42 protein-coding genes and 3 tRNA genes (1 of these 45 cut by a window edge) are annotated in these 57433 nt (G+C 73.8%); 20 read left to right on the top strand and 25 right to left on the bottom strand.

Annotation, left to right across the window (positions count from 1 at the left end; all coding sequences use genetic code 11):
- Window positions 1–145: 145 nt before the first annotated feature.
- From ACGF5T_RS12700 to ACGF5T_RS12685, 4 genes are all read left to right on the top strand, one after another.
- Window positions 146–1528 (top strand): glycine--tRNA ligase, encoded by a 1383-nt coding sequence (locus ACGF5T_RS12700; protein WP_356603212.1) that lies wholly within the window; start codon window positions 146–148, stop codon window positions 1526–1528.
- Between the two features lie 161 nt (window positions 1529–1689).
- A complete protein-coding gene (locus tag ACGF5T_RS12695; RefSeq protein WP_356603210.1) occupies window positions 1690–2304 on the top strand; it encodes a LysE family translocator in 615 nt (204 codons plus the stop codon).
- A gap of 122 nt (window positions 2305–2426) precedes the next feature.
- Window positions 2427–3506 (top strand): hypothetical protein, encoded by a 1080-nt coding sequence (locus ACGF5T_RS12690; protein WP_366766530.1) that lies wholly within the window; start codon window positions 2427–2429, stop codon window positions 3504–3506.
- 9 nt (window positions 3507–3515) lie between these two features.
- Complete coding sequence (locus tag ACGF5T_RS12685) at window positions 3516–7883, top strand: cation-translocating P-type ATPase (protein WP_366766531.1); 4368 nt, start codon at window positions 3516–3518, stop codon at window positions 7881–7883.
- Between the two features lie 230 nt (window positions 7884–8113).
- On the opposite strand, the gene ACGF5T_RS12680 is transcribed toward ACGF5T_RS12685, so the two are convergent.
- Window positions 8114–9562 carry an MFS transporter gene (locus ACGF5T_RS12680; protein WP_366766532.1) on the bottom strand — a complete coding sequence of 483 codons (1449 nt, stop codon included), beginning with the start codon at window positions 9560–9562 and terminating at the stop codon, window positions 8114–8116.
- A gap of 107 nt (window positions 9563–9669) precedes the next feature.
- Between ACGF5T_RS12680 and dusB the strand changes: the two genes are divergently transcribed.
- Window positions 9670–10836 carry a tRNA dihydrouridine synthase DusB gene (gene dusB, locus ACGF5T_RS12675; RefSeq protein WP_356603202.1) on the top strand — a complete coding sequence of 389 codons (1167 nt, stop codon included), beginning with the start codon at window positions 9670–9672 and terminating at the stop codon, window positions 10834–10836.
- A 62-nt stretch (window positions 10837–10898) separates the two neighbouring features.
- On the opposite strand, the gene ACGF5T_RS12670 is transcribed toward dusB, so the two are convergent.
- Window positions 10899–12860 (bottom strand): CDP-alcohol phosphatidyltransferase, encoded by a 1962-nt coding sequence (locus tag ACGF5T_RS12670; protein ID WP_392887853.1) that lies wholly within the window; start codon window positions 12858–12860, stop codon window positions 10899–10901.
- A gap of 674 nt (window positions 12861–13534) precedes the next feature.
- Between ACGF5T_RS12670 and ppdK the strand changes: the two genes are divergently transcribed.
- Window positions 13535–16264 carry a pyruvate, phosphate dikinase gene (gene ppdK, locus ACGF5T_RS12665; protein ID WP_366766534.1) on the top strand — a complete coding sequence of 910 codons (2730 nt, stop codon included), beginning with the start codon at window positions 13535–13537 and terminating at the stop codon, window positions 16262–16264.
- Between the two features lie 344 nt (window positions 16265–16608).
- Window positions 16609–17817 carry an acyltransferase gene (locus ACGF5T_RS12660; RefSeq protein WP_356603196.1) on the top strand — a complete coding sequence of 403 codons (1209 nt, stop codon included), beginning with the start codon at window positions 16609–16611 and terminating at the stop codon, window positions 17815–17817.
- Between the two features lie 43 nt (window positions 17818–17860).
- On the opposite strand, the gene ACGF5T_RS12655 is transcribed toward ACGF5T_RS12660, so the two are convergent.
- A complete protein-coding gene (locus tag ACGF5T_RS12655; RefSeq protein WP_366766535.1) occupies window positions 17861–18316 on the bottom strand; it encodes an LAETG motif-containing sortase-dependent surface protein in 456 nt (151 codons plus the stop codon).
- A 183-nt stretch (window positions 18317–18499) separates the two neighbouring features.
- Here ACGF5T_RS12655 and ACGF5T_RS12650 point away from each other — a divergent pair, with 183 nt between their 5' ends.
- Complete coding sequence (locus ACGF5T_RS12650) at window positions 18500–19432, top strand: oxidoreductase (RefSeq protein ID WP_366766536.1); 933 nt, start codon at window positions 18500–18502, stop codon at window positions 19430–19432.
- Between the two features lie 12 nt (window positions 19433–19444).
- Here ACGF5T_RS12650 and ACGF5T_RS12645 read toward each other — a convergent pair whose 3' ends face one another.
- The 4 genes from ACGF5T_RS12645 to ACGF5T_RS12630 form a co-directional block, all read right to left on the bottom strand.
- Window positions 19445–20599, bottom strand: a complete 1155-nt coding sequence (locus tag ACGF5T_RS12645) for an alkaline phosphatase PhoX (protein ID WP_366766537.1) — start codon at window positions 20597–20599, stop codon at window positions 19445–19447.
- Window positions 20600–20805: 206 nt separating this feature from the next.
- On the bottom strand, window positions 20806–21156 hold the full coding sequence (gene nirD / locus ACGF5T_RS12640) for a nitrite reductase small subunit NirD (protein ID WP_366766538.1): 351 nt from the start codon (window positions 21154–21156) through the stop codon (window positions 20806–20808).
- Window positions 21153–23762, bottom strand: coding sequence for a nitrite reductase large subunit NirB (nirB, locus tag ACGF5T_RS12635; RefSeq protein WP_366766539.1), 2610 nt, complete (start codon window positions 23760–23762; stop codon window positions 21153–21155). Before nirB ends, nirD begins: the two co-directional genes overlap by 4 nt.
- The gene (locus tag ACGF5T_RS12630) at window positions 23762–24979 is read right to left on the bottom strand and encodes an FAD-dependent oxidoreductase (protein ID WP_356603185.1); all 1218 of its coding nucleotides are present in this window, start codon (window positions 24977–24979) and stop codon (window positions 23762–23764) included. Before ACGF5T_RS12630 ends, nirB begins: the two co-directional genes overlap by 1 nt.
- 241 nt (window positions 24980–25220) lie before the next feature.
- Between ACGF5T_RS12630 and ACGF5T_RS12625 the strand changes: the two genes are divergently transcribed.
- The gene (locus tag ACGF5T_RS12625; RefSeq protein ID WP_366766540.1) at window positions 25221–26003 is read left to right on the top strand and encodes a sulfite exporter TauE/SafE family protein; all 783 of its coding nucleotides are present in this window, start codon (window positions 25221–25223) and stop codon (window positions 26001–26003) included.
- 60 nt (window positions 26004–26063) lie between these two features.
- Here the strand turns inward: ACGF5T_RS12625 and ACGF5T_RS12620 are convergent, their stop codons facing one another.
- Both ACGF5T_RS12620 and ACGF5T_RS12615 read right to left on the bottom strand, forming a co-directional pair.
- Entirely contained in the window at window positions 26064–26555 is a 492-nt protein-coding gene (locus ACGF5T_RS12620) for a hemerythrin domain-containing protein (RefSeq protein WP_356603181.1), read from the bottom strand.
- A 135-nt stretch (window positions 26556–26690) separates the two neighbouring features.
- Window positions 26691–27593, bottom strand: coding sequence for an NAD(P)-binding domain-containing protein (locus ACGF5T_RS12615; RefSeq protein ID WP_366766541.1), 903 nt, complete (start codon window positions 27591–27593; stop codon window positions 26691–26693).
- A gap of 105 nt (window positions 27594–27698) precedes the next feature.
- Here ACGF5T_RS12615 and ACGF5T_RS12610 point away from each other — a divergent pair, with 105 nt between their 5' ends.
- Complete coding sequence (locus ACGF5T_RS12610; protein ID WP_366766542.1) at window positions 27699–28088, top strand: helix-turn-helix domain-containing protein; 390 nt, start codon at window positions 27699–27701, stop codon at window positions 28086–28088.
- On the opposite strand, the gene ACGF5T_RS12605 is transcribed toward ACGF5T_RS12610, so the two are convergent.
- Complete coding sequence (locus ACGF5T_RS12605; protein WP_356603175.1) at window positions 28026–28652, bottom strand: class F sortase; 627 nt, start codon at window positions 28650–28652, stop codon at window positions 28026–28028. The two genes, ACGF5T_RS12610 and ACGF5T_RS12605, sit on opposite strands and share 63 nt — an antisense overlap.
- Before the next feature lie 142 nt (window positions 28653–28794).
- Entirely contained in the window at window positions 28795–29328 is a 534-nt protein-coding gene (locus ACGF5T_RS12600) for a hypothetical protein (protein WP_356603173.1), read from the bottom strand.
- A 289-nt stretch (window positions 29329–29617) separates the two neighbouring features.
- Here ACGF5T_RS12600 and ACGF5T_RS12595 point away from each other — a divergent pair, with 289 nt between their 5' ends.
- Window positions 29618–30205: an NAD(P)H-dependent oxidoreductase gene (locus tag ACGF5T_RS12595; protein ID WP_356603171.1), complete on the top strand. Its 588-nt coding sequence runs from the start codon at window positions 29618–29620 to the stop codon at window positions 30203–30205.
- Window positions 30206–30287: 82 nt separating this feature from the next.
- On the opposite strand, the gene ACGF5T_RS12590 is transcribed toward ACGF5T_RS12595, so the two are convergent.
- Entirely contained in the window at window positions 30288–31931 is a 1644-nt protein-coding gene (locus ACGF5T_RS12590; RefSeq protein WP_366766543.1) for a M4 family metallopeptidase, read from the bottom strand.
- A gap of 158 nt (window positions 31932–32089) precedes the next feature.
- On the opposite strand from ACGF5T_RS12590, the gene ACGF5T_RS12585 reads away from it, so the two are divergent.
- Window positions 32090–32515: a gamma-glutamylcyclotransferase family protein gene (locus tag ACGF5T_RS12585; protein WP_356603167.1), complete on the top strand. Its 426-nt coding sequence runs from the start codon at window positions 32090–32092 to the stop codon at window positions 32513–32515.
- A 28-nt stretch (window positions 32516–32543) separates the two neighbouring features.
- Here the strand turns inward: ACGF5T_RS12585 and ACGF5T_RS12580 are convergent, their stop codons facing one another.
- Both ACGF5T_RS12580 and ACGF5T_RS12575 read right to left on the bottom strand, forming a co-directional pair.
- A complete protein-coding gene (locus tag ACGF5T_RS12580) occupies window positions 32544–34679 on the bottom strand; it encodes a molybdopterin oxidoreductase family protein (RefSeq protein WP_356603165.1) in 2136 nt (711 codons plus the stop codon).
- Window positions 34680–34804: 125 nt separating this feature from the next.
- Window positions 34805–35491 carry an ElyC/SanA/YdcF family protein gene (locus ACGF5T_RS12575; protein ID WP_356603163.1) on the bottom strand — a complete coding sequence of 229 codons (687 nt, stop codon included), beginning with the start codon at window positions 35489–35491 and terminating at the stop codon, window positions 34805–34807.
- A gap of 202 nt (window positions 35492–35693) precedes the next feature.
- On the opposite strand from ACGF5T_RS12575, the gene ACGF5T_RS12570 reads away from it, so the two are divergent.
- The 5 genes from ACGF5T_RS12570 to ACGF5T_RS12550 all read left to right on the top strand — a co-directional run bounded on the left by ACGF5T_RS12570 (window position 35694) and on the right by ACGF5T_RS12550 (window position 42750).
- The gene (locus tag ACGF5T_RS12570) at window positions 35694–36473 is read left to right on the top strand and encodes a sirohydrochlorin chelatase (RefSeq protein ID WP_356603943.1); all 780 of its coding nucleotides are present in this window, start codon (window positions 35694–35696) and stop codon (window positions 36471–36473) included.
- A 54-nt stretch (window positions 36474–36527) separates the two neighbouring features.
- Complete coding sequence (locus ACGF5T_RS12565; protein ID WP_356603161.1) at window positions 36528–37835, top strand: deoxyguanosinetriphosphate triphosphohydrolase; 1308 nt, start codon at window positions 36528–36530, stop codon at window positions 37833–37835.
- Between the two features lie 145 nt (window positions 37836–37980).
- Entirely contained in the window at window positions 37981–39246 is a 1266-nt protein-coding gene (locus tag ACGF5T_RS12560) for an FAD-dependent oxidoreductase (protein WP_356603159.1), read from the top strand.
- Between the two features lie 164 nt (window positions 39247–39410).
- Window positions 39411–41342 (top strand): DNA primase, encoded by a 1932-nt coding sequence (gene dnaG / locus ACGF5T_RS12555; protein WP_356603157.1) that lies wholly within the window; start codon window positions 39411–39413, stop codon window positions 41340–41342.
- 253 nt (window positions 41343–41595) lie between these two features.
- Complete coding sequence (locus ACGF5T_RS12550; RefSeq protein ID WP_391967902.1) at window positions 41596–42750, top strand: RNA polymerase sigma factor; 1155 nt, start codon at window positions 41596–41598, stop codon at window positions 42748–42750.
- A 51-nt stretch (window positions 42751–42801) separates the two neighbouring features.
- Here ACGF5T_RS12550 and ACGF5T_RS12545 read toward each other — a convergent pair whose 3' ends face one another.
- The 6 genes from ACGF5T_RS12545 to ACGF5T_RS12520 form a co-directional block, all read right to left on the bottom strand.
- The gene (locus ACGF5T_RS12545) at window positions 42802–43218 is read right to left on the bottom strand and encodes a universal stress protein (RefSeq protein ID WP_361014557.1); all 417 of its coding nucleotides are present in this window, start codon (window positions 43216–43218) and stop codon (window positions 42802–42804) included.
- Window position 43219: 1 nt separating this feature from the next.
- Window positions 43220–44716: an APC family permease gene (locus ACGF5T_RS12540; RefSeq protein ID WP_366766544.1), complete on the bottom strand. Its 1497-nt coding sequence runs from the start codon at window positions 44714–44716 to the stop codon at window positions 43220–43222.
- A gap of 128 nt (window positions 44717–44844) precedes the next feature.
- Window positions 44845–46773, bottom strand: a complete 1929-nt coding sequence (locus tag ACGF5T_RS12535; RefSeq protein WP_361014562.1) for an ABC transporter ATP-binding protein — start codon at window positions 46771–46773, stop codon at window positions 44845–44847.
- The gene (locus ACGF5T_RS12530; protein ID WP_366766545.1) at window positions 46773–48506 is read right to left on the bottom strand and encodes an ABC transporter ATP-binding protein; all 1734 of its coding nucleotides are present in this window, start codon (window positions 48504–48506) and stop codon (window positions 46773–46775) included. Before ACGF5T_RS12530 ends, ACGF5T_RS12535 begins: the two co-directional genes overlap by 1 nt.
- A 138-nt stretch (window positions 48507–48644) precedes the next feature.
- A complete protein-coding gene (locus ACGF5T_RS12525; RefSeq protein WP_356603147.1) occupies window positions 48645–50099 on the bottom strand; it encodes an FGGY family carbohydrate kinase in 1455 nt (484 codons plus the stop codon).
- 73 nt (window positions 50100–50172) lie between these two features.
- A complete protein-coding gene (locus tag ACGF5T_RS12520; RefSeq protein ID WP_356603145.1) occupies window positions 50173–50487 on the bottom strand; it encodes a YtxH domain-containing protein in 315 nt (104 codons plus the stop codon).
- 138 nt (window positions 50488–50625) lie between these two features.
- On the opposite strand from ACGF5T_RS12520, the gene ACGF5T_RS12515 reads away from it, so the two are divergent.
- The 3 genes from ACGF5T_RS12515 (at window position 50626) to ACGF5T_RS12505 (ending at window position 51026) form a co-directional block, all read left to right on the top strand.
- A tRNA-Asn gene (locus ACGF5T_RS12515) sits at window positions 50626–50698 on the top strand.
- A gap of 5 nt (window positions 50699–50703) precedes the next feature.
- Window positions 50704–50776: transfer RNA gene (locus ACGF5T_RS12510), tRNA-Asn, on the top strand.
- 176 nt (window positions 50777–50952) lie between these two features.
- Window positions 50953–51026 (top strand) — tRNA-Ile (locus tag ACGF5T_RS12505).
- Between the two features lie 47 nt (window positions 51027–51073).
- On the opposite strand, the gene ACGF5T_RS12500 is transcribed toward ACGF5T_RS12505, so the two are convergent.
- The 5 genes from ACGF5T_RS12500 to ACGF5T_RS12480 form a co-directional block, all read right to left on the bottom strand.
- Entirely contained in the window at window positions 51074–51232 is a 159-nt protein-coding gene (locus ACGF5T_RS12500) for a hypothetical protein (RefSeq protein WP_356603143.1), read from the bottom strand.
- Window positions 51233–51295: 63 nt separating this feature from the next.
- On the bottom strand, window positions 51296–51991 hold the full coding sequence (locus tag ACGF5T_RS12495) for an ANTAR domain-containing protein (RefSeq protein ID WP_361014567.1): 696 nt from the start codon (window positions 51989–51991) through the stop codon (window positions 51296–51298).
- Between the two features lie 195 nt (window positions 51992–52186).
- A complete protein-coding gene (locus ACGF5T_RS12490; protein WP_366766546.1) occupies window positions 52187–53608 on the bottom strand; it encodes a GAF domain-containing protein in 1422 nt (473 codons plus the stop codon).
- Between the two features lie 79 nt (window positions 53609–53687).
- On the bottom strand, window positions 53688–54737 hold the full coding sequence (locus ACGF5T_RS12485; protein WP_356603137.1) for a rod shape-determining protein: 1050 nt from the start codon (window positions 54735–54737) through the stop codon (window positions 53688–53690).
- A 169-nt stretch (window positions 54738–54906) separates the two neighbouring features.
- Window positions 54907–57433: the 3' portion of an SAV_2336 N-terminal domain-related protein gene (locus tag ACGF5T_RS12480; RefSeq protein WP_366766547.1), read on the bottom strand. Its footprint extends 2078 nt past the window's final position; the window shows 2527 of its 4605 coding nt (coding positions 2079–4605); the start codon falls outside the window, past its right edge; the stop codon is at window positions 54907–54909.

Genomic DNA, 57433 nt, shown 5'->3' with positions numbered 1-57433 from the left:
ACAAATATGGAAACCGTTGTCAACAAAGCGGTCCCGCACCCCCGATTTGGCCGGGGGGCGGCTCCCGCCGGTAACCTGAATCATTCTCTTGGAGGCGCTTCGCGCCGCACCAGTCAGTCACCGTCGTCGTAATGAAGAGAGCACCGTGGCCGCCGACAAGATCGACACCATCGTCAGCCTGAGCAAGCGCCGTGGCTTCGTTTTCCCGTGCAGTGAGATCTACGGCGGTCAGCGCGCCGCCTGGGACTACGGACCGCTGGGTGTCGAGCTCAAGGAGAACCTCAAGCGCCAGTGGTGGCGCTACATGGTCACCTCGCGCGAGGACGTCGTCGGTCTCGACTCCTCCGTCATCCTCGCCCCGGAGGTCTGGGTGGCCTCCGGCCACGTCGCCACCTTCACGGACCCGCTGACCGAGTGCACCTCCTGCCACAAGCGGTTCCGCGCGGACCACCTGGAAGAGGCCTACGAGGAGAAGAAGGGCAAGGCCCCGGAGAACGGCCTCGCCGACCTCAACTGCCCCAACTGCGGCAACAAGGGCACCTTCACCGAGCCCAAGCAGTTCTCCGGTCTGCTCTCCACCCACCTCGGCCCGACCCAGGACAGCGGCTCCGTCGCCTACCTGCGGCCCGAGACCGCCCAGGGCATCTTCACCAACTTCGCCCAGGTGCAGACCACTTCGCGCCGCAAGCCGCCGTTCGGCATCGCCCAGATGGGCAAGTCCTTCCGCAACGAGATCACGCCCGGCAACTTCATCTTCCGCACCCGCGAGTTCGAGCAGATGGAGATGGAGTTCTTCGTCAAGCCGGGCGAGGACGAGAAGTGGCAGGAGTACTGGATGGAGCAGCGCTGGAACTGGTACACCGGCCTCGGCATGCGTGAAGAGAACATGCGCTGGTACGAGCACCCGGCGGAGAAGCTCTCCCACTACTCCAAGCGCACCGCCGACATCGAGTACCGCTTCTCCTTCGGCGGCAGCGAGTGGGGCGAGTTGGAGGGTGTCGCCAACCGGACGGACTACGACCTCTCCTCGCACGCGAAGGCCTCCGGCCAGGACCTCTCCTACTACGACCAGGAGGCCCAGGAGCGCTGGACGCCGTACGTCATCGAGCCGGCGGCCGGTGTCGGCCGGGCGATGCTGGCCTTCCTCCTCGACGCGTACGTGGAGGACGAGGCGCCGAACGCCAAGGGCAAGCTGGAGAAGCGCACCGTGCTGCGCCTCGACCCGCGCCTGGCGCCGGTGAAGGTCGCGGTGCTGCCGCTGTCCCGCAACCCGGAGCTGTCGCCCAAGGCCAAGGGCCTCGCCCAGGCGCTGCGGCAGAACTGGAACATCGACTTCGACGACGCCGGTGCGATCGGTCGGCGCTACCGCCGCCAGGACGAGATCGGCACGCCGTTCTGCGTCACCGTCGACTTCGACACGCTCGACGACAACGCGGTGACCGTCCGGGAGCGGGACACCATGAAGCAGGAGCGGGTGTCGCTGGACCAGATCGAGGGCTACCTGGCGTCGAGGCTCGTCGGCTGCTGACGACCGCTTTCCGGGACCACGGCTTTCGCCCACCCCTCCGTCCGACGCGTTCGGGCGGAGGGGTGGGCGCTGTCGTCCGGGGAGCCCGCGACGAGTGGTCCCCGATACGGGTGGGCCATTGGACCTGTGGGGCCCGGGCGTCCCGCCGCAGGGTGGTGCCCATGAGCCTCGCCTTCCTGCTGACCACCTTCGTGGTCGTCGCGACCCCCGGCACCGGGGTCGTCTACACCCTCGCCGCCGCCCTCTCGCGCGGCCGCCGCGCGAGCGTCGTCGCCGCCCTCGGGTGCGCGCTCGGCATCGTGCCGCACCTGCTGGCCACCGTCACCGGCGTCGCGGCGGTGCTGCACGCCAGTGCCACCGCCTTCCAGGTCCTCAAGTACGCCGGTGTCGTCTACCTGCTGTACATGGCGTGGGCCACGCTCCGCGACAGGGAGACGCTCACGGTGGCCCCCGAACGGGGGAAGCCCGTCCCGGCGGGACGGGTGATCCTGCGGGGCGTGCTGATCAACATCCTCAACCCGAAACTGACGCTGTTCTTCTTCGCCTTCCTGCCGCAGTTCGTGGATCCGGGCCGGGCCGGCGCCCTGCCGCGGATGCTGCTGTTGGGCGGCGTGTTCATGGCGGTGACCTTCGTCGTCTTCGCCGCGTACGGCGTCCTGGCCGCGTCCGTGCGCAGCCATGTCGTCTCCCGGCCGCGGGTGATGGCGTGGCTGCGGCGGAGCTTCGCGGGGTCGTTCGTGGCGCTGGGGGCGAAGCTGGCGTTCACGGCGCGGTAGGGCGGTCCGGGTGCGTTCGGGTGTCGCCCGGGGGCGGCGCCCGGGGTGCGGGAACCCTGAGTTGTGCGGATGGTGATATTCCAGGATTTCCACCGCATGCACAGGGCGAGGACGAAACAGTCATGGCTGAGCAGAAGTCGGCGCAGACGCTCCCGAGGCCGTTGCACGCGGCCGCGTCGGCGCTGCGGAAGGTTCCGGGTGCCGGGACGGTCGGCAGGGTCGCCGAGGGCGCGCTGGACAAGGTCGGGGCCGTGTCGCCGCGCGGGCGGCGCGCCCTCGTGTACACGGGGGCCGGGGTGCTGGGCGTCGTCGGGCTGGTCGAGTGGCCGGTGGCGGCCACCGGGGCGGCGGTGGCGTGGCTGACGCGGCCGCGACCGCAGGAGTCGCCCGAGGCGGAGGCCGCGCGGGTGCTGCGGGACGGTGCGGGGGCCTCGGGCGGTGGCACGGAGGGCCGCGGCGCGGGCACGTCCGGTACGGCGGCCGCGGGGCGGTCCCGTACGGCGGGGTCGGGGGCGGGCGGAGCCGGTGCCGCCGCCGGGGGAACGGCGCGGCGCAGTGCCGCGAAGAAGACGTCGGACACGCAGGCCGCGGGTCGGAAGAGCCAGGCAGCTAAGGGTGGCGCGGCGAAGACGGGTGGGGCGAAGGCGGGCGCGGCCGAGTCGGGTGCCGCCCAGCAGACGGCCACCAAGATCAGCGCCGCGAAGAGGGCCGCGAGGAGCGGCACGGCGGGGAGCGGCTCCGCGAAGAAGACGGCCGCCAGGTCGGGCGCCGCCAGGTCCGGCGCGGGCGGCTCCGGTACGGGCGGCTCCGGCGCGGGCAGGTCCACCGCGGCGGGGCCCGGCTCCGCGGGCGCGAGCCCCGCCAAGAGGGCCGCCACGAAGAGCACCACCCCAAAGAGCACGGCCAAGAAGAGCACGGCCAAGAAGAGCGCGGCGAAGAAGAGCGCGGCGAAGAAGAGCACCGCCACGAAGAGCGCGGCCACGAAGAGCACCGCCACAAAGACCGCGGCGAAGAAGAGCACGGCCAAGAGCAGTGCCGCGAGGAGCGGCGCAGCGCGGAGCAGCGCCGCGAAGAAGGCGTCCGCCAGCCGGCCGGCCGCCTCCGGGCGCGGCCGGAGCACGAAGACGGCCGCCGCCAAGACGGCCGCCGCCAAGAAGACCGCCGCCAGGAAAACGGCCGCGTCCACGCGGAAGACGGGCTGAGACACGGCGATGGTCGGTGGACTTCTGACGCGCTCCCAGGGCGCCGTGACCGGGATCGTACTGGCCGGGCCCCGGCTGCTCGCGCGGGGCACCGCACCCGCGGTGGGCGCCGCGGCCGGCGCCGTCGCGGGCACCGCCCGGGCCTCGGTGCGCGGTGCCGACTTCGCCGCGCGGGCGGCACGGGTCGCGCGCGCCGCGCTGCCGGGCGGCGGCTCCACCCGCGACTGGCGTGCCGGGCCCCGGGCGCACCTGGCGCTGCGGCCGGCCGCGACGGAGGAGGTGCGCCGGGCGGGTGGCACGCAGCGCGTGGCGCGTCGGGTGGCGGCGGCCCTCGCCGAGCACCCGGACGTGGCGCTCGCCTACTGGGACACCGGCCTCACCCGGCTGGTGGTCACCGCGACCGAGGAGGCGCTCACCGACCGGGTGGTCGACCGGGCCACCGAACTCGCCGAACAGCACGGACTGACCCGGGCGGAGCAACAGGGGCCGGACGATCCGGTGGAGGAGCTGACCCACCCCGGCGACCCCGCCTCGGTGCGCGTCGCCGCCACCGCCCTCGGCGCCGACCTCCTGGGCATCGCCGCCGCCGTGACCGGGGCGCGCCTGCGGTTGCCGCCCTCGCCCCGCCTGGTGACGGCCGTGGGGACGCTGCTGCGCGAGAACCCGGCCTTCCGCGCCTGGCTGCGGGAACGGCTCGGCGCCCACGGCATGGACGTGGCGCTGGCCGCCGCCAACGCGGCCGTGCACGGCGCCGGGCAGAGCCCCGCCTCGCTGGTGCTGGACGGTGCCCTGCGCGCCTGCCAGCTGACCGAGGCGGTGACCCGGACGGCGACCTTCGAGGTGGTGCACGACCGCCTGTGCGCGCCGGGCCGGGGGAGTCTGCCCGCCGACCCCGCCGTGCGCCCCCCGCTGCGGACCTCCCCCGCCCAGGAGTACGCGGCCCACGCCTCCACCGGCAGTGTGGCCGGCGCGTTGGCGACCCTGCTGGTCAAGCACGACGTGGCCGAGGCCGCCGAGGCGGTGCTGGCCGGTTCGCCCAAGGCCGCGCGTTACGGACCCGCCGCCTTCCACGCCGTACTGAGCACCGCGCTGTCCCGCGACGGTGTGCTCGTGCGCGACCCGGAACGGCTGCGGCAGCTGGAGATGGCCGCCACGGTCGTCCTGCACCCCAGCGCGCTGCGGGCGCCGGGGGCGAGCGCGGACCCGTGGACCGAGGACGTGCTGGACGCCGCCCGGCGCGCGGGCCTGCGCGTCGTGATGGTCGAGGACCCGGCGCTGGCCGACTTCACCGGACTCGCGGACCAGGTCGTCGGCGCCGGCCGCCCGCTCCGGGACGTCGTGGGCGAACTGCGCGCCGAGGGCGGCGTCGTCACCGTCGTACGGCCCCTGTCCGGTGACGACGACGCGGCGGTGGCCGGGCTGCTCGCCGGGGACGTGGCCGTCGCGCTGGCCGACGCGGACGCACCGGTGGCCTGGGGCGCGGACGTGATCGCCCCACAGGGCCTCGCCGACGTCTGGCGGCTGCTGCGGGCGGTGCCGGCGGCCCGGGCGATCGGGCGCCGGTCGCAGACGCTGGCCCGGTCCGGGGCCGCGCTGTCCGGACTGCTGGTGGCGGTCGGCGAGGCGCGCAAGGGCAGGCAGGGACTCACCGGCTCGCTGCTGCCCGGACTGCGGCACGCTCCGGTCGACGTGGGCGCGGCGGTGGCCCTGCTGTCCGGAACGCGCGCCGCGCTCGGTGTGGCCGCGGCCCGCGCCCCGCACCCCCGCGCGCGGGTCGCGTGGCACACGCTGGACCCCGCGGCCGTACGGGAACGCCTGGACCGGGAGAAGGAGCCGGAAGCGTCCCTGGCCGAACAGCTGACGGCCAGGATGCACGCGGTGGCCGACCGGGCCGGCCGTGTCCCGGCCCTCGCGCCGGTGAAGTGGACGTGGCAACTGGGCCAGGCCGTACGCGGCGAGCTGGACGACCCGCTCACCCCGGTGCTCGCGGTCGGCTCGGCGGCCGAGGCGATCCTCGGCTCCGTGATGGACGCCCTGCTGGTCGTCGGCGCCCTGGACCTGAACGCGCTGGTCGGCGGCTTCCAGCGGCTGCGCGCCGAGCGGGCGCTGTCCGGGCTGCTCGCGCAGCAGAAGCAGAAGGCCCGGGTCGCCGAGGAGGAGACCCACGACCCGGCGGCCGAGCCGAGGGTGGTGGACGCCGCGAAACTGCGTCCGGGACACATCATCGAGCTGAAGGCGGACGACGTCGTGCCCGCCGACGCCCGGCTGCTGTGGGAGGACGGCCTGGAGATCGACGAGTCGTCCCTCACCGGAGAGTCCCTCCCCGTCGACAAGCGCGTCGACCCGGTGCCGAACGCCCCCGTGGCCGAGCGGCTCTGCATGGTCTTCGAGGGGACGACCGTGGTGGCCGGCCGCGCCCAGGCCGTCGTCGTGGACACGGGGGAGCACACCGAGGCCTCCCGGGCGGTCTCGCTGGCCGCCCGGACGCCGTCGGCGGCCGGGGTGCAGGCCCGGCTCCAGGAGCTGACCCGCAAGGCGCTGCCGCTGACCCTGGCGGGCGGCGCCGCGGTGACCGGCCTCTCGCTGCTGCGCGGCACGCCGATCCGGCAGGCCGTCGCCGGTGGCGTGTCGGTGGCGGTGGCCGCGGTGCCCGAGGGGCTGCCGCTGGTGGCGACGGTGGCGCAGCTGGCGGCGGCCCGCCGGCTCAGCCGCCACGGCGTCCTCGTACGGACGCCGCGCACGCTGGAGGCGCTGGGCCGGATGGACACCGTCTGCTTCGACAAGACGGGCACGCTCACCGAGAACAAGCTGCGGCTGACCCGGGTCGCGGGCGCCGACGGCACGGTCCGCAAGGCGGGCGACCCGGACGCCGCCGACGCCGTGCGGGTCGCCGCGCGCGCCTGCCCCCGCCTGAACGGCGACGGCGCCCGCCCCACGCACGCCACCGACGAGGCCGTCCTCGACGCCGCCGGCGACGACCCGCGCTGGACGCAGGAGGAGGGCCTGCCCTTCGAGACCTCCCGCGGCTACGCCGCCGCCGTCGGACGGGACGGCAGGGGAGCGCCGGTGCTCGTGGTCAAGGGCGCCCCGGAGACCGTGCTGCCCGCCTGCGCCGGCCTGCCCTCCCACGTCACGGAGGTGGCGCACGGGCTGGCCCGCGACGGACTGCGCATCATCGCGGTGGCCAGCCGGCCGCTGCGCAAGGGCGAGAAGGCCGCCGACGTCCTCGAACAGGAGCCGCGGGAGCTGGAGTTCACGGGGATGCTCGGGCTGTCCGACGTCCCGCGCGAGACGTCCCCGGCGCTGGTGCACGGGCTGCGCGAGGCGGGCGTACGGCCCGTGGTGCTGACCGGCGACCATCCGCAGACCGCCCACGCCATCGCCGTGGAGCTGGGCTGGCCCGAGGACGCCGTCGTGGTCACCGGCGACGAACTGGCCGCCGCGGACCGCACGGCACGGTCCCGGATGCTGCGGGACGCGGACGTCGTGGCCAGGGTGGCGCCGGAGCAGAAGCTCCAGGTCGTCGAGTCGCTGCGGGATGCCGGACGGGTCGTCGGCATGGTCGGCGACGGTGCCAACGACGCCGCCGCGATCCGCGCGGCCGACATCGGCGTCGGGATCAGCGCCCGCGGCTCGGCCGCCGCCCGCAACGCCGCCGACCTGGTCGTCACCGGTGACGACCTGCTGGTCCTGGTGGAGGCGGTGCGGGAGGGCCGGGCACTGTGGCACAGCGTCGCCGACGCCATCGCGATCCTCATCGGGGGCAACGCGGGCGAGGTCGGCTTCGGCATCCTCGGCACCGTCCTCGGCGGTGCCGCTCCGCTGTCCACCCGGCAGATGCTGCTGGTCAACCTGTTCACGGACCTGTTCCCCGCGATGGCCGTGGCGGTCACGGAGACGGGGGACACCGAGCAGGAGGAGGACGACGCGGGCGCGCCGCTCGGTGCGGCGGTGCTGGGCGAGCCGCTGATCCGGCAGATCCGGCACCGGGCCCTGACCACGGCGCTCGGTGCGACCGCCGCCTGGCTCCTCGGCCGGTTCACACCGGGCACGGGGCGCCGCTCCACGACGATGGCCCTGTGCGCCGTGGTCGGCACCCAGCTCGCCCAGACCCTGGCCGACCGGCGCGGCAGCCGCCTGGTCCAGGTCACCTCGCTGGGCTCCGCCGCCGCGCTGGTCGCCCTGGTGCAGACGCCGGGCGCCAGCCAGCTCTTCGGCTGCACGCCGCTGGGGCCCGTCGCCTGGGCCGGCGTGGCCGCGGCGATCGTCCTGGCGCTCGCGGGGCAGCGGGCGCTGCCACGGGTGGAGGAGGTGATCGGGCGGTACTGGCCCGCGGTGATGGAGCGGATGCCGGAGATGGTGCGGACCGTGGTGTGAGGCGTGCGGTGGGGTTGGTGCGGGGTTTTGCGCAGTTCCCCGCGCCCCTTCAGTGAGGGGGGTGGGGGCGTGTGTCGGGTGCGGGTGGGTGGGGGGATATGCGCAGTTCCCCGCGCCCCTGGGTGGGGGGTGCGGGTGGAGTGTCGGGTGTGAGTGGGTGGGGGGTTTGCGCAGTTCCCCGCGCCCCTGAGGGGGTGGGTGGGGGCTGGGCGTGTAGGTCCCCCGCGCCCCTACGGGGTGGTCGCGTGGGGGGTTTTCCGGGGGGACGGGGTCTTCAGGCGTTCCGCGGTGCGTTCCGCCGTGCGGTGGGCCCAGCGGCCGTTCGCCACGGCGCCGAGGACGAGGACCGACAGGCCGCAGGCGGCCAGGATCCACCAGCCGGGGCGGGCCGCGGCGACGAAGGTGTCGCCGTACGACGACGTGCCCACGCCCGCCGCGAGCACCGCGCCGATCACCGCCACGCCCAGCGTCTGGCCCAGCTGGCGGCTGGTGGAGGCGACGGCGGCGGCGACCCCGGCCTGGGCGCGCGGCATGCCGGAGACCGCGGTGTTGGTGATGGGCGCGTTGACGAAGCCGAAGCCCACGCCGAACAGCGCGTAGCCGATGAAGAGGGTGACGTTCGAGGTCTCGGCCTCGAAGGCGGCGAACAGCACCCCGCTCACGGTCAGCGCGCCGCCCGCGATCAGCAGGGACAGCCGTGGCCCCCGGCTGCCGACCAGCCGTCCGGACAGCGGGGCGCACAGGAAGGTCGGCACGGCCATCGGCAGCATCCACAGCCCGGCGTGCAGGGCGCTGAGCCCGCGCACGTTCTGCAGGTACAGCGTGGACAGGAACAGGAACCCGCCCAGCGCGGCGAAGGCGGTGACCGCCGTCACGGTGGCCCCGCTGAAGGGCACCGACCGGAAGAAGCGCAGGTCGATCAAGGGCTCGGCGCGGCGGGGTTCGTAGCAGAGCAGGCCGAGCAGGGTGGCCGTCGCCAGCGCGGCGAACGGCAGGACCCGCACGAACCCGGCGTTCGGCGCCTCGATGATCGCGTACGTCAGCGAGCCGAACAGCACGATCACCATCAGCTGGCCCAGCGGGTCCGGGCGGCGGGCCTTCGGTGCGCGGGACTCCGGGACGAAGCGCAGGGTGAGCAGCAGGGCCGCCAGGCCCACCGGCAGGTTGACCCAGAAGATCGAACGCCAGCCGACCGACTCCACGAGCACCCCGCCCACCAGCGGACCCGCGGCCATGGATATGCCGACGACCGCGCCCCAGACGCCGATGGCACGGGCGCGTTCGCGCGGGTCGGTGAAGGTGTTGGTGATGATCGACATGGCGACCGGGTTGAGCATCGAGCCGCCCACCGCCTGCACCATCCGGAAGACGACCAGCCAGGACAGGTCCGGGGCCAGCGAACAGAGCAGCGAGCCGAGGGTGAAGACGACCAGGCCCGTCATGAAGACCCGCTTGCGGCCGATCCGGTCGGCCGTGGAACCGGCGAGCATCAGCAGCGCGGCCAGCACCAGGGTGTAGCCGTCGACGGCCCACTGGAGTCCCGACGTGCTCGCGTCGAGATCGCGCTGCACGGCCGGCAGGGCCACGTTGAGGATCGTGTTGTCGATGCTCACGATCAGCAGGCTCATGCAGCAGATGGCGAGCACGAGCAGACGGCGGCGGTGGGACGGCTCGGGCATGGCCTCCATCGTACGCACATGTCGATAGTGCGGCTAACTAATGACCGATACACGGTCTCTGTCCACAGGCGCGACGAGCACCGCCTCGCGTACGTGACAATGGAGGAATGTCCACGCCCACCGCGCCCGCTCCCAGCACCGTCACCCGGCCGTTGCAGGTCGGCCCGCACACCGTCGCGCCGCCCGTGGTGCTGGCGCCGATGGCCGGGATCACCAACGCGCCCTTCCGCACGCTGTGCCGGGAGTTCAGCGGCGGCAAGGGCCTGTTCGTCAGCGAGATGATCACGACGCGGGCGCTGGTCGAGCGCAACGAGAAGACCATGCAGCTGATCCACTTCGACGCGACCGAGACACCGCGCTCGATCCAGCTCTACGGCGTCGACCCGGTGACCGTCGGCAAGGCCGTCCGCATGATCGCGGAGGAGGGCCTCGCCGACCACATCGACCTGAACTTCGGCTGCCCGGTCCCCAAGGTGACCCGCAAGGGCGGCGGCTCCGCCCTGCCGTACAAGCGGAACCTGCTGCGGGCCATCGTCCGCGAGGCCGTGACCGGCGCCGGCGACCTGCCCGTCACCATGAAGATGCGCAAGGGCATCGACGACGACCACCTCACCTTCCTCGACGCCGGCCGCATCGCCGTCGAGGAGGGCGTGACCGCCATCGCCCTGCACGGCCGCACCACGGCCCAGCACTACGGCGGCACCGCCGACTGGGACGCCATCGCCCGCCTGAAGGAGCACGTCCCGGAGATCCCCGTGCTGGGCAACGGCGACATCTGGACCGCCGAGGACGCGCTGCGGATGGTCCGGGAGACCGGCTGCGACGGGGTCGTGGTCGGACGCGGTTGCCTGGGGCGGCCGTGGCTCTTCGCCGACCTGGTCGCCGCCTTCGAGGGCCGCACCGACACCTACGTACGGCCCACCCTGCGCGAGGTCGCCGACGTGATGGTCCGGCACGCCACCCTGCTCGGCGAGTGGATCGGCGACGAGGCGCGGGGCGTCATCGACTTCCGCAAGCACGTCGCCTGGTACCTCAAGGGGTTCGCCGTCGGCTCCGAGATGCGCAAGCGGCTCGCGATCACCTCCTCGCTGGAGGCGCTCCGGGCCGGCCTGGACGAACTCGACCTCGACCAGCCCTGGCCCACCGGCGCCGACGGCCCGCGCGGCCGCACCTCCGGCAACAACCGGGTGGTCCTGCCGGACGGCTGGCTGAAGGACCCGTACGACTGCGCGGGCGTCGGCGAGGACGCGGAGCTGGACACCTCCGGCGGCTGACCGGGCCCGTCCGGCCCCCGGTGCGGGCGGCTCCGGTCAGCCCCCGGTGGGGGCGGCTCGGGTCAGCCCCCGGTGGGGTGCGGGGTGGAGCCGTACGCCGTCAGGAAGCGGTCGCGGAAGGAACTCATGCGCCACACCGGGGCGTCCTCGGCGGGCTTCAGCCCTTCCGTCCAGTTCCAGTCGTCGATCGCGTCGAGCACCTTCGGGTCCCTGGCGACGACCGACACCGGGACGTCCCGGCTCGCCCCGTTCCCGCTGACGCGGGCGAGCGGTTGGTGGTCGCCGAGGAAGACGAGGACGGTGTCGTCGGTGCCGTAGCGCTCCAGCCACTGGGTGAGGCTGGTGAGCGAGTACTCGACCGACCTGCCGTACCCCTCCTTGGAGCGGGTGGAGTCGGCGATGACGTCCGCGGCCTTCTCGCCCGACTTCTCGATGCCCTCGAAGACCGAACCGTCACCGACCTCGTCCCAGTCGACCATCCGGGGGACCGGCGCCCACGGCTGGTGGCTGGAGGTCAGGATGATCTCCGCCATCAGCGGCCGGTCGCGCTTCCTGCCGTGCTCCAGGCGCTGGAAGGCCTCCAGCGCGTACTGGTCGGGCATGGTCGACCAGCTGAACTTCGGACCCCGGTAGCCGACGTCGAAGGCGTCGTAGACCTTGTCGAGGCCGTACCACTCGGCCTCCGGCCACGCCTTCTGGACGCCCGGCATGACGCCGACGGTGTCCCAGTCGCCGGTCTTCGCGAACGCCTTGGTGAGGGTGAGGTGGTCGCCCGCGGTCACGGTGCGGTAGCGCTGCTGGTTGTCCACCCACAGGCCCGACAGGAAGGTGGAGTGGCCGAGCCAGCTGCTGCCGCCGTACGTCGCCGAGGTCAGCCAGCCGCTGCGGGCCCGGAAACCGGCGTCGGCCAGCGCCCGCGTGCTGCTGTCCAGCGTCCGTCCGACACCGGGTGCCGTCACCGGGTCCTCGACGGCGCTGCGGCCGTAGCTCTCGATGAAGGTGAAGAGGACGTCCTTCCCGCGCAGGTCCGGCACCAGCTGCTCGGCGGGCGTGCCGCCGAACCGGTCCGCCCGCGCCTCCTTCGCGAACGCCGCCTCGTCCCGCAGCGTGTCCACCACCCGGTGGGCCTGCGCCTCCAGGGCCCCGGACGCACTCCTGGTGGCGACCGGCACGCCGAAGGTCTGCACGCCCAGCGCCACGCAGGTCATCCACACGGTGGCCGCCAGCAGCGCGCCCCGGGCCGCCCGCTCCCGGTGCGCGGCGAGCAGCTCACCGAGCCGGACCACCGCCAGCGCCATGAGCACCGGCAGCAGCGTGGCGCCCCCCACCGCGCCCACGGCGGCCCAGGTCGCCGCCGCCCCGCCCATCGAGTCCGCCACGTACGACCGGGCGTCGTCCAGCAGGCCCCAGTCCAGGACCAGGTTGAAGCCCCGGCCCAGGTACTCGGTGAAACCCATGTCGAGCAGGTTCAGCACGGTCAGCGCACCCAGGCCGGTGCCGAAGAGCGCCGCCAGCACCAGCCGCGGCACGCGCGGCAGGCAGAGCAGCAGCACCGCCCCGATGACCGCCTCCGCCGGTATCCGCGCGAACCGGTTGGGCTCCAGGGCGACGAAGCTGTTCGGCAGCAGCAGCGCCCCGAGCACGAGGACGGCGGCGAGGAGGGTCGTGCCCCGGCGGACGGCGCGCGCGGCACGCGGGTGCCGGGCGCGCCAGTGGGCGAGGCGGGCGCGTGGGCCGCGCGGACCGCGCGGGGCACGGACGGGTGTGTCCGGCCGGACGCCGGGTGCCGGGGCCTCCTCCGGGACCGGTGCGTCCTGCGGCCCCGATGTCCGCGGCTCCGACGTCTGCGGTCCCGATGTCCGCGGCTCCGAGGTCTGCGGCTCCGAGGTCTGCGGCTCCGAGGTCTGCGGCTCCGAGGTCTGCGGCTCCGATGTCCGCGGCTCCGACGTCTGCGGCCCCGAGGGCTCCCGCCCCGAGGGCTGCGGCCCCGAGGGCTCCCGCCCCGACGTCTGCGGTGCGCCGATGGGTTCCCCCGGGTCCTCGGGCTCGACGAGGTCCGGCTCGGTCGGCTCGTCGGGTTCGCCCGGGTCCCCGGCTCCGCCGAGGCCCCCCACTCCGTCCGTGGCTCCCGTCCCGCCCGCGTCACCGTCCCCGGTGTCCGGGGCGGGTGGCTCGTCGGCCGGGGACGGTGACTGGCCGAAGCGTGTGGAGACAGGCACCCGGAGGTCCTTCCGTGCGAACGCGGTGGTCGGCGGACCCGGCGAGGGGGCCGGATCCGCCGCCCCCTCGTACGTCCGCCGCGAGCGGTCCGTTCACCGGTCCGCATGGTGAAATCCGACGGCCTGTGGCAGCGTGATTCTCGCCACCTCTGATAGAGGTAGCGCTCAGATGAGCGGATCATGAGCGATTCCACTTCTGGAAGGTGTGGCACTGAGTGCCACACCTTGATCGTTCATCGACCGAACTCAAACGTGGACAAGCTCGCTCAGGTGAGCGTCAAGCGATGCTTTTGAAGGGCTGTTCGTTCAAGAAGTGAAAACACTGGTGGCAGGTCGCTTGCCAAGCCTTGACTTTCGATCCGCTGGCGGACGGGTGGTTACAGGCGCATGACGCGCAAGTGGACGTACCCAGGTGCCTTTGATCTGGGTAGATTCCTCGCCGTCAGGGCAGCCACCGCGTCCTCGAGGAGTCGAGACCCGTGTCGGAAAACAAAGATCTCCAGGTAACGAACGCACCGAAGTTCGTTTACGACTTCACCGAGGGCAACAAGGACCTCAAGGACCTCCTCGGCGGCAAGGGCGCCAACCTCGCCGAGATGACCAACCTGGGTCTTCCGGTCCCTCCGGGCTTCACCATCACGACCGAGGCCTGCAAGACCTACCTCGACAGCGGCGAGGAGCCGGCGGCACTGCGTGACGAGGTGAGTGCGCACCTCGACGCCCTCGAGGCGAAGATGGGCAAGAAGCTCGGCCAGGCCGACGACCCGCTGCTCGTGTCGGTGCGCTCCGGAGCCAAGTTCTCCATGCCCGGCATGATGGACACGGTCCTCAACATCGGCCTCTCCGACAAGTCGGTGCAGGGCCTCGCCCGGCAGGCCGGTGACGACCGCTTCGCCTGGGACTCCTACCGGCGCCTGATCCAGATGTTCGGCAAGACCGTCCTCGGCGTCGACGGCGACCTCTTCGAGGAGGCGCTGGAGGCGGCGAAGGCGGCCAAGAAGGTCACGGTGGACACCGAGCTGGAGGCGGCCGACCTCAAGAAGCTCGTCACCAAGTTCAAGAAGATCGTCAAGACCGAGGCCGGCCGGGACTTCCCGCAGGACCCGCGCGAGCAGATGGACCTCGCCATCAAGGCCGTCTTCGACTCCTGGAACGGCGAGCGCGCCAAGCTCTACCGCCGCCAGGAGCGCATCCCGCACGACCTCGGCACCGCCGTCAACGTCTGCTCCATGGTCTTCGGCAACCTGGGCCCCGACTCCGGCACCGGCGTCGCCTTCACCCGCGACCCCGCCTCCGGCCACCAGGGCGTCTACGGCGACTACCTCCAGAACGCCCAGGGCGAGGACGTCGTCGCGGGCATCCGCAACACCGTCGCGCTGGCGGAGCTGGAGCGGATCGACAAGAAGTCGTACGACCAGCTGATGCAGATCATGGAGACGCTGGAGAACCACTACCTGGACCTCTGCGACATCGAGTTCACCATCGAGCGCGGCCAGCTGTGGATGCTCCAGACCCGCGTCGGCAAGCGCACCGCGGGCGCGGCCTTCCGCATCGCCACCCAGCTCGTCGACCAGGGCCTGATCGACGAGGCCGAGGCGCTCCAGCGCGTCAACGGCGCCCAGCTGGCCCAGCTGATGTTCCCGCGCTTCGACGACGACGCGAAGGTGGAGAAGGTCGGCCGGGGCATCGCCGCCTCGCCGGGCGCCGCGGTCGGCAAGGCGGTCTTCGACTCGTACACCGCCGTGAAGTGGTCCCGCTCGGGCGAGAAGGTCATCCTGGTGCGCCGCGAGACCAACCCGGACGACCTGGACGGCATGATCGCCGCCGAGGGCATCCTGACCTCGCGCGGCGGCAAGACCTCCCACGCGGCCGTCGTGGCGCGCGGCATGGGCAAGACCTGTGTCTGCGGCGCCGAGGAGCTGGAGGTCGACACCAAGCGCCGCCGGATGACCGTGCCCGGCGGGCACGTCGTCGAGGAGGGCGACGTCATCTCCATCGACGGCTCCTCCGGCAAGGTCTACCTCGGTGAGGTCCCCGTCGTGCCGTCGCCGGTCGTCGAGTACTTCGAGGGCCGCATGCACGCGGGCGCCGAGGACGCCGACGAGCTGGTCGAGGCCGTGCACCGGATCATGGCCTTCGCCGACCGCAAGCGCCGGCTGCGGGTGCGGGCCAACGCCGACAACGCCGAGGACGCGCTGCGCGCCCGCCGCTTCGGCGCCCAGGGCATCGGCCTGTGCCGCACCGAGCACATGTTCCTCGGCGACCGGCGCGAGCTGGTGGAGCGGCTGATCCTGGCCGACACCGAGACCGAGCGCGAGGAGTCCCTGAAGGAGCTGCTCCCGCTCCAGAAGCAGGACTTCGTCGAGCTGTTCGAGGCGATGGACGGCCTGCCGGTCACCATCCGCCTGCTCGACCCGCCGCTGCACGAGTTCCTGCCCGACATCACCGAGCTGTCGGTGCGCGTCGCGCTCGCCGAGTCCCGGCAGGAGCCGCACGAGAACGAGCTGCGCCTGCTCCAGGCCGTGCACCGCCTGCACGAGCAGAACCCGATGCTGGGCCTGCGCGGCGTGCGCCTCGGCCTGGTCATCCCCGGCCTGTTCACCATGCAGGTACGGGCCATCGCCGAGGCCGCGGCCGAGCGCAAGGCGGCCAAGGGCGACCCGCGGGCCGAGATCATGATCCCGCTGGTCGGCACCGTGCAGGAGCTGGAGATCGTCCGCGACGAGGCCGACCAGGTCGTCGCCGAGGTCGAGGCGGCCACCGGCGCCAAGCTCAGGCTGGCCATCGGCACGATGATCGAGCTGCCGCGCGCCGCGCTGACCGCCGGGCAGATCGCCGAGGCCGCGGAGTTCTTCTCCTTCGGCACCAACGACCTGACCCAGACCGTGTGGGGCTTCAGCCGCGACGACGTCGAGGCCAGCTTCTTCACGGCCTACCTGGAGAAGGGCATCTTCGGCGTCTCCCCGTTCGAGACCATCGACAAGGACGGCGTCGGCTCCCTGGTCGCCGCCGCCGCGCAGGCCGGCCGCGCCACCCGCCCCGACCTGAAGCTCGGTGTCTGCGGTGAGCACGGCGGCGACCCGGAGTCGGTGCACTTCTTCCACGAGGTGGGCCTGGACTACGTCTCCTGCTCCCCGTTCCGTATCCCGGTGGCGCGGCTGGAGGCCGGCCGCGCGGCGTCGCGGTCGAAGGGCAGCGACCACCGCTGATCGCTCCGCCGGGAGGCCGGTGCGTAGCTGCGGGATCGCTGTGGCCGGTCGCGCAGTTCCCCGCCCCCTGCGGGGCGCGGACTCACCGCACCGGCCCTCAGAGCCCGAAGACCCCGGAGCCGTCGTCTGTCACCCGACCACCCTCACCGATCGGCGGCGGCTCCGGACCACGGAAAGAGGCGGCACCCCTGTGCGGGGGGTGCCGCCTTTCGCGTGCCGGGGGGTGCCGCCTTTTGTGACGTGATCGATGGTGTGAACTCCTGTGCGCCTGAGCAGCAGCAACCTGTCAGCAATGTTTGAGAGCCCTGACAGTGGACAGCGGCCGACACCGGAACGGTGGTTGGATGACCCAGACGGAGCACAGGGAACCATCCGGTACGACCGCACCGCGCGGGCACGCGGAAGGAACCGTCTCCGGTGTGCCGGGGCCACGGACCGCCGCGGAGGCGCGCGTGCCGGAGGCGGGGCCCACCGTCCGCAGGGACCGGCTCGCGGCGCTCGACGGACTGCGGTTCCTGGCGGCGCTGGCCGTCGTGTTCTTCCACTTCGTCGGCCAGGCGCCCTCCACGATGCAGACCATCTGGGGCCGGCCCGTCGGCGAGGTCTTCCCGCAGGCGCACGGCTATTTCGCGTTCGGCCGGCTCGGCGTCGAACTCTTCTTCCTGATCAGCGGCTTCGTCATCTGCATGAGCGCGTGGGGGCGCACCCCGCGCGACTTCTTCATCTCCCGCGTCACCCGGCTGTACCCGATGTACTGGGCGGCGATCGTGATCAGCGGGTGCGTGATCTTCTTCGCCGACAACCCCTTCGGGCATCCGCACCCGCGCGTGCTGTTCGCCAATCTGACGATGCTGCAGACCCCGCTCGGCGTGGAGCACCTGGACTCCGTCTACTGGACCCTCTGGCCCGAGATGTGCTTCTACCTCACCTTCGCGGTCGTGGTGTGGAAGGGCCTGACCTATCAGCGCGTGGTGATCTACTGCGGACTGTGGACGGTCGCCGCGGTACTGGCGCCCGGCGCCGACATCCGGTTGCTCACCCTGCTGGTCAACCCGCCGTCGGCCCCGTACTTCATCGCCGGCATGGCCTTCTACCTCATGTACCGCTACCGGCCGACGCCACTGCTCTGGGGCATCGTCGCCATGTCGTGGCTGGTGGCGCTCCACTTCCTGCTGACGCCCGAGGGGGGCCGCCTCAACTGGGACTCGTGGTCCCCGGGGCGCGGCTGGCTGGTCCTGGTGATCACGGTCTTCTTCCTGCTGATCGCCGCCGTCGCCCTCGGCTGGACCAGCCGGATCCGCTGGCGGGGGCTGACGGTCGCCGGCACGCTGACCTTCCCGCTGTACCTGCTGCACGACGCCATCGGCGTGAACGTCCTGCACCGCTTCGGCGACCGCGCCGACCCCTGGGTCGTGGTCGGGATCACCGTCGCGGCCCTGGTCGCGCTCTCCTACGTCGTGCAGCGGTTCGTCGAGCGTCCGGTGGCCCGGGCCGCCAAGCGCTGGCTGAGCAGCGCCGCGTTCAGCCTGAAGACGCCGGCGCCCCGCCGCTGAGCAGCGGACGGGACGCCGCAGGCAGCCGGCCCGCCCCGCCGGGTCAGGCGGTCCCGTCACCCCGGCGCCGGCGCACGGCCAGCAGCAGCCCGCCGCCGGCCAGGACGACGACGGCACCGCCCGCCGCCAGGTACGGCGTGCTGTCGTCGCCGCCGGTCTCGGCCAGGTCGGTACCCTGCTGCCCGGCCGCCTCCTCGCCGCTGCCGGCGCCGTCCTCGGCCCCGGAGCCCGCGGCCTCGTCGGTCTTCTCGTCGGTCTTCCCGTCGTCCGCGGGCTCGAAGTCCGCGGGCGGCTTGTCGCAGCCGACGCCGTCCCGGTCGCGGTCCAGGTGCTCGCCGTAGTGCGGGTCGCCCTCGGCGATGTCCGCGTAGCCGTTCTCGTACGCCTCGGTGCAGTTCTTGAACGGGTGGGTGCCCTCGTGCGCCTGGGCGGCGGTCGGCAGGGCGGCCAGGGCCAGCGCGGCGAGGGCCACGGCGGCGGGCTTGGGGAGCAGGTTCATCAGGAGTCCCGGGAATGGTGTGGATGAGTGGATATGAGGTGACGAAGCTATTGAGGGGCACTGGGTGTGGTGGCGATATGGAGGACTCGTGATGCGAACGTGACGTGACCGGACGGTAGCTCTCCGCTCCCGGGCGTGGGGCGCGTACGGTAAGCAGGGTCCGGACCTGGGAAGGAGCCGCTGATGACCGGCTGGAACGTGGGCGACATCCCCGGCCAGGACGGGCGCGTCGCCGTCGTCACCGGGGGCAACGGCGGCCTCGGCTACGTGGTGGCCCGGGAGCTGGCCCGCAAGGGAGCGTCCGTGGTCCTCGCCTGCCGTGACGCGGGGCGGGGGAGCGCGGCCGTCGAGCGGCTGCGCGGCGAGGTGCCGGACGCCGCGGTGGAACTGGCACGCCTGGACCTCGGGGACCTGGCGTCGGTACGGGAGTTCGCGCACGGACTGCCGTACGAGCGGGTCGATCTGCTCGTCAACAACGCCGGGGTGATGGCCCTGCCCTACGGGACGACCGCGGACGGCTTCGAGACGCAGTTCGGCGTCAACCACCTGGGCCACTTCGCCCTCACCGGGCTGCTGCTGCCCACGCTGCTCGCCACGCCCGGCGCCCGGATCGTGACCGTCTCCAGCATGCTGCACGCGCTGGCCAAGGTCGATCCGCGCGACCTCAACAACGTACGCCGCTACGGGCGCTGGACCGCCTACGCCCGCTCGAAGTCCGCCAACCTGCTCTTCACCCACGAACTGGCGCGGCGGCTCGCGGCCCGAGGCGGCGCCGCGGACCTGCGCGCGGTCGCCGCCCACCCCGGCTACGCGGAGACCGGCCTCCAGACCGCCGGACCCCGGGCCGAGGGGCGCCGGATCGCCGAAGGGCTGATGGTGCTCGCCAACCGGGTCGTGGCGCAGTCCCCCGAGGGCGGCGCGCTGCCCGTCCTGTACGCGGCGACCGCGCCCGAGGTCCCCTCCGACTCCTTCACCGGCCCGTCCTTCGCGATGTGGCGCGGGGCGCCCGCACCGTCCTGGCGGGCGCCCTGGACCACCGACGACGCGATGGGGGAGCGGCTGTGGGCCGCCTCCGAGCGGCTGACGGGCGTCACGTACGAGGCGCTGAAGCGCTGACGGCGTGCGCGGTCAGGCGCGGAACGGCCCGCGCACCTCGTAGGTGATACCGCCGGACGAGCTGCCGCTCGTGCCGCGCTGGCTGGAGAAGTACAGCCGCGTGCCGTCGGGCGAGAACGCCGGGCCGGTGATCTCCGAGCCGGACTGGCCGTCGATCCGCAGGAACGGGGCGATCACGTCGGCGGGCGTGATCACGCAGATCTCCATGTTCCCGCCGTCCTCCGCGACGAAGAGGTCGCCCGAGGAGCTGCCGGTGACGTTGTCGACGCCGGTCAGCGGGGCCGTGCCGGACGTCACCAGGGAGTCGTCGTAGGCCAGTTGGATGGTCTGCGCGGCCGCGTCGTACTGCCAGACGCGGTTGTCGCCCTTGGTGGTGAACCAGCAGGTGTCGTCCGCGTAGTAACAGCCCTCGCCGCCGTTGAACCGCTTGGCGCCGGACACCTGGTTCCGGGTGGCCGTGGCGCCGGACGGGTCGGGGACCCGCGCCCAGGTCACGGGGCCGCTGGTGGCCGAGCCGGCGACCAGCACCTCCAGGGTGCCGGCGGACAGGTCGCCCCAGGTCGTCGGGCGGAAGCGGTAGAAGCAGCCGTCGGTCACGTCCTCGGTGAGGTACACGACCCGGCGGACCGGGTCGGCCGCCGCCGCCTCGTGCTTGAAGCGGCCCATGGCGTCCCGCCGCACCGCGGCCTTCACGCCCCACGGGTCGGTCTCGTAGACGTAGCCGCGGTCCACCTCCTCGCAGGACAGCCAGGTGTTCCAGGGGGTCCTGCCGCCCGCGCAGTTCTGCCGGGTGCCGGAGAGCACCCGGTAGGCGGAGGTGATCGCGCCGGTGGACGAGAACCGCACCGCGCTCGCACCGCCGGAGGGGTTGACCTCCGAGTTGGAGACGTAGATCCAGCCGGACCCGTCCGCGTAACAGGCGCCGCCGTCCGGTGCGTTGTGCCAGGTGTACGAGGTGCCCGCGACCTTCTGGCCGGAGCGGGCGATCACCCTGCTGGTGAAACCCGCGGGCAGGCGGACGCCGTTGCCGTCGGGCGCGCCGAGCACCCCGTACGGCCCGCTGCCGGGCTGGGCGGGCGCGGCGTACGCGGCACCGCGCCACAGGGTTCCGCCGAGGACGGCCGAGCCGCCGACGACGGCCGTGCGCAGGAGGGTACGACGATCCACTGCTGCCTCCGTGGGTCATGTCCGGCCCCCGCCGCCGGCCGGCGGCAAAGGCGTGCGGTCACGGACCCTAGGCGGGCCGGGTTGACGGTCCATGGCCAACCAGTGACGGCCGGGCGGCGCGTCGTCCCCCCTGTGCCGGGCCGGGGGCTCAGGCCGTCCGGCCGCCGTCGCCTTCGGAACAGGGGGCAGAACAGGCGGCCGCCCGGTCAGGCGGCCTTCACCTCGTACGTCTCCACCCGTACCGCCTCGTCGTCCAGGCACACCCCGGTCGCCAGGTCGAAGCGCTGCTTGAGCAGCGGGGAGGCGACGAACGGGCGGCCCTGGTGGGTGCCGGTGAGGCCGCGGGAGAGGACCGCCGCCCCGGTGAACGGGTCCCGGTTGTCGATGGCGTACAGCTCGCCGCCCCGGCCGCGGAAGAGGGCCACCTGCCCGCCGTCCGGCAGCAGGGCCGCGACGCCCCGGCCCGGGAGCAGGGCGCCGAGGTCACAGGCGGTGAACCAGTCGTCGGTCAGCCGCAGCCGGACCTTCAGGTCGGTCGTCTCGGGTGCCAGGGTCATCGCCGGGTGCTTCCTTCCAGGAGGTCTTCCTCGGTGCGCCGCAGGCCGATGTCCAGCAGCGGCAGGTCGGGCTTCATCTGGTCGCGCTCGGGCACGAAGCCCACGACCGGGTCGGGGGTGTCGGGCGCGTTCACGAAGGACACGAACCGGGCCAGCTTCTCAGGGTCGTTGATGGTCTCGGCCCACTCGTCCCGGTAGTGCGAGACGTGGGCGGACATCAGGGACTCCAGCTCGTCGCAGATGCCGAGCGAGTCGTGCACGACCACGTCCCGCACGTGGTCCAGGCCGCCCGGGATGCGCTCCAGCCAGGTGGAGGTGCGCTCCAGCTTGTCGGCGGTGCGGATGTAGAACATCAGGAACCGGTCGATCAGGCGGACCAGTTCGGCGTCGGAGAGGTCCTGCGCGAGCAGGTCCGCGTGGCGCGGGGTGGCGCCGCCGTTGCCGCCGACGTAGAGGTTCCAGCCGTTGGCGGTGGCGATCACACCGAAGTCCTTCGACTGGGCCTCCGCGCACTCGCGGGCGCACCCCGACACCGCCGACTTCAGCTTGTGCGGCGACCTGAGCCCCCGGTAGCGCAGCTCCAGGTCGATCGCCATGCGGACGGAGTCCTGGACGCCGTAGCGGCACCAGGTCTGCCCCACGCAGGACTTCACCGTGCGCAGCGACTTCCCGTACGCGTGCCCGGACTCGAAGCCGGCGTCCACCAACCGGGCCCAGATCACCGGGAGCTGCTCGACGCGGGCGCCGAACATGTCGATGCGCTGACCGCCGGTGATCTTCGTGTAGAGCCCGAAGTCACGGGCGATCTCGCCGATGACGATCAGTTTCTCCGGGGCGATCTCACCGCCCGGGATGCGCGGGACGACCGAGTACGAGCCGTTGCGCTGGAGGTTGGCCAGGAAGTGGTCGTTGGTGTCCTGGAGGGCCGCCTGCTCCCCGTCGAGGACGTAACCGCTCGCGCCGATCGCCGGGGCGAGGGAGGCGATGATCGAGCCGACCGTCGGCTTGCAGACCTCGCAGCCGTCGCCGCCCCGGGCACCCTCCCGGCCGTGCCGGTCCAGCAGCTCCCGGAAGGAGGTGATCCGCAGGGTGAGGACGATCTCGTACAGCTCCTCGCGGGTCTGCGCGAAGCAGCCGCACAGGCCCTTGTCGACCTCGACGCCGCTCGCCTCCAGCTCTGCGGTGAGCAGCTGGCCGAGCACCTTGAGGCAGGAGCCGCAGCCGGTGCCGGCCTTGGTGCACTTCTTCACCTCGGGCACGGTGGTGCACTGGTGGTCGGTCACCGCCCCGCGCACCGCGCCCTTGCTGACGTTGTGGCAGGAGCAGATCACCGCCTCGTCGGGGAGCGCGGACGGGCCCAGCTGGACCGGGCCGCCGGCTCCGGCGGGCAGCACGAGGGACTCGGGGGAGACCGGCGGGACCGAGCCGGTGAAGGCGCGCAGCGTGCCGTACGCGTCCGCGTCGCCGATCAGGATGCCGCCGAGCAGCGTGCCGTCGCGGGCCACGACCAGCTTCTTGTAGAGGCCGGCCCGGGAGTCGGAGTAGACGACGTCCAGGCAGTCCTCGGCGGTGCCGTGCGCGTCGCCGAAGGACGCCACGTCCACGCCGAGCAGCTTCAGCTTGGTGGACAGGTCGGCGCCGGTGAACGCCGCCTCGTCGGCGGCGATGGTCGCGGCGACCGTCTCGGCCTGCTCGTACCCGGGCGCCACCAGCCCGTACACCCGGCCGTCGGCCGCCAGCGCGCACTCGCCGATCGCGAACACGTGCGGGTCGGACACCGTCCGGCACTGCTCGTCGACGCTGATGCCGCCGCGCTCGCCCACTGCGAGGCCGCAGTCGCGGGCCAGCTGGTCGCGGGGGCGCACGCCGGCGCTGAACACCACCAGGTCGGTGGCGAGTTCGGAACCGTCGGACAGCTTCATGCCGGTGACGGCGCCGTCCTCGCCGACCACGATCTCCTGCGTGCCCACGCCCGTGTGGACGGACAGGCCCATGCCCTCGATGGTGCGCAGCAGCGCCGCGCCGCCGCCCTCGTCGACCTGCATCGGCATCAGGCGCGGGGCGAACTCCACGATGTGCGAGGTCAGACCGAGCCCCTTCAAGGCGCCCGCGGCCTCCAGGCCGAGCAGTCCGCCGCCGACCACCGCGCCGGTCGTCGCGGTCTTCGCGTACGCCTCGATCGCGAGGAGGTCCTCGATCGTCCGGTAGACGAAGCAGCCCTCGGCGTCCTTGCCGGGGACCGGCGGGACGAAGGGGTAGGAGCCGGTGGCCAGCACCAGTACGTCGTAGTCGAGGACCAGGCCCGAGCGGGCGGTCACCTTGCGCGCGTCCCGGTCGACGGTCTCCGCCGCGTCGCCGACGCGCAGTTCGATGCCGTGCTCGGCGAGGAAGGCCGGGTCGGTCATCGACAGGTCCTCCGGGGTCTTCCCGGAGAAGTACGAGGTGAGCCCGACGCGGTCGTAGGCGGGGCGGGGCTCCTCGCAGAGCACGACCACGCGGTGGGTGGCGGTCAGGCCGCGGTCGGCGAGTGCCTCGAGGAAGCGCTGGCCGACCATGCCGTGGCCGACGAGCACGATGGTGGGGATGGGCCCCGGGGTGGCGGTCATCAGGAGCCTCCGTCAGTGGTGAGCAGGTGGAGCAGGGGGCCGCCGTCGGAGGGGAGCGGCTCTGCTCCCTCCCAGGCGCGCGCCAGCGCGCCGACGGTGCCGAGTTCGCCGACCAGGACCCCGCCGACCAGGCGGTCGTCGCGCACGACGACCTTGCGGTAGGTGCCCCGGGTGGCGTCCGCGAGCTGCACGACGTCGTCGCCGGGGCGGGGGTCGGTCTCGCCGAACGCGGCGAGGTCGAAGGGGCTGTCAGGACCGGTGAGGGTGAGCCGGGTCAGGGACCGGGTGCCGGTGTAGCGGGCGGTGCCGCCCCCGGCGAGCAGCTCGGCCAGCACGCCGGCCTGTTCCAGGGCGGGCGCGGCCAGCCCGTACACGCGCCCCGCGTGCTGGGCGCAGTCGCCGACGGCCCGGACGTGCGGGTCGGAGGTGCGCAGCTCGTCGTCGACGAGGACGCCCTTGCCGACCTCCAGGCCCGCCGCCTGCGCGAGGCCCACCCGGGGCCGGACACCGCAGGCGAGGACCACCAGGTCGGCGCCGAGGGCGTACCCGTCGGCCAGCTCCACCGACCGCACCGCCCCGCCGACGCTGCGCACGTCCCGTACCCGGCACTCGGTGTGCACCTCGACGCCGAGGTCCTCCAGGTGCCGCCGCACGAGCGCGGAGGCGGCCGGGTCGAGCTGGCGTTCCATGAGCCGTTCGGACTGCTGGGCGAGGACCACCTGCGCGCCCCGCACGGCCAGCGCGCGGGCGGCCGAGACCCCGAGCAGCCCGCCCCCGATGACGACGGCCCGCACCCCCGGCCGTACCGCCTTGGACAGGCCCAGGCAGTCGTCCATGGTGCGGAAGGCGTGCACGCCCTCGGGCAGCTGGTGGTCCGGGGTGAACAGGCCGCGCAGGGGTGGCAGGACCGCGTTGGAGCCGGTGGCGAGGACCAGCGTGTCGTAGGCGATGACCGAGCCGTCGGCGCACCGCACCGTCCGCCCGGTCCGGTCGATGCCGGTGACCCGGCCGCGCAGCAGTCCGGCCGGCGCGGGCAGCGCGACCACCTCGGGGCTGTACCGCCCGGCCAGCACCTCCGCGAGCAGTACCCGGTTGTACGGGCGGTGCTCCTCGTCGCCGACGACCAGCGCGGGCGTGCCGAGCTCACCGAGCCGCCGGGCGAGCGTCACGCCCGCCAGTCCGGCGCCGATCACCACCACACGCGTATTCGAGGTCATGGCACCGAGCCTGCGGTGCGGGTGTTACCCGGTGGCATCGCGTCTGTTTCCCACCGGGAACGCTGCCCTCAGCGGGGGTCGGGGGCGGGTGTGAGGGGGGCACGGCACCGGTGACGGGCGCGGTCGCCGGCGGGCGGCCGCGCGCAGGCTCGGCGCGGCCGACGGCGGCCGGCCGTGCGCAACCTCAGAAGACCCTCATCTCGATGGACGGCACATCCATCTCGTCCGTAGGGTCGCGATCATGCCCGACATATCGCTGACCACGGTCGTCCTCCTGTGTCTCGCCGCCCTCGCGGCCGGCTGGATCGACGCCGTGGTCGGGGGCGGCGGGCTCCTGCTGCTGCCGGCGCTGCTGCTCGGCCTGCCCGCCGGCACCCCGGCCGCGCACGCCCTGGGCACCAACAAGGCGGTCGCCATCGTCGGCACCACGGGCGCGGCGGTGACCTACGCGCGCAAGGCCCCGGTGGACGTGCGGACCGCCGTACGCATCGGGCTGGCGGCGCTGGCCGGCTCGTCCGGCGGGGCCTTCTTCGCGGCCGGGATGAGCACCGAGGTGCTCAAGCCGGTGATCATGGTGGTGCTGCTCGCGGTGGCGGCCTTCGTGATCCTGCGCCCCGCCTTCGGGACCGCCCCCGCCACCGGCCCGGCCACCCGGCGCCAGATTTTCGCCGCGATCGGTCTCGGCGGCCTCGGCATCGGCTTCTACGACGGGCTCATCGGCCCCGGCACCGGCACCTTCCTCGTCCTGGCGCTCACCGCCCTGCTCCACCTCGACCTGGTGACGGCCTCCGCCACCGCCAAGATCGTCAACTGCTGCACCAACGCCGGCGCCCTCGCCACCTTCGCCTGGCAGGGCGCCGTCCTGTGGCAGCTGGCCGCCCTGATGGCCGTCTTCAACCTCGCCGGCGGCATGTTCGGCGCGCACACGGCCCTCAAGAAGGGCAGCGGCTTCGTCCGGGTCGTCCTGCTCACCGTCGTCTTCGCGCTGGTCGCGAACCTGGCCTACGAGCAGTGGCTGGCCTGACCGCGGCCCCCGGCCGCGTCGCGGGTCGGGGCGCCGGGGGCCGGGGGCCGGGGCGTGAGGTCAGGCACGGACGAGGCGACGCACCTTCTCCACGTCGCCGCAGCCCTCCTTCAGCAGACGGGCGCGCTCCTCGCGGAAGGCCGCGCCCAGCTCCTCGCGCCGTTCCATGGCGACGTTCTCGCGCGCTCCGTTGAGGATGGTCCGCTCCTCCTCGTCGGCGTGGTGGGTGACGGCCTCCACCAGCTCCTCCAGCTTCGTGTCCCACTCCTCGGAACCGACCTCCTCGACCTCCAGGAGGGCGAGGAGGGCCTCGTTGCCCTCGTCGTGTTCGTGCTCGCCGTGCTCGACCTCTTCGTCGTCGATGTTCTTGTAGCGCTTGAGGGCGGGGTAGACCTCGGCCTCCTCGGCCTGGGCGTGCGCGATCAGCAGGTCGGCGAACTCGCGCAGGGCGGCCGCCCGGTCGGCCTCGACGCTGCGCATCAGACGGAAGAGGTCCTCCATCTTCCGGTGGTCCCGGAGGATGAGTTCGACGACGTCCCCGGATTCGGTCATGGCAAGACACCGCTTTCTCGTGCTTCTCGTGCTTCTCGTGTTTCCGGTCCTTCTCCGGAAGACACCTGCCAGCACCGTTTACCCCGGTCCGCCCCGTCCACCGGCCCCACCGCGCCGGACGCCGGCGAGCCCCGCTCAGGTGTCCCTGCCGCGCCGCAGATCCAGCAGCTCCACCATCCCGGTCGAGTCCTCCTCCCCGTGCCCCTCGGCCAGCCACCGCTCCATCAGGCCCATGTACGGCGTCAGCAGCTCCGCGCTCACCTCCTGCTCCTCGGCGGTGCGCAGCAGCGTCGCGTTGCCCGCCACCTGCATGGCGAGGTTGGACACGACGCCCTTGCCGTAGTCGCCGCTCTCCAACTGGTCGGCGGCCTGGTGTGCGGCGGGCGCCATCGCGGTGAGCCAGTCGGCGAGCAGGGGCGCGAAGTCCGTCGGCCGGACGTCCTCGCGTCCGATCAGCGCGAAGGCGTGCGTGACCCCGGCGAACATGCCGCTCATCGCGCTCAGCAGCGCCACGTCGTGCAGCGCGGCGAAGCCCGGGTCCGCGCCGACGTAACGCGTCCCGGCCGGGACGGCGAGCGTCTCGCGGTGCTCCTCGAACAGCTCCGCGGAGCCGCTGTAGAAGACGTAGCCGCCGGAGCCGGCGTTCCCGATCATCGGCGGTACGGCCATGATCCCGCCGTCCAGGAAGCGGGCTCCGCGTGCCGTCGCCCAGGCCGCGCGGGACCGGCCCTCGGCGGGTGTCCCGGTGGTCAGGTTCACCAGGTCCCGTCCGTCGAGGGCGGCCCCGTCGAGGGCCTCGCCGACCGAGGCGTCGTCGAGCAGGCAGACGATCACCAGGCGGCTCGCGGCGACCGCCTCGGCCGCGCTCGCGGCGACGCCGGCGCCCTCGGCGGCGAGGGCCTCGGCGCGGGCCGGGGTGCGGTTCCAGACGGTGACGGGATGGCCGGCGGCGAGCCAGGCGCGGACCAGGGCGGTGCCCATGGCGCCGGCGCCCAGGACGGTGAGCGGAATACGGGGAAGGGGTGCCTTGTCAGTCATGGGAGAAGACTCCGCCGGGGCACCGGGCCGCTCAAGTACCCACTTCGAAGTGGGCGGTTACCCGGAGGAAAGCATCCAGGCGGGCGAGAGGGACGGGGGACGGGCATGGGGACGGCACGGCGGCCGGGAGCGTACGTGTGCGGGGTCGACGCGGCGATGGACGTGATCGGCGGCAAGTGGAAGGTACTGATTTTGTGGGCCCTCGGCGAGGGGGCGCTCCGGTTCGGCGCCCTGCGCCGCGAGCTGCCCGGCGTGACCGAGAAGGTGCTCACCGGGCAGCTGCGGGAGCTGGAGGCCGACGGCATCGTCCACCGCGAGGAGTACCGCGAGGTGCCGCCGCGCGTCGAGTACTCGCTGACCGCCCGGGGCGTCGCCCTCAACGAGGCGCTGGCGCCGCTGGGCGCGTGGGGGAGGGCGAACGTCCTGGACCCCTCACCGGCTGCCGGTGAGGTGCGCGAAGACGACCACGTTCCCCTGGTAGCCGGTCCCGCGTGACCAGTCGCCGCCGCAGGTGATGACGCGCAGCTCGGGCCGGCGCGCCGCGCCGTACACCTTCTCGTCGGGGAAGTCCTCGGCGGCGTACACCTCCACCGCGTCCACGGTGAACACCGCGACCCTGCCGTCGCGCCGGTCGACCTCGATCGCGGCGCCCCTCTCCAGGGCGCCGAGGCGGTAGAAGACGGCCGGGCCCTCGGCGTTGTCCACGTGCCCGGCGAGGATCGCGGTGCCCCGCTCGCCGGGCGTGGTGCCGGCCTCGTACCAGCCGGCGAGGTTCTTCCGCTCGGCGGGCGGCACGTCGAGGCTGCCGGCCGGGGTCAGCCCGAGGCCGGTCAGCGGGGCGTCCACGTCGATCGCCGGGATGCGGACCCGGTCGGGCGGCGAGGGCGGCAGCGCCGGTGCGGCGGGCGCCCGTCCGGCCTGCCCGGCGCCGGTGCGGGCCTGCGCGGCCGACGGCTGGGGCGGGAGCCCGGTGCCGCTGCCGCCGGCCAGCAGCCAGGCCCCGGAGCACAGGGCGACCGCGGTCACGGCCGCTATCGCGGAGTTGCCCACCCTGCGCATGACGTCCCCCTCTTCCCCTCTGGTTCAGGTCCTCGGTCTCGGGTCCCTCGTGGGTCCCTGCCCCCTCCGGGCCGCGAGGGGCGTCGGACCCGGAGGGGGCGGGGAAGTGCGGTACCGGCGGACGGGCAGCGGAGGGTGCCCGTCAGATCCCGTCGCCTCTCGCCCGGCGATGCAGGAGCCAGGTACCGCCCGCGGCGGCGACGGCCAGAGCCGTCACACCGGCCGCGGTCTGCACGGGATCGGGGCCCAGAGCGCCACCGACCCCCGTCTTCACGCTTCCCCTGGGGTGGACCTGCTCACGGGCCGAGGTCAGGGTGACCACCAGGTCACCCGTCACCCGCAGGCCGCTGCCCGCGCAGGTGGCGACGATCTCGTACGTCCCCGGCTGCGCGCTCGGCGGCACCTCGAAGCGACCGGTCGTCGCGCCCTCCCCGGCCTCCGGAGCCAGCGGGAACGCCCCGGCGCCCACCGCGCCGGCGTCACCCGCCGCCGATCCGTCCGCGCCGCACGCCGCCGTGCGCACCGCGGCCCACTCGCCCGGCACGACGGAGACCGGGTACACCTCCAGTCCCCCGGTCGCCACGGCCGGTCCGGTAAGCGCGTGCGCCTCGGCGGCGAGGCCGACGGCCGCGACGGCGAGCGCGGTACCGGTCAGCAGGCGGGCGGTACGTCGCATCGGTGCTCCTTTGAGCTCTTCGGTGGCCCCTGCCCTACCGAGGAAAGTGGCACCGGACGCGCCCCGCTCCCCGAGGACGCGCCGGGAATGGGATGAACGGGTGTCGCCCGCGCGTCCGGACGGCCCGCGCGGGATGCCGTTCGGGCAGGTCACCGGCGGGAGGCCGGGGTGTGGCGGAAAAGATCCCGAAGGGCGCGGGGCGCGCGTGTGAACGGGTGACCGGCGCCTCCGAACGGGTCCGCCGCCCCTGCTTGACCTCAAGCAATGTCGAGGTATCAGGCTGTCGCCCATGAACACAACGACCGACCCGCTCCGGGTGACCCTGATCATCGGCAGCAACCGGCACGGCCGCTTCGGCCCCGTCGTCGCCGACTGGCTCCTGGACCGTCTCCGGGCCCACGACGGCCTGCTCCCCGAGGTCGTGGACGTCGCCGCGACCGACCTTCCCACCACGCTCGCCCCGACCCCGAGGGCGACCGCCGCGCTGGCGGAGATCACGCCGAAACTGGCGGACGCCGACGCGTTCGTGGTGCTCACGCCCGAGTACAACCACTCGTTCCCGGCGGGCCTGAAGAACCTCATCGACTGGCACTTCGGCGAATGGCGGGCCAAGCCCGTCGGCCTCGTCTCCTACGGAGGTCTGGCCGGCGGTCTGCGCGCCGTGGAGCACCTGCGCCAGGTCTTCGCCGAACTGCACGCCGTCACGGTCCGCGACACCGTCTCCTTCCACAACGCGGGCGCCTCCTTCGACGCCCGGGGCGCCCTCGTGGACCCCTCGGGACCCGACGCGGCGGCGAAGACGCTGCTCGACCAACTGGTGTGGTGGGGCAGGACCCTGCGGGAGGCACGGGAGAAGCGGCCCTACGGAGTCGCGTGAGCCCGGACGGGCCGGGGAGGACGACGGGCGACGGCCGCCCCGGTCCGTCGTCCGGGGCGGCCGCCGCACGGGCGCGCCGGGCTCAGCCCACGTTCACCGCGCTCCACGCCGCGGCCACCGCGGCCCGCTCGGCGCTGTCGGCGCCGTAGAGGTCCCCGGCCGCGCGGAGGGTGGCCGTACGGGCGCCCGCGTAGTCCGTGGACGAGGTCATGTAGACCGTCAGCGCGCGGTACCAGATGTCGCCCAGCTTGTCCCTGCCGATCCCGCGGACGGTGGAGCCGTCGCAGGTGGCGGAGGTGTGGCGCACACCGCCCAGCGTCTTGGTGCCGCTGCCCTCGGCCAGCAGGTAGGCGAAGTGGTTGCCGACGCCGGACGAGTAGTGGACGTCGAGGTCCCCCAGCGTGCTGCTCCAGCAGTCGGCCGAACTGCCGTCCCTGCTCGGCCGGTCCATGAACCGCAGGGCGTCCCGGCCGAGACCGGGGCGGACGACCTTCTCGCCGATCAGGTAGTCCCCGGCGTCGGCGGGGTTGTCCGCGTGGAACTCCACCAGTGTGCCGAAGACGTCGGAGGTCGCCTCGTTCAGCCCGCCCGACTCGCCCGAGTACGTCAGCGCCGCCGTCGACGACGTCACGCCGTGCGCCATCTCGTGCCCGGTGACGTCCAGCGAGACCAGCGGGCCGAGGGTCGTCCCGTCCCCGTCGCCGTACGTCATGCAGAAGCAGCCGTCGTCCCAGAAGGCGTTGTTGTACCGGGTGCCGTAGTGCACGCGGTTGAAGGAGCCCTTGCCGTCGCCCGCGATGCCCCTGCGCCCGTGGACGTCCTCGTAGTAGTCCCAGGTGACGTCCGTGCCGTACTGGGCGTCCACCGCGGTGGAGGCGCGGTCGTCCGCCGTTCCCGAGCCCCAGTGGTTGTCGGTGTCGGTGAACACCGTCGAGGGCGCCCGGACCAGGCAGAGGGTGAGCACGCACAGGTCGGTCTGCTGCGCCGCGTCGCCGGTGTACGTGCCTCCGCGCGTCGCGTCCGCGAGCCGGTACGACGACCCCGACCGCGTCGTCTCCAGCGGCACCGTGCCGCCGTACAGCGACTTACCGTCGCCCGACACCGACTCGACGGAGTCCCAGGCGTCGATCCGGGCGCCCGTGCCGGCGTCGGTCAGGACCGTGCGCGCGACCGGGTGGCCGGCGGGGTCCAGCGCGGCCGCGTCCGTGCGCCAGGCCAGCCTCGGGGCGCCGTGCAGGGCGTCGACGACCAGCCGGGGCCGGGCGGTGAGCTTCTTCAGCAGCTCGCCCGGCTTCGCGGCGCGCAGCACGCTCGCGGCCAGGTCGGCCGCCTCGGGGGCCGCCAGCCGCGGCGTGACGGTGGGGAGCGCGATCGGGGCCCGGGTCGCGCGGTCCGCGCCGCGCCAGGCGCCGTCCGGGGCGAGGTGGACGACGAAGTCGCCGCCCAGGACGGGCAGTCCGCGGTAGGTGCGGTCGTAGCGGACGTGCTGGGTGCCGTCGTCGTCGACGATGACGTCGCGGACCCGCGTGTCCTGCTCGTCGGTCGGACCGAGGTCCTCGGCGTGGTCCGCGAGGGCCGCCGCCGCGTTCTCGCGCGCCTCGGCGGAGGTCGGCCGGCCGGCCGCCTGCGCGGCGGGGACGAGGGCGGCCGTCAGGAGGGCGGCGGTGGTGGCGGCGATGCCCGCCGTGGCGAGACGGGCACCTCGGGCGTGCCGTATTCGGCTCATCGGACTCCTTGCGTGGGGGAGCGCGTGGGGGCGCGGGGAGTGAGGGCGCGGCGAGTGGGGCGCGCTGGTGTCGACCAAGATTGCGGGCGCCCGTCATGTCATGTCCATAGCCGTCAGGTGGAGATCGTGGGAGGCATGAGGGGAGAGAATGACCCTCCGTGGACACCGCGCGACTTCCGTTCTTCGTCTACGGCACGCTGCGCCCCGGCGGCCGCAACCACGGCCTCTTCCTGCGCGGACGCACCCTCGCCGAGGAACCGGCCCGCCTGCCCGGCGCCCTGCTCTACGCCGGTCCCGGATACCCGTACGCCGTGGAGGACGACGCCGCGGGAGCCGTCGGCGGGGAGCTGGTCACCGCCCGCCCGGAGGCGTACGGCGAACTCCTGGCCGCCCTCGACCGGTTGGAGGAGTACGTGCCGGGCGACCCGCGCAACCTGTACGACCGCGTCGCCAGGACGGTCGTGCGGGACGCGGACGGGGCGCCCGTCCGCGCCTGGGTGTACGTCGCCGCCCCGGCCGTCGCCGCCCGTCTGCGGGCCCGGGGCACACCGGTCGAGGGCGGCACCTGGCCGCCCGGGCGATGACCGCCCCGTGGGCAGCGCCCCCGCGCGGTCACCCCTGAGCGGTGGCCGCCGCCGTCCCCACCGTTTCGATCCGCACCGCGCACACCTTGAACTCGGGCATCCGGGAGGTCGGGTCCAGCGCCGGGTTGGTCAGGGTGTTGGCGCGGCCCTCGCCCGGCCAGTGGAAGGGCATGAACACCGTGTCGGGACGGATGCCGGTGGTGATGCGGGCCGGTGCCACCGCCCGGCCGCGCCGCGAGACGACGGCCAGCGGGTCGCCCTCGGCCGCCCCGAGCCGCGCCGCCAGCCGCGGGTGCAGCTCCACGAAGGGGCCCGGCGCGGCGGCGTTCAGCTCCGCCACACGGCGCGTCTGCGCGCCGGACTGGTACTGGGCCACGACCCGTCCCGTGGTCAGCAGCACCGGGTACTCGTCGTCCGGCTCCTCGGCGCTCGGCCGGTGCGAGACGGGGACGAAGCGGGCCCGGCCGTCGTCGGTGGCGAAGCGGTCGAGGAAGAGACGGGGCGTGCCCGGGTGCGGGTCCGCATCCGGGTGCCGCTCGGGTCCGGGACCCCCGGGCGGCGCCGGGCACGGCCAGAACACCCCGTTCTCCTCCGCCAGCCGCCGGTAGCTGATCCCGGAATAGTCCGCGGGGCCCCCCGCGCTCGCCCGGCGCAGCTCCTCGAAGACCTCCTCCGGCTCGGTCGGGAAGCCCTTCTCGACGCCGAGCCGGCCGGCCAGCCCGTGCAACACCTCCAGGTCGCTGCGGACCCCGTCCGGCGGGGTGAGCGCCCGCCGCCGCAGCAGCACCCGCCCTTCCAGACTGGTCGTGGTCCCGGACTCCTCCGCCCACTGCGTCACGGGCAGGACCACGTCCGCCAGCGCCGCCGTCTCGGAGAGCACCACGTCGCACACGGCCAGGAAGTCCAGCGACCGCAGCCGCTCCTCGACATGGGCCGCGCGGGGCGCCGACACCACCGGGTTGGAGCCCATGACCAGCAGCGACCTGATGTCGGACCCCAGCGCGTCCAGCAGCTCGTAGGCGCTGCGCCCGGGCCCCGGCAGCGCGTGGGGGTCCACCCCCCACACCTCGGCCACATGGCGCCGCGCCTCCGGGTCCGTCAGCTTGCGGTAGCCCGGCAACTGGTCCGCCTTCTGCCCGTGCTCGCGCCCGCCCTGCCCGTTGCCCTGCCCGGTCAGGCAGCCGTACCCCGACAGGGGCCGCCCGGCCCGCCCGGTCGCCAGGCACAGGTTGATCCACGCCCCCACCGTGTCCGTGCCCTTGGCCTGCTGCTCGGGCCCCCGCGCGGTCAGCACCATGGCCGCCTCCGGCGCGCAGAACAGCCGCACCGCCTCCCGCAGCTCGGGAACGGACACCCCCGTGATCCGCTCCACGTGCTCCGGCCAGTGCGCCATCGCCGCGGCCCGCGCGTCCTCCCAGCCCGCCGTGCGCGCCTCGACGTACTCCTCGTCCACCCGCCCCTCGGCGACCACCAGGTGCAGCATCCCCAGCGCCAGCGCCAGATCCGTGCCGGGCCGCGGCGCCAGGTGCAGGTCGGCCTGCTCCGCGGTCCGCGTGCGGCGCGGGTCGACGACGATCAGCGTGCCGCCGTTCTCGCGCAGCTCGGTGAAGTACCGCAGGGACGGCGGCATCGTCTCCGCCGGGTTCGAGCCGACGAGGATCACGCATCCCGTCCTCGGGATGTCCTCCAGCGGGAAGGGCAGACCCCGGTCGAGCCCGAAGGCCTTCGTGCCGGCCGCCGCGGCCGACGACATGCAGAACCGGCCGTTGTAGTCGATCTGCGAGGTGCCCAGCACCACCCGCGCGAACTTGCCCAGCGTGTACGCCTTCTCGTTGGTCAGCCCGCCCCCGCCGAACACCCCGAGCGCGTCCGCGCCGTGCTCCGCGCGCGTACGGGCCAGGTTCCCGGCGATCCGGTCCAGCGCCTCGTCCCAGCCGGCCGGCGCCAGCGTCCCGGCCGCGTCCCGCACCAGCGGCGAGGTCAGCCGGGCGCCCGCCGCGAGCACCGCCGGCGCCGTACGCCCCTTGCCGCACAGCGCACCCCGGTTCACCGGGAAGTCGGCGCGCTCGCTGACCTCGACGGTCCCGTCGGCGGCGGTCGTCAGATTCATCCCGCACTGCAGGGCGCAGTACGGGCAGTGCGTGGGCGTGGCGGTGTTCTGCATGCCGCCCAGCCTGCGACGCCCGTGTTACGCGACCGGGCGGCGCTTTGTTACGCCGCCGGGACGGCGACCTCCCCGCGGCCGGCCCCCGACGGTGAGGCACCCCCGCCGCCGCCCCGGTCCCCGCGTCACCCCGCGTCGGCCAGGGCGCGCTCCACCCCCGGCTCCCGCGGACCGAGGAAGCGCGGGTCCGGCTCGACCACCGCGTCCACCGCGGCCTTGCCCGCCGCGACGACCTCGCGGACCGCCCCGTAGTACCAGGTCGTGTCGTGCGCCTCGTCGACCCCGACGCCGTACGACACCACCCCCGCCTCCCGGCACAGCGCCACCGCGCGCCGGATGTGGAAGCCCTGGCTGATCAGCACGGCCCGGTCGACCCCGAAGATCTTCTTCGCGCGCACGCACGAGTCCCAGGTGTCGAAGCCCGCGTAGTCGCTGACGATCCGCCCATCCGGCACCCCGTGCCGCACCAGGTAGGCGCGCATGGCGTCCGGTTCGTCGTACTCCTCGCGGCTGTTGTCGCCGGTGACCAGGACCACCTCGATCCGCCCCGCGCGGTACAGCCCGGCCGCCGCGTCCAGCCGGTGCGCCAGGTACGGGGACGGCTCCCCGTCCCACAGCCCGGCGCCGAAGACGACCGCGACCTCGGTACGCGGCACGTCGGCCGCGGTGCGCAGCCGGTCCCCGGTCGTCAGGTGCAGCCAGGTCGCCGGCAGCAGCGCCAGCACGCACCCGGCCGCCACCGCCCGGATCAGCCGCCGCCACCCCTCGCGGGTGCGCGGCAAGCGCGGTCTGCCGGGTCTCCAGCGGCGCATCGGTCGGTCCCCTCCCCGGTCGTCCTCCGACCTGTAGGGACGTACCGGAGCGCCGTCCGGTTCACCGCGCGGCTCACAGGCGGCGCCCGGCGCCGGGTGGACCGACGGAAAATTCCCGTGACACCCACGCAACGGGAAGGCAACGTCCGGCGGCCACCATCGGCGCATGACGGTGACGACAGTGATGCGCACGGCGAGCACGATGAGCACGGCGGGCCGGGGCGCCACCCCCGCCCCGGCGGGTCGAGGCGGTACCCCCGCCCTGGTCGTCGTCGCCCACGGCAGCCGCGACCCGCGCGCGCTGAGCACCGTACGGGCCCTCCTCGACCGGGTGCGGGCGCTGCGCCCCGGCCTGCCGGTGCGCCTCGGCCACATCGAACTGAACGCCCCCCTCCTCCCCGACACGCTGGCCGCCCTCGGCGACGGCGAGGCGGTCCTCGTCCCGCTGCTGTTCAGCCGCGGCCACCACGTCGGACGCGACATCCCCGAGTCGGCCGCCGCCTCCCCGGCCCGCACCCGGGTGGCCGCCCCGCTGGGCCCGCACCCCCTCCTCGTGGACGCCCTGCACGACCGCCTCACGGAGGCCGGCTGGCCCGCCGCCGCGGGTCCCGGCCACGCCGTCGTCCTCGCCTCCGCGGGCTCCCGCGCCCCCGAGTCCCGGGCCGACACCGACCGCATCGCGGCCCTCCTCGCCGCCCGCCTCGGCGTCCCGGTACGCCCCGCGTACGCCTCGGCGGCCTCCCCGACGGTGCCGGACGCCGTCCGCGCCCTGACCGCCCGCGGCCACTCCCGGGTGGCCGTCGCCTCCTGCTTCACGGCTCCGGGCCGCTTCGCGACGGAGTGCGCGGCCGCGGCCCCGTGGATCGCCTCGGCCCCCCTGGGCACCCACCCGGCGATGGCGCGTCTGCTCCTGCACCGCTACGACGAGGCGAGGGCGTCCGCGACGAGGGCGTACGGGGCCGCCTCACCGGCGCGCGCCTGACCGGGAGGGGGCGGGGCCCTCCGACTGTCACACCTTCCGCTTACTGTTCATGACATGGAAGGCAACGCACCCCCACCCCCGTACGATCCGACGTCCGTCGCCCGCTATGCCCCCGAGCCGGACAAACGCCCCGGCCGCACCGCCTTCCAACGCGACCGCGCCCGCATCCTGCACTCCGGCGCCCTGCGCCGCCTCGCCGGCAAGACACAGGTCGTCACGCCGGGGGAGGGCAGCCCGGGGTGGGACGCCAGCCCCCGCACCCGCCTCACGCACTCCCTGGAGTGCGCCCAGGTCGGCCGCGAGCTGGGCGCCGCCCTCGGCTGCGACCCGGACCTCGTCGAGGCGGCCTGCCTCTCCCACGACCTGGGCCACCCGCCCTTCGGGCACAACGGCGAACAGGCGCTGAACGCGTTCGCGGAGGACTGCGGCGGCTTCGAGGGCAACGCCCAGTCCCTGCGGCTGCTCACCCGCCTCGAACCCAAGCGGTTCACCGAGGACGGCTCCGTCGGCCTCAACCTCACCCGGGCCGCCCTGGACGCCGCCACCAAGTACCCCTGGCTCCGCGGCGCCCACCCCACCGACCCCGGCTCGCCCAAGTTCGGCGTGTACGACGACGACCGGCCCGTCTTCGAATGGCTCCGCAAGGACGCCCCCGGCGCCCGCACCTGCTTCGAGGCCCAGGTCATGGACTGGGCCGACGACGTGGCGTACTCCGTGCACGACGTCGAGGACGGCCTGCACGCCGGCCACATCGACCCCAACTGCCTGCTCGCCGACCCCGAGCGCGAGGCGGTCTTCGAGGTCGCGGTCGGCCGCTACGTCCCCGACGGCACCGACCACGCCGAGCTGGCCGCCGCCCTCGACCGCCTCCTCGCCCAGGACTGGTGGCCGCACGGCTACGACGGCTCGGCCGTCGCCCAGGCCCGGCTGAAGGACGCCACCAGCCAGCTCATCGGCCGCTTCTGCCTCGCCGCCGAGACCGCCACCCGGGCCGCGTGGGGGTACCACCCAGGCCGTTCAGGCACTGGGGGAGGGAGCGGCCGGCTCACCCGGTACACGGCCGAACTGGTCGTCCCCCGCGACACCCGCCTGGAGTGCGCCGTCCTCAAGGCGGTCGCCGTCCGCTACGTCATGCAGCGCACCGAGCAGGAGCGGCTCCGCGCCGACCAGCGCGTCGTCGTCGCGGAGCTGGCCGAGGCGCTCACCGCCCGCGCCCCGGACGGCCTCGACCCCCAGTTCCGCGCCCTGTTCGACCAGGCCGGCGACGACCGGGCCCGCAAACGGGTGATCGTCGACCAGATCGCGTCCCTCACCGACGCCTCGGCCCGATCGCTTCACGCCCGCCTGACGGGGCATCCATGAGACTGGCGGGACGGACGGTGACCCGACGGGCCCCACAGCGCCCGCCCGGGGCGCCGGGTGGCCTGATCGGGCCGCTCCCCCTTCCCGCACCACGCCGTGTGCGGGACGCTCGCATGTGGCGGCACCCTGACGAGGAGGCAAACAAGTGGTCGACGCGGATCAGACATTCGTCATCGTCGGAGGCGGCCTGGCCGGAGCGAAGGCGGCCGAGACGCTCCGCACGGAGGGCTTCACCGGCCGGGTGATCCTCATCTGTGACGAACGCGACCACCCCTACGAGCGTCCGCCGCTGTCCAAGGGCTACCTCCTCGGCAAGGAGGAGCGCGACAGCGTCTTCGTCCACGAGCCCGCCTGGTACGCGCGGCACGACATCGAGCTGCACCTCGGCCAGACCGTCGTCGCGATCGACCCCGCCGCCAGGACCGTCCACTACGGCGACGACGGGACCCGCGTCGGGTACGACAAGCTGCTCCTCGCCACCGGTGCCGAGCCCCGCCGCCTCGACGTCCCCGGCACCGGCCTGGCGGGCGTCCACCACCTGCGCCGCCTCGCCCACGCCGAGCGCCTCAAGGGCGTCCTCGCCTCCCTCGGCCGGGACAACGGCCACCTCGTGATCGCCGGCGCCGGCTGGATCGGCCTGGAGGTCGCGGCGGCGGCCCGCGAGTACGGTGCGGAGGTCACCGTCGTCGAGCCCGGCCCGACCCCGCTGCACGGGGTCCTCGGCCCCGAACTGGGCGCCGTCTTCGCCGAGCTGCACGAGGCGCACGGCGTCCGCTTCCGCTTCGGCGTGCGGCTCACCGAGATCATCGGCCAGGACGGCATGGTGCTGGCCGCCCGCACCGACGACGGCGAGGAGCACCCGGCCCACGACGTGCTCGCCGCGATCGGCGCCGCCCCGCGCACCGCGCTCGCCCAGGCCGCGGGCCTGGAGATCGCCGACCCCGCCCACGGCGGCGGCATCGTCGTCGACGCGCAGCTGCGCACCTCCGACCCGGACATCTACGCGGCCGGGGACGTGGCCTCCTTCCACCACGCCCTCTTCGACACCGACCTGCGCGTGGAGCACTGGGCCAATGCCCTGAACGGCGGCCCGGCCGCCGCCCGCGCGATGCTCGGCAAGGGCCTCGACCACGACCGCGTGCCGTACTTCTTCACCGACCAGTACGACCTGGGCATGGAGTACTCCGGCTGGGCACCGCACGGGTCCTACGACCAGGTGGTCGTCCGCGGGGACGCCGCGAAGCGCGAGTTCATCGCCTTCTGGCTGAAGGAGGGCCGGGTCCTGGCCGGGATGAACGTGAACGTGTGGGACGTCACGGAGCCCGTCCAGCAGCTGATCCGCTCGAAGACCCGGGTGGACCCGGACGCGCTGGCGAACCCGCACGTGCCCCTGGAAAGCCTCATCGCATAGCTGTCGTACCGTCCCCGGCCGCGATCCCCGGGGGGACAACCCCCGGACCCCCGGCCGGGCCCCGCCGGCCTCGTGTCCGACAGCCGCTTCGCGACGGGCCGTGGCCTCAGCCGGAGCCGATCACCGTGCCGGAGCATGTCGGTGCCGCCCCGTAGACTTCACGCGTGGCAGGACGGATCAACGACGAGGACGTGAAGGCGGTACGGGACGCGGTCCCGATCGACGCCGTCGTCTCGGAGTACCTCCAGCTGAGGAACGCGGGGGGCGGCAACCTGAAGGGGCTCTGCCCCTTCCACGACGAGAAGTCCCCGTCCTTCCAGGTCAGCCCGAGCAAGGGGTTCTTCCACTGCTTCGGCTGCCAGGAGGGCGGCGACACCATCACGTTCGTGATGAAGATCGACCACCTCACCTTCTCGGAGGCGGTCGAGCGCCTGGCCGGCCAGGCCGGCATCACCCTGCGCTACGAGGAGGGCGGGTACAACCCCTCCCACCAGCGCGGCGAGCGCATCCGCCTGGTCGAGGCCCACAAGATCGCCGCGCAGTGGTACGCCGAGCAGCTCGCGACCGGCCCCGAGGCCGACACCGGCCGCGCCTTCCTCGCCGAGCGCGGTTTCGACCAGGCCGCCGCCGAGCACTTCGGCGTCGGCTACAGCCCCCAGGGCTGGGACCACCTCACCCGCTTCCTGCGCGGCAAGGGGTTCAGCGACAAGGAGCTGATCCTCTCCGGCCTCGCCCAGGAGGGCCGCCGCGGCCCCATCGACCGCTTCCGGGGCCGGCTCATGTGGCCCATCCGCGACATCGGGGGCGATGTCGTCGGCTTCGGCGCCCGCAAGCTCTACGAGGCGGACAACGGCCCGAAGTACCTGAACACCCCCGACACCGCGATCTACAGGAAGTCCCAGGTGCTGTACGGCATCGACCTCGCGAAGAAGGACATCGCGAAGGCGTCCCGCGCGGTGGTCGTCGAGGGCTACACCGACGTCATGGCCTGCCACCTGGCCGGTGTCACGACCGCCATCGCGACCTGCGGCACGGCCTTCGGCGGCGACCACATCAAGATCCTGCGCCGCCTCCTGATGGACAACGGCTCGGCCCGCGTGATCTTCACCTTCGACGGCGACGCGGCCGGCCAGAAGGCGGCCCTGCGCGCCTTCGAGGACGACCAGAAGTTCGCCGCCGAGACCTACATCGCCATCGCCCCCGACGGCATGGACCCCTGCGACCTGCGCCTCGCCAAGGGCGACGACGCGGTCGCCGACCTGGTCGAGCCGCGCACCCCGCTCTTCGAGTTCGCGCTCCGCCAGATCGTGAGCCGCTACGACCTGGACACCCCGGCCGGCCGCGCGTCGGCGCTGGACGAGGCCGCGCCGGTCGTCGCCCGCATCAAGAACAGCGGCGCCCAGCACGAGGTCGCGGTGCAGCTCGCGGGCATGCTCGGCATCCTGGACACCCAGTTCGTCGTCAAGCGGATCGCCCAGCTCGCCCGCTGGGCCCGCGACCGGGGCGGCAAGGGTCCCGCCCCCGACCGGCAGCAGCGCGGCGGCGGCGGAGACCCGCAGCAGTACGCCGGGACCGCCCGCCCGGGCCCCCGCGGCCCCGCGCTGAACCTGCGCAACCCCGTCTTCGCCACCGAACGCGAACTGCTCAAGCTCGCCCTCCAGCGCCCCGAACTGGTCTCCCCGGCCTTCGACGCGTACGGCGTGGACGAGTTCACCGCCCCGCCCTACGCCGCCGTACGCGAGGCGATCATGGAGGCGGGCGGCGCCGAGCCGGGCGTCCACGACCCCCAGGACTACCTGGTGCGGGTCCGCGAGGCCGCCCCGGACGACGCCGTGCGCGCCATGGTCACCGAGCTGGCGGTCGAGGCGATCATGCTGCACCGGGGCGTGAAGGGCGTCGACGAGGTCTACGCGGGCGCCCAGCTGGTCACCGTCCGCCGCCGCGCCGTCGAGCGCCGCATCCGCGACATCACGGGCCGCCTCACCCGGCTCACCGGCCACGGCGACCCCGCCGAACTGGCCGCCGTGCAGAACGAGCTGTGGGTCCTCCAGCAGTACGACCAGAGCCTGCGCGAACACGGCGCCGCCGCCCTCTAGAGCGGCCCCCGGGTCACCACGCGGTCACCGACCGGAAGCAAAAAGTCACCGCACGCCCCTCGTGGCGGCGATGTGTCGTACCCCACACTGGGGGCGGTGCCCGAGTCCCCGGAGCGCGGCCGATCCGTCCCGGCGGTCCCCGATCCCCGCGGTTCGCACGTGTACGGGGCGGACCGCGGCGAGCGAGCCGGCTCCGCCCCCGAAGTACCGCTGCCGGCCCCCGCCGACCGCGTCCATCCTGGAGGTCGCCCCCGTGCAGACCCAGACCCTCACCCAGACCGACACCGGTACCGACGGCGCGGAGCCGGACGCGGAGAGCGGCGTCCTCGTCGCGACGCCCCCGCTCCACCGCGCCGTGCACGACCCCGGCGACGGGTCCGACGACCCGCTCCCGGCGGACGCCCCCACGGCGTCCGAGCACCCCGGCGACCCCGCCGACACCCCCGACCCCGCCGACGCCCCCGAGCCGCCCCCGCCCACCCGCACCGAGACCGGCGGGCCCTCCTCGGACCTGTTCCGCCAGTACCTGCGGGAGATCGGACGCATCCCGCTGCTCACCGCGGCCGAGGAGGTCGACCTCGCCCGGCGCGTGGAGGCCGGGCTGTTCGCCGAGGAGAAGCTGCGGCTCGCCACCGACCTCGACAGCCGGCTCGCCCTGGACCTCGACCGGCTCGTCGTGCGGGGCCGCGTCGCCAAGCGCCGCCTGATCGAGGCGAACCTGCGGCTCGTGGTGTCGGTGGCCAAGCGGTACGTCGGCCGCGGCCTGACCATGCTCGACCTGGTCCAGGAAGGGAACCTGGGCCTGATCCGGGCCGTGGAGAAGTTCGACTACGCGCGCGGCTACAAGTTCTCCACCTACGCCACCTGGTGGATCCGCCAGGCCATGTCCCGGGCCCTCGCCGACCAGGCCCGCACCATCCGGGTCCCCGTCCACGTCGTCGAACTCATCAACCGGGTCGTCCGCGTCCAGCGCCGCATGCTCCAGGAACGCGGCTGTGAACCGACCCCGCAGGAGGTCGCCGCCCACCTCGACCTGGCACCCGAGCGGGTCGGCGAGGTGCTGCGCCTCGCCCAGGAACCGGTCTCCCTGCACGCCCCCGTCGGTGAGGAGGACGACGTCGCCCTCGGCGACCTCATCGAGGACGGCGACGCCGCCAGCCCCGTCGAGTCGGCCGCGTTCCTGCTGCTGCGCCAGCACCTGGACGCGGTGCTCTCCACCCTCGGCGAACGCGAACGCAAGGTCGTCCAGCTCCGCTACGGCCTGGCCGACGGCCGCCCCCGCACCCTGGAGGAGATCGGCCGCCTCTTCGGCGTGACCCGGGAGCGGATACGGCAGATCGAGTCCAAGACCCTCAACAAGCTCCGCGACCACGCCTACGCGGACCAGCTCCGCGGCTACCTGGACTGACCGCTCCCCGCACCGGCCGCTCCCCGCACCGGCCGGGCGCGGGCGGACGCCTCAGCCCTCGGTCGGCACGCACAGCACCGGCACGGGGGACAGGTGCAGCAGCTTGTGCGGGGTGGAGCCCAGCAGCGCCCCGCGCATCGGGCTCTCGCCCCAGCTGCCCACCACGATGACCCGGGCCGCGTGCCGGGCGGCCGCGGTGATCAGGGCCTGTGCGGGCTTCTCGTCGATGATCTCGACGGTGGTCGGCACCCCCGCCTCGTCGGCCGCCTCGACGGCGTGCCGGAGCGCGGTACGGCCCGCCTCCACGAGGGCCTCGTGGTGGGAGCCGTACTCCTCACCCATGGCACCGGGCGCGGCGGCACCGTAGACGAGCACCAGCGGCTCGCCGAACGCGGCCGACACCTCCACCGCGACGCGCAGGGCGCGGACGGCGCCGGCGGACTCGTCGTACCCGAGGACGACCGACATCTCACGCCTCCTTGTCCTTCAGGGGCTCCGGCCCCGCCACACCGGGGCGCTCCGACCAGAACGCCGGTGACACGAACCGCCACACCAGCATCACGACCACCCCGACCAGGGCGATGCCGATGCCGATGACCAGCGGGGGACCGAGCCCCAGCCAGGACACCCCGCTGTAGGAGTTGGCGGGGTCGGCCATGTCGACCACGGACTCCACCAGCAGCCAGATCAGCAGCCCCGCCCCGACCAGCGGCCCGAGCCCGATCAGCAGCAGGTTGCGCACGCTCTCGGTGAGCCGGCGCCGGTAGTACACGGCGCAGGCGATGCCCGTCAGGGCGTAGTAGAACGCGATCAGCAGCGACAGCGCCGTGAGGGAGTCGAAGAGCGCGTTCTCGCTGATCTGCCGGACGACCAGGTACCAGACGATGGCGATGCCGGCCACCCACCAGGTGCTGACGTCGGGCGTCCGGTAGCGGGGGTGGACCCGGCCGAAGCGGGCGGGCAGTGCCTGCCGGCGGGCCATGGACAGCGCGGTGCGCGAGGCGGGGATGATCGTGGTCTGGGTGGAGGCCAGCGCGGACGTGGACACCGCCAGCAGCACCACCCAGTCCCAGCCGCCCATGGCCTCCCCGGCCAGCAGGGCGAAGATGAACTCCTCCTCGCCCGCGTTCTCGGCGAGGAACAGCGGACCCGCGTAGGCCACCACCGCGAAGCCGACCGCCACGTAGGTCACCAGCAGCACGATCGTCGACCAGACGGCGGCCCGGCCGGGCGCGGAGGCCGAGTCCCTGGTCTCCTCGGTCAGGTTGACCGCCGACTCCCAGCCCCAGTAGATGAACACCCCCAGCAGCAGGGCCGCGGTCAGCGGCGCGCCGCCGGACCCGAAGGGGTTGAGCCACTCCACCGACGGCCGGGCGGAGGCGAGGGTGCCCGTGTCCGCGTACACGCGGTACAGCGCCACCACCGCGAAGACGAGCAGACAGGCGACCTGCGCCAGGATCAGCACGTTCTGCACCCGCGCCGACAGCTCGGTGCCGATCACGCACAGCCCCGTCATCACGAGGATCAACAGCACGGTGAGCAGCTGGCGCACGACCTCGTTCTCCGCCCAGCCGTCCAGCCCCACGGTGAGCAGGCCGAAGGTGACGGCGACGTCCGCGAGCGACCCGACGACCAGGACACCGGTCATGGCGATGGCCCAGCCGCCGAGCCACCCGGCCCACGGACCCATCGCCCGGGTGACCCAGGAGAAGGTCGTCCCGCAGTCCTGGTCGACCCGGTTGAGGTGGTAGAACGCCGAGGCGATCAGCAGCATGGGCACGAAGGACGCGAACATCACGCCGGGTGCGTAGATCCCGACGAGCGCCACGACCGGGCCGATGACCGCCGCCAGCGAGTACGCCGGGGACGTCGCGTTGAGTCCGATGACCAGCGCGTCCACGAAGCCGATCGCGTCGGCCTTCAGACCGGCCGGGCGACCGGCGTCTGGCTCGGTGGTGGTGGCCATGGCCCCTCGCTCCGGTGTACGGGCGTCGGCGGGACGAGGGACTCGTCCCGCCCCCACCAATATGAGCCGGTCGGCGGCAGATCACATCCGGGACGACGCCCCCGGGCACCGGCGGACCACCCCGGCGGCTACTCCACCTCGGCCACCGCCTGCGCGAACTGCGCCCGGTACAGCCGCGCGTACGCCCCGTCCGTCGCGAGCAGGTCGGCGTGCGCCCCCTGCTCCACGATCGCCCCGTCCTCCATCACCAGGATGGTGTCCGCGTCCCGGATGGTCGACAGCCGGTGCGCGATCACGAACGAGGTCCGCCCGTGCGCCAGCTTGGCCATCGCCTTCTGGATCAGCACCTCGGTCCGGGTGTCCACGGACGACGTCGCCTCGTCCAGGACCAGGATCACCGGGTCGGACAGGAAGGCCCGGGCGATGGTGATCAGCTGCTTCTCGCCGGCGCTCACCCCCGTGCCCTCGTCGTCGAGGACGGTGTCGTAGCCGTCGGGCAGCGTCCGTACGAACCGGTCGGCGTGCGCGGCCCGCGCCGCCTCCTCGATCTCCCCGCGGGTGACCTTCCGGGACGCCCCGTAGGCGATGTTCTCCGCGATGGTGCCGCCGAACAGCCAGGTGTCCTGGAGCACCATGCCGATACCGGACCGCAGCTCGTCCCGGGACATCGCCGCGATGTCCACACCGTCCAGGGTGATCCGCCCGCCGGACACCTCGTAGAACCGCATCAGCAGGTTCACGAGGGTCGTCTTCCCGGCGCCCGTGGGACCGACGATGGCGACCGTCTGCCCCGGCTCCACCTTCAGCGACAGGTCCTCGATCAGCGGCTTCGCGGGGTCGTAGCGGAACGACACCCGCTCCAGCTCCACCCGCCCGCGCAGCTCCTCGGGCCGGGCGCCCGCGACCGGGTCCGCCGACTGCTCCTCGGCGTCCAGCAGCTCGAAGATCCGCTCCGCCGACGCCACGCCCGACTGCACCAGGTTCGCCATCGAGGCGACCTGCGTCAGCGGCATCGAGAACTGCCGGGAGTACTGGATGAAGGCCTGCACGTCACCGATGGACAGCGAGCCGGAGGCGACCCGCAGACCGCCGACCACCGCGACGAGCACGTAGTTCAGGTTGGACAGGAACACCATCAGGGGCTGCATGATCCCGCTGTTGAACTGCGCCCTGAACCCGGCCTCGTACAGCGCCTCGTTCTGCTCGGCGAACTGCCGCGCCGACTCCTCCTGGCGCCCGAACACCTTCACCAGCGCGTGCCCGGTGTACATCTCCTCGATGTGCGCGTTGAGCCGCCCCGTCGAGCGCCACTGCTGCACGAACTGCGGCTGCGACCGCTTGCCCACCCGGGTGGCCACCACGAAGGACAGCGGCACGGTCACCAGCGCCACCAGCGCCAGGATCCAGGAGACCCAGAACATCATCGCCAGCACGCCGATGATGGTCAGCAACGAGTTGATCAGCTGGCCCATCGACTGCTGGAGCGTCTGCCCGACGTTGTCGATGTCGTTGGTGGCGCGGGAGAGCACCTCGCCGCGCTGCCGCTCGTCGAAGTACGACAGCGGCAGCCGGGACAGCTTCGTCTGCACGTCCTCGCGCAGCCGGAACACCGTGCGGTTGACCGCCCGGTTCACCAGCCGGGTGGCCACCGCCATCAGCAGCCCCGCCACGCCGAACACCGCGAGGGCCAGCAGCAGCACCTCGCCCACGGCGGTGAAGTCGATGCCCCGGCCCGGGTGGAAGTCCGTGCTGCGGAGCATGTCCGCGACGTTGCCGTCCCCGCGCTCCCGCATCGATGCCAGGACCTGCTCCTTCGTGGCCCCGGACGGCATGTCCCGCCCCACGACGCCCGCGAAGACCAGGTCGGTGGCGCGGCCGAGGATCTTCGGCCCGGCCACGCTGAGGCCGACGCTCACCACCAGGCAGGCCAGCAGCGCCCAGAGCGTCGCCCGCTCCGGCCGGAACCGGGCGACGAGCCGTCTGCCGGACCCCTTGAAGTCCATCGAACGCTGGTCCGGGCCGCCCCCGGCCATCATGCGCCCCGCAGGCCCCGCCATCAGGCAGCCTCCGCTTCCGTCAGCTGGGAGAGCACGATCTCCCGGTAGGTCTCGTTGTCCGCCATCAGTTCGTGGTGCCGGCCCGCGCCGACCACCCGCCCCTCGTCCAGCACGATGATCCGGTCCGCGTCCCGGATGGTCGCCACCCGCTGCGCGACGATCACCACCGTCGCCCCGGCCGTCTCCCGGCCCAGCCCCGCACGGAGCGCGGCGTCGGTGGCGTAGTCGAGGGCGGAGAAGGAGTCGTCGAAGAGGTAGATCTCCGGACGCTGCACCAGGGTCCGCGCGATGGCGAGCCGCTGCCGCTGGCCACCCGACACGTTCGTGCCGCCCTGCGCGATCGGCGCCTCGAGCCCGCCCTCCAGGCCGGAGACGAACTCCCGGGCCTGCGCCACCTCCAGCGCGTGCCACAGCTCCTCGTCCGTGGCGTCCGGATTGCCGTAGCGCAGGTTGGTCGCGACCGTGCCCGCGAAGAGGTACGGCTTCTGCGGGACCAGCCCCACCACCCTGGCCAGCACCTTCGGGTCGACGGTCCGCACGTCCACCCCGTCGACCAGCACCTCGCCCTCGGTGGCGTCGAAGAGCCGGGGGACCAGCCCCAGCAGCGTGGACTTGCCGCTGCCGGTCGAGCCGATGACGGCGGTCGTCTCGCCCGGCCGGGCCACCAGCTCGATGTTCCTGAGCACCGGCTCCTCGGCCCCCGGGTAGCGGAAGCCGGCGCCCCGCAGCTCCAGGTGGCCGTGCCGGCGCAGCTCGGTGACCGGCGCCACCGGCGGGACCACGCTGCTCTCGGTCTCCAGGACCTCCTGGATGCGCTCGGCGCACACCTCCGCGCGCGGCACCATCATGAACATGAAGGTGGCCATCATCACGGACATGACGATCTGCATCAGGTAGGCGAGGAACGCGGTGAGGTCGCCGATCTGCATCCCGCCGCTCTCGATCCGGTGGGCGCCGAACCACACCACCGCGACGGACGACAGGTTCACCACCGTCATGACCACCGGGAACATCAGCGCGAGCAGGTTGCCGGTGCCCAGCGCCACGTCCGTGAGGTCCGTGTTGGCCTTGCGGAAGCGCCGCTGCTCGTACTCGTCCCGCACGAAGGCGCGGATGACGCGGTTGCCGGTGATCTGCTCGCGCAGCACCCGGTTCACCGTGTCCAGCCGCTCCTGCATGGCACGGAACAGCGGCCGCAGCCGCCGCACGATCAGCGTGACGCAGACCGCCAGCACCGGCACGACCGCCACCAGCACCCCGGACAGCGGCACGTCCAGGCCGAGCGCCATCACGATGCCGCCGACGCACATGATGGGCGCCGACACCATCAGGGTGAACGTCATCAGGGCCAGCATCTGGACCTGCTGCACGTCGTTGGTCGTCCGGGTGATCAGCGAGGGCGCGCCGAAGTCGCCCAGCTCGCGGGCCGAGAAGGACTGCACCCGGTCGAAGACCGCGCCCCGCAGGTCCCGGCCGAGCGCGGCGGCGGTGCGGGCGCCGTAGTAGACCGCCCCGACGTTGCACACCACCTGGGCCAGTGAGATGCCGATCATCAGGGCGCCGTAGCTCAGGATGTAGCCGGAGTCACCCTTGACGACGCCGTCGTCGATGATGTCCGCGTTCAGGGTCGGCAGGTACAGGGAGGCGCAGGTCTGCAGGAACTGCAGCGCCACCAGCAGGGCGATGGGTTTCCGGTAGGGCCTGAGGCAGGTCCGCAGGAGTCGTATGAGCACGCTGGGTCTCTCGGGGTCGGCGACGGGGACGGTGGTTGCCCCTGGCCCCTATCGTCGGACACCCCACCCGCGTTACCTCAACCGATTAACCCAAGAGCGCGCCAAGTTCCGGCCTACGAGCGGTAGGCGCACCGCGCCTCAGCCGCGCAGGGCGCCCGGATGCGTCTGCTCCCGCACCGACACGAACTGCTGACGCACCGCCTGTCCCACCGCCAGCTCCTCGCCCGGCTCCAGCACCTGCGCGACCGCGCCCTGCCAGACGGGCGGAGTACGCGGGTCCAGCGTGCCCCGGGAGACGCCCAGGGCCCACGCCGCCTGCCGGGCCGAGCCGATCGCGGCGTAGTCCGCCGGCTGCGGCACCACGACCTGGGTCCCGAACAGCGCCGGCGCCGCCGCCTGCACGGCCGGCAGCTCGGCCGCCGCGCCCAGCAGGAAGACCCGGCGCACGTCCACGCCCCGGCCGCGCAGCACGTCGAGGGCGTCGGCGAGACCGCACAGCATCCCCTCGAACGCGGCCCGCGCCAGGTGCTCGGGTCGCATCGACTCGCGCCTGAGGCCGGCCAGCGTGCCGGCGGTGTGCGGCAGGTTCGGCGTCCGCTCGCCCTCCAGGTAGGGCAGCAGCACCAGCCCGTGCGCGCCCGGCGTCGACTTCATCGCCAGCTCGGACAGGCTCTCCAGGTCCGGCACGCCGAGCAGCTCGGCGGCGCCCCGCAGGGTCCGTACGGCGTTCAGGGTGGTGACGACCGGCAGGTGCATGCCCGTGGCGTCGGCCAGGGCGGTGATCATCCCGGACTGGTCGACGAGCGGCTCGGTGTGCACGGCCATCACGGACCCGGACGCGCCCAGCGACACCACCGCGTCACCGAGGCCGATCCCGAGCCCGAAGGCGGCGGCCTGCGTCTCGCCGGTCCCGGCGGAGATCAGCAGCCCCTCCGGGGTCGTCCCGGCCGCGTCGGCCGGGCCGATCACCTCCGGCAGCATCGCCTGGTGCCCGAGGGCCAGCTCGACCAGGTCCGGCCGGTACCCGCCGGTCGCCGCCGACCAGTACCCGGTGCCGGAGGCCCCGCCCCGGTCGGTGGTCCGGCGGGCCGGCCGGCCGAGCAGCTGCCACACCAGCCAGTCGTGGGCCTGCATCAGCACGGCGGTGCGGGCGGCGGCCTCGGGCTCGGTACGGGCCAGCCACCGCAGCTTGGTCACCGGCTGCGCGGCCTGCGGCACCGAGCCCACGGACTGGGCCCAGGCCTCGCGCCCGCCGAGGGCGTCGATGAGGTCGGCCGCCGCCACCTGGGAGCGCTTGTCGCCGCCCACCATGGCGGGGCGCACGGTGTTGCCCTGTGAGTCGAGCGGCACGACCGAGTTCGCCTGCGCGGAGACGCCGATGGCCTGCACGCCCTCCAGCAGGCCACCGCCGGCGGCCTCCCCGAGGGACAGCAGCCAGGCCTGCGGATCGACGTCCGCGGGACGGCCACCGCCCTCGGGGCTCTCCACCGGATGAGGGGCGTAGCCCTGCCGCAGCACGGCCCCCGTGTCCGAATCGCAGACGACGATACGAGTGAAATCGGGCGAACTGTCCAACCCGGCGACTATCCCCATGTGCGAAATTCTGCCGCACGGGGAGAGCCGCCCGTACCCGGTGGGGGCACGGGACCCGCCGGGAGCACCCGCCTCAGGTGTTGCTGGTGCCCCAGTCGTCCGCGGCGCTGCCGTTGGAGTTGCGGTCCCGCAGCGAGCGGACCCGCTGGGCCACCGAGTCGGGCATCCGGTCCCCGACCTTGTCGCTGACCACGTGGTACGCCTTGTCGGCGAAGTGCCTGCCCTGCTGGGCGGCGGTCTCGGCGGTGTTGCGCACGGCGGGGTTCTGCGCGACCTGGCGGGCGGACTTGCGCAACTGCTCGTAACGCTCCCGTCCGGCCTTCGTGCCCAGCACGTATCCCACCGCGAGTCCGACGACGAACGTGAGCCGGTAACGCATGGCGGTCACCCTTCCTTTGACTGGCTCCGAGGCGCCGGGGAGTACCGATTGGCGGAGCACCCCCCTGCTTGCGCTAATGTATGTGTCGCAGCGAGCGCGCGCCTTCTGGCGAATACCCAGGCAGGCACGTTCGATGCAACGAGGCATTCCTCCGTAGCTCAATTGGCAGAGCAGCCGGCTGTTAACCGGCAGGTTACTGGTTCGAGTCCAGTCGGGGGAGCTCGGTCCTCCGTAGCTCAATTGGCAGAGCAGCCGGCTGTTAACCGGCAGGTTACTGGTTCGAGTCCAGTCGGGGGAGCAGATGAACGAGGACCCCTTCCGGGGTCCTTTTTCATGTCCGGGAACCGCGCGGCACGCTGCGGAGTCCTCAAGGTCATGAAGGCGTCGCGGTAGCCGACCATCCGAGGCAGGAGATCGTATGAGCGGCTATGCTGCGGCAGACGGCGCGCACACGTGTACGCGACACGCCGTTATGGGGCGGTAGCTCAGCCGGTTAGAGCAGCGGACTCATAATCCGTCGGCCGTGGGTTCGAGTCCCACCCGCCCCACTTCGCGCCACCCCTGCAGAAACCTTCTGGCCGGTGGCGCCGCCGGTTCACCGGCCTTCCGCGTCGCCCGGGTCGACGGTGTCCTCGACGCCGTCCTCGTCGTCGCGCTCGCCCTCCGCCTGGGAGGGCGTGGTGTGGGGCGGGTCCGGGGCGTCCCGCTCGTCGTCGCGTTCGCCCTCCGCCTGGGACGGGGTCTGCTCGCTCATCATGCGCCTCCTGGTGCGTACGGGGTCGTCCGGCCGGACCCGGGTACCCCCGTGGGCGCGGTCTCAGCGTCCGAGCCGGCCCAGGGCCGTCCGCAGGGCCGAGCGCACCTCCGGCGGCGGCGGCGGGCCGTCGCTCTCCGCGCTGGCGGTGACCGCCGCGGCCACCGTGCGCAGCTTGGTGTTGGAGAGCTGGGAGGCCTCCCGCAGGATGTGCCACGCCTCGTCCGACGTACAGGCGTGCAGCGCCATGAGCACCCCCCGCGCCTGGTCGATGACCGGGCGGGAGGCGATCGCCCGGCGCAGTTGCGCCACCTCCTCCTGGAGGACGCGCAGCCGCTCCGAGCGCTCCGCCGCCACCGCCGAGGGCGCCGGGGTCGACTCGGGTCCCGGCTGGCAGGCGGTGCGCGGGCGGTCGGTGCGCAGGGGGTCGGCGGGGTCGAGTCCGGCCAGCTCCAGGATGCGCAGCGGCTGACCGCGCCAGTTCGCGGTCGTCACCGGCACCGCCCGCCGGCGGCCGTGGCCGCCGAGGATGTCCAGGAACTCCAGGCCCGCCGTGTCCATGAACACCACGCCGGCCATGTCCACCTCCACCCGCTCGATGTCCCCCGGCAGGGTCGCCAGGGCCTCGGTCAGGATGTCCGCGCACCCGTGGACGAGTTCTCCCCTCGGCAGGAGCACCGCCCGGCCGGTCTCCACCCGGCCGTCGATGACCAGGGTGGCCGGCTGCCCCGCCAGACGTGGTGGTGCCGCTGGGGTCATGTCACCGCCTTGTCCGTCCTCGTCGATCTTCTGACAGACGTCGCAACGTCACGCAGCCCCCGTGGGCCGTCCGTTCCGACGGCGCTGTCGGTGCGCCTGCCCGCCGTCCGGCGCGCTACACCCCCCGCCGGGGCACGGGCGGCCCGTCGACGGGGTGAGGGCACCACCGCGGATCGCGCCCGGCTCCCGCCGTGCTCACAGCGGGGCCCCCCACCTGAACGTCGTCCCCTCGACGCCGTGACCGCCGGCCCCGCCGTCGGCGGAGACGGTCAGCCGTACCTCGCCCCGGCCGTCCCCTCCGGTGGTGGTCGCCTCGACGGTGACCTCGATCCGGGAGACGCCCGGCCGGCCGGCCGCGTCGGCCAGTGCCTGGCGCAGGGCGGTGAGCAGGCGGTCCGCGACCGCGTCCGGCACGTGGGTGTCGACGGTGCCCGCGAAGTGCGTGGACGGGGGGAAACCGAGGACGGCGGCGGCGGACCCGGTCTCGCGCAGGACCCGGCCGCGCAGGCCGGTCGGCGGGTCGGCCGGGGGCTGCTGCAACGCGAAGATCGTCGTACGGACCTCCTGGACGGTGGACCGCAGCTCGTCCACCGCCCGGTCGAGGACGTCACCGACCTCCTCGGCGCCGGGGCGCCGCCGGGTGGACTCCAGCATCATGCCGGTGGCGAACAGCCGCTGCACCACCAGGTCGTGCAGGTCCCGGGCGATCCGGTCCCGGTCCTCGTACACCGCGAGGCGCTCCCGGCCGCGCCGGGCGTCGGCGAGGACGAGGGCGAGCGCGGCCTGGGAGGCGAACTGGGTCGCGAGCAGCCGCTCGACGGCCGTGTACGGCCGCGCGCCGCGACGGCGGGGCAGGGCGAGGGTGCCGATCAGCCGGCCGCTCGCCCGCAGGGGCAGCATCATGCTCGGCCCGAACCGGTGCCGTACGTGCGTCGTCATGCGGGGATCGGTCGCCGAGTCCGTGACGAACACCGGTTCGCCGCCCAGCAACTGCTCCAGGACGGGACTGCCCGGCGCGATGGTCGCGCCGACGATGCCGTCCGGGTCGTCGGACGTGGAGGCCGTCACGATCTCCATGCCGCCCTCGGCCGTCGGCTGGAGGATCACGCCCGCACTGGCGTCGGCCAGCATCCGGGCCCGTTCGGCGACCGTGGTCAGCGCGTCGTCGGCGCTCTCCTCGGCGAGCAGCGCGGTGGTGACGGCCGCCGCGCCCTCGATCCAGCGCTCACGCTGCCGGGCCGTCTCGTACAGCCGCGCGTTGCCGATCGCGATGCCGGCCTGCGCGGCCAGGACCCGCAGCACCTGCTCGTCCTCGACCGTGAACGGGTCACCGCCGGCCCGTCCGGCCAGGCGCAGCTCGCCGAACTCCTCGTCCCCCACGTGGATCGGGACCCGCAGCGGCGGCGCAGGCTCCGGTGCTTCGGCCCGGCCCGGGGCGCGGATCGCGGTGAGGCCGTCCCGGCCCGGATCGGTGGTGACCAGGGTCGCGGAGGCGCCGGTCAGCTCGGCGGCGCCGTCCACGAGGTGCTGGAGGGTGCCGCGCAGATCGAGGTCGACGCCGATCCCCAGGACCGCCTCCAGGAGGCGGGTCGACCGGGGCGCGGACTGGGCGCTCATGCCGTCCGGCTTCCTCGCTCTCGCGGATCGCCGCGGACCCGCCGGTGCCACCGGCTTCCGCGGCCGTCTCGGCGGGGGATCAGTCGGTCGACACCGGGGTCAGCGACAGCGGCTCGACGCGGCCCTCCAGCATGGTGCCGAGGCCCTGCACCGCGCACACGTCCGGCCGCTCCGCGATGTGCACCGGCATGCCCGTGGCCTGTCGGAGCATCTGGTCGAAGCCGGGGAGCAGGGCGCTGCCGCCGACCATCATGATCCCGCGGTCGGCGAGGTCCGCGACCAGGTCCGGCGGGCAGTCCCGCAGCACCTTGCCGATCCCGTCGAGCACACCCGTCAGCGGCGTCTGGATGGCGTTGCGCACGGTGGCGGTGTCGACCAGCACGCTGCGCGCCAGCCCGGTCGCCACGTCCCGTCCGTGGATCTCGGTGGACGCCGGCCCCTGCGGGGTCAGCCCGTTGCCGGACAGGGCGAGCTGGAGCGGGCGTACGGACTGACTGGGCAGCACCAGCTCGTGCTGGTGGCGCAGGAGCTGCACGATCGCGTGGTCGACGGCCTCACCGCCGACCGGGATGCGCGCGGCGGTCACGATCGAGCCGAGGGAGAGCACCGCGACCTGCGTGGCGTGCGCCCCGCACACCATGATCATGGTCGCCTCGGGCTGCTCCACCGGCAGTCCGCAGCCGACCGCCGCGGCGATCAGCGTGTCGACGAGTTCCACCCGGCGGGCCCCGAGCCCCACGAGGGTCTCGATCGCCGCCCGCTGGGCCAGCGGATCCGCGTCGTGCGGGGTGCAGGCGGCGGCGCGCAGCCGGGGCTTTCGGCGCAAGGCGCGGCGGATCTTGTCACCGAGCAGGTGCCGCAGCATGCGCTGGGCCATCTCGATGTCGACGACCGTGCCCCCGGACACCGGCCGCACCACGCGGATGTAGCCGGGGGTGCGTCCGGTCATCTTCTCCGCGAACTCGCCGACCGCGATGAGCGCGCCGGTGCGGGTGTTGACCGCGGCGGCGGACGGCTGGTCCACGACCAGCCCGACACCCTTCACGTACACGCGGGTCCGCGCCGCGCCCAGGTCGACGGCGAAGTGGCAGCGGCGCAGCTGCTCCAGACTGGCGGTACTGGCGGTCATGGCAGATCCTCCCGAGAGCGCGGACCGGAGGGCCGCCCGGCGGCCGGCCTCCTACGCATCCTGTGCGGGGCCCGGGGCGGGCGCCTTCTGGAGGGGGCCGGGCGGGGGGCCGCTGAACGGGGGGTGCGGGCGGCCCGGCCGGGCGGTGCGCCCCTGAAGGGGCGTGCGGTCAGGTGTCCTCCACGGCGGCGAGCAGCGGACGGAGGTCCGAGACGAGGAAGACGCCGTCGTCCGCCGCTCGCAGGTCCCGCCGGACCCGCTCGCCGCGCCAGTACCCGATGAACGGCATGCCGGCCGCGCGGGCGGCGGACTGTTCGGCGGTGGAGGAGCCGACCAGCACGCACGCGCCGGGCGCGACGTCGAACCGCTCCAGGGCCCGGTGCAGGACGTCCGGGTCGGGCATGAGGCGGGTCAGGTCGGCGTCGCGGCCGTGGACGCCGCCCGGCAGAGCGTCCAGCAGGCCCCGCCGCCGCAGATGGGCGGTGACGGGGCCGCGGGCCCGGCCGGTCACCACGGCCACGGGCACCCCGCGGACGTGCAGGGTCCGGACCAGCCGGTCGGCGAGCGGGGTGGGCCGCGCGGTGCGCGCCGCCCGCGCCTCGTGCCGGTCGAGCCGCAGCCGCACGTCACCGGCGAGCCGGTGCCCGGCGAGCGCCCGGACGAAGTCGAGGGTGCCGGCGTACCCCTGCGACGTGACGCGGGGCAGCGGCACCCCGGCCAGCGCGTCCCCGGGATCGCGCTCCTCGACCAGGAGCCGGGCGATGTCCAGCATCACCTCCCGTTCCGCGGCGGGCCGGTAGAGCCGGGCCAGTACGTCGTCGAAGCCGAGGAGGACGCAGCGGGCACCGGCGACCAGGTCCGCGGCGGAGGCCGGGCGGCGCGCCCGGGCACGGCTCGGGGCGCCGGAACCGGCCCCCTCGACCAGGTGGTACCAGCCCGTGCCGTCGTCCAGCGGCCGGAAGAGACCCGGGGGGAAGGCGGGGCCGTCCTGCCCCTCCTCGTCCACCTCGTCGTAGTAGATCGCGTCCGAGACGGCGACGACGGCCGGGGCACCGGATGCCCCCCACACGGCGTCGACCGACTCGGGGTCGGCGCGGAAGACCTGCTCCTCGCCGTTGCCGTCCACCGAGAACTCCACCTGCCAGAACTCGGCCCGCAGCCGCGGGCCCCCCGCGAGCGCCGACTGCCCCGGGAGTCCCTCCAGGGTGGCCCTGAGCAGGCCGGCGGCCGCCGTCCGCGGCTCCAGCAGCACGAGGACGCCGTCGGGGCCGTCGTGGATCTCGTAGGCGGCGGTTTCGAGCCCGCTGTCCGTCAGCAGACGGGTGACCACGCGTCGCAGGGCGGCGCGCGCCTCGTCGTCGAGGGTGCCGCCGACGAGCGTGTAGCGGGCGCAGTCGCGGTAGTCGGTGTCGAAGCCGGCGTCGTCGTCCGCGTCGTCCGCGTCGTCCTCGTCGAGGTCCGCCGCCGCGACCGCCGCCAGGACCTCCGTCCGCTCCAGGGCGTCCCCGGGGTCCGGCCCCGTATCGGAAGGGGGCCCGTCCCCCCACGGCGCGCTCCCGGCGAGCGCCTCGGCCGTCTCCGCCGCCTCCTCGGTCGGGCCCTCCCGCTCCCCCGACAGGGGCGTCCACAGGTCGTCCTCCGTGAGGAAGGGGCCCTCCGGCAGCTCGTCCGGCGCGGAGACGGCGCCGTCCGACGCGGACGGGGCCTCGTACGCCTGCCACGGGGCGTCGTCCACCGGGCCGGCGTGCTCCTCGCGCAGCTCCCGGCCCAGCGCGGTCAGGGCCGGGCTCCGCCCCCCGGTCAGCTCGTACTCCTCGTACACCTCCAGGGCCTCCTCGCCCCGCCCCTGGCGACGTAGCGCGATCATGTACAGGCGCCGGAAGTCCTCGCGGTGCGGATGGGTGTTCAGCAGGCCCGCCAGGTCGGTGGCGGCCCGGTCGTACGCACCGAGGGCCAGGTCGAGTTCGGCGCGCTTGGTGTACAGCGCGAGGCGCAGCCGGGTGAGGCGGGTGCGGGCGGTGCGGGCGGCGGGCCCGGGCACGTCGGCGAGGGGCTCGGTGCCCTCCCAGAGGGCCAGCGCCCCCGTGACATGGGCGCGGGACTCGGTGAGCGCGCCCGACAGCCGCGCCGCGTCGGCGCGCCGTACCAACTCGTCGCAGTGCACCACGTCCACGTCGTCGGCGCTGGTGTGCAGGGCGTATCCGTGGGCGGACGTCGCCAGGACGCCGGGGCCCAGCGCGTCCGCCAGGCGCGTCGCCAGCCGGGTCAGTTCGCCCCTCGGATCGCGCGGTTCGTCGCCCGGGTCCCACAACCCCCACCTCAGCTCCTCGTGGGTCACCGTGCGGCCGTGCTTGAGCAGCAGCATGGCCAGCAGCGCGCGGACCTCCGGCGCCAGCGCGGGTGTGCCGTGCGGGAGGTCGACCCGCAGGGGGCCGAGGGCGTGGTAGCGGCGCGGCACGTACGCCTCGCCCGCCAGGGCCGGCAGGTGCGGGTCGGCGAGCAGTCCCAGGCCCCGGGCCCGGGTCGCCGACGAGGCGGACATCAGCTGGTCGAAGGCGTGTGCGTAGTGGATGCGCAGGGCGTCGGGCAGCCGGTCGAGGCGGCGGGAGTCGATCGGGACGGTCAGGTGCGAGGTCCCGGAGGTCAGCGTCAGCAGAACGTCGCACAGGGCCCGCAGGTCCTCGGCGCGTCCGGCC

The organism is Streptomyces sp. NPDC047853, assembly GCF_043204535.1.
Classification (GTDB): Bacteria; Actinomycetota; Actinomycetes; order Streptomycetales; family Streptomycetaceae; genus Streptomyces.
Note: the sequence above shows the minus strand (reverse complement) of the source record. Positions and strands in the feature narration are given on the sequence as shown.

Excerpts from the sequence above, each read along its gene's own strand:
- ACGF5T_RS12695 (WP_356603210.1), top strand. The coding sequence starts at position 1,690 with ATGAGCCTCGCCTTCCTGCTGACCACCTTCGTGGTCGTCGCGACCCCC.
- ACGF5T_RS12690 (WP_366766530.1), top strand. The coding sequence starts at position 2,427 with ATGGCTGAGCAGAAGTCGGCGCAGACGCTCCCGAGGCCGTTGCACGCG.
- ACGF5T_RS12685 (WP_366766531.1), top strand. The coding sequence starts at position 3,516 with ATGGTCGGTGGACTTCTGACGCGCTCCCAGGGCGCCGTGACCGGGATC.
- ACGF5T_RS12680 (WP_366766532.1), bottom strand. The coding sequence starts at position 9,562 with ATGCCCGAGCCGTCCCACCGCCGCCGTCTGCTCGTGCTCGCCATCTGC.
- dusB (WP_356603202.1), top strand. The coding sequence starts at position 9,670 with ATGTCCACGCCCACCGCGCCCGCTCCCAGCACCGTCACCCGGCCGTTG.
- ACGF5T_RS12660 (WP_356603196.1), top strand. The coding sequence starts at position 16,609 with ATGACCCAGACGGAGCACAGGGAACCATCCGGTACGACCGCACCGCGC.
- ACGF5T_RS12655 (WP_366766535.1), bottom strand. The coding sequence starts at position 18,316 with ATGAACCTGCTCCCCAAGCCCGCCGCCGTGGCCCTCGCCGCGCTGGCC.
- ACGF5T_RS12650 (WP_366766536.1), top strand. The coding sequence starts at position 18,500 with ATGACCGGCTGGAACGTGGGCGACATCCCCGGCCAGGACGGGCGCGTC.
- nirD (WP_366766538.1), bottom strand. The coding sequence starts at position 21,156 with ATGACCCTGGCACCCGAGACGACCGACCTGAAGGTCCGGCTGCGGCTG.
- nirB (WP_366766539.1), bottom strand. The coding sequence starts at position 23,762 with ATGACCGCCACCCCGGGGCCCATCCCCACCATCGTGCTCGTCGGCCAC.
- ACGF5T_RS12630 (WP_356603185.1), bottom strand. The coding sequence starts at position 24,979 with ATGACCTCGAATACGCGTGTGGTGGTGATCGGCGCCGGACTGGCGGGC.
- ACGF5T_RS12625 (WP_366766540.1), top strand. The coding sequence starts at position 25,221 with ATGCCCGACATATCGCTGACCACGGTCGTCCTCCTGTGTCTCGCCGCC.
- ACGF5T_RS12620 (WP_356603181.1), bottom strand. The coding sequence starts at position 26,555 with ATGACCGAATCCGGGGACGTCGTCGAACTCATCCTCCGGGACCACCGG.
- ACGF5T_RS12615 (WP_366766541.1), bottom strand. The coding sequence starts at position 27,593 with ATGACTGACAAGGCACCCCTTCCCCGTATTCCGCTCACCGTCCTGGGC.
- ACGF5T_RS12610 (WP_366766542.1), top strand. The coding sequence starts at position 27,699 with ATGGGGACGGCACGGCGGCCGGGAGCGTACGTGTGCGGGGTCGACGCG.
- ACGF5T_RS12605 (WP_356603175.1), bottom strand. The coding sequence starts at position 28,652 with ATGCGCAGGGTGGGCAACTCCGCGATAGCGGCCGTGACCGCGGTCGCC.
- ACGF5T_RS12600 (WP_356603173.1), bottom strand. The coding sequence starts at position 29,328 with ATGCGACGTACCGCCCGCCTGCTGACCGGTACCGCGCTCGCCGTCGCG.
- ACGF5T_RS12595 (WP_356603171.1), top strand. The coding sequence starts at position 29,618 with ATGAACACAACGACCGACCCGCTCCGGGTGACCCTGATCATCGGCAGC.
- ACGF5T_RS12590 (WP_366766543.1), bottom strand. The coding sequence starts at position 31,931 with ATGAGCCGAATACGGCACGCCCGAGGTGCCCGTCTCGCCACGGCGGGC.
- ACGF5T_RS12580 (WP_356603165.1), bottom strand. The coding sequence starts at position 34,679 with ATGCAGAACACCGCCACGCCCACGCACTGCCCGTACTGCGCCCTGCAG.
- ACGF5T_RS12575 (WP_356603163.1), bottom strand. The coding sequence starts at position 35,491 with ATGCGCCGCTGGAGACCCGGCAGACCGCGCTTGCCGCGCACCCGCGAG.
- ACGF5T_RS12570 (WP_356603943.1), top strand. The coding sequence starts at position 35,694 with ATGAGCACGGCGGGCCGGGGCGCCACCCCCGCCCCGGCGGGTCGAGGC.
- ACGF5T_RS12565 (WP_356603161.1), top strand. The coding sequence starts at position 36,528 with ATGGAAGGCAACGCACCCCCACCCCCGTACGATCCGACGTCCGTCGCC.
- ACGF5T_RS12545 (WP_361014557.1), bottom strand. The coding sequence starts at position 43,218 with ATGTCGGTCGTCCTCGGGTACGACGAGTCCGCCGGCGCCGTCCGCGCC.
- ACGF5T_RS12540 (WP_366766544.1), bottom strand. The coding sequence starts at position 44,716 with ATGGCCACCACCACCGAGCCAGACGCCGGTCGCCCGGCCGGTCTGAAG.
- ACGF5T_RS12535 (WP_361014562.1), bottom strand. The coding sequence starts at position 46,773 with ATGGCGGGGCCTGCGGGGCGCATGATGGCCGGGGGCGGCCCGGACCAG.
- ACGF5T_RS12525 (WP_356603147.1), bottom strand. The coding sequence starts at position 50,099 with ATGGGGATAGTCGCCGGGTTGGACAGTTCGCCCGATTTCACTCGTATC.
- ACGF5T_RS12500 (WP_356603143.1), bottom strand. The coding sequence starts at position 51,232 with ATGAGCGAGCAGACCCCGTCCCAGGCGGAGGGCGAACGCGACGACGAG.
- ACGF5T_RS12495 (WP_361014567.1), bottom strand. The coding sequence starts at position 51,991 with ATGACCCCAGCGGCACCACCACGTCTGGCGGGGCAGCCGGCCACCCTG.
- ACGF5T_RS12490 (WP_366766546.1), bottom strand. The coding sequence starts at position 53,608 with ATGAGCGCCCAGTCCGCGCCCCGGTCGACCCGCCTCCTGGAGGCGGTC.
- ACGF5T_RS12485 (WP_356603137.1), bottom strand. The coding sequence starts at position 54,737 with ATGACCGCCAGTACCGCCAGTCTGGAGCAGCTGCGCCGCTGCCACTTC.